Raw genomic sequence first — 56879 nt, forward strand, 5'->3', positions numbered from 1 at the left:
CCTCGGACTCCTCCAACTCGGCTGCGCCCTCATCTGCTACCGCCAACTACCAACCTCATTCTGAAACGAGTTGTTAGGCGTCCTCGTCCTGCTGGGCCTGCTCGCGCTCGGAGTGGTGGCGCTGGTGTGGGTGCTGGCCGGTTCGGCATCCGGGCTCCTGGTGCTGCTCGTACTGGCGCTGCTCGTGCAGGGCGTGAAGTCCCTGATCACCACCACAACAGAGGAATAGGGAAGGGAGGGACGGGTGATGTGGCCGTTCCGCAAAACCACCGATCAGAACTCCGGGAACACCCGGCGGGTGGAGCGGCTGGGCGCACGCATCGCCGAGTCCAAACGACTCCGCCCGTTGTCCCTCGACCCGGATTTGATCGCTGTGGCGATGGAACGCACCCGGCGGCGCACGGTGGCCGGGCTGTGGTTCTTCCTCGCCCTGGGGCTGTCGTTCACCACCACCGGGGTTCAGGCGTTCCTCGCCGGTGACGCCACGTCCGATGATCCGGTGTGGTGGGCGGCGTGGACGGTGGAACCGATGTTCGCAGGGCTGCTGATCCTGCTGCTGAACTTCGAAGCCGTGATCTTGGCGCACGGTGTCGAGCCTGGTCACCACTGGTGGACACGCATCAAACGGGTCTTGCTGGGCACGACGTTGTTCATGAACGTGATCCCGCAACTCGACCCGGCCCGGTTCCAACTCGGGTCGCTGGCGGTGCACCTGATCATTCCCGTGGTCGTCTACGGGCTGGCCGAGGTGATCCCGGTGATTCAGGCCCGGTCACGGCAAGTCGTGATGCAGGGCTATGCCGATGCCGCAGAGCATGACTCACCTGCGGAAACCAGGGAAGTAGTCGCACAGCCGGCCCCGGCTCCAGCCACGCAGGAAGCACCGATGCCGACAGCGGTTCCGGCAGAGCCGGTGAAACGCGGTCCGCGTCTGCCCGCGCACGTCGTCGACGCGCTCAAGCGTGCCCGCGACCAGGCGGCTGAAGAGGGCCGTGGGTTTGCTCCGGTGGATGTGCAGCAGGTGGTGAAGGTCCCGGACGCGATGGCTGCTGCCATCCACGCCGATCTCATCACCACCTGACCGGAAATCGTTGGCACAACTGAATAAGCACAACCCCACGAAGGCGGAGCACCACCACCGAACGACCTCGGTGGTGCTCCGCCTTCGTCATGTTCGAAAGGATCACCTCTGATGGTGCGTACTGACCCGGCGGTCGTGGACCGCTACCAACGACGACTCCACAGCCGTGACTACCAGCAATGGCGTGAACAGGTCGAAGCCACCGGCGGATGCACCCACCCCGTGCGCATGACCGGCGCCTGGACCGTCACCGACAACACCACCAGCCAGGTTCTCGCGCACAAGGGCGGGCACGTCATGGTGCCGTGCGGGAACCGGCGCGAGTCGGTCTGTGCCGCGTGCTCCGACCGGTACGCCGCCGACGCCTTCCACCTCCTGCGCGCCGGGCTCTCCGGCGGAACCAAAGGCGTCCCCGAGCACGTCACCGAACGCCCCCGGGTGTTCCTCACCCTCACGGCACCCTCGTTCGGCCCGGTCCGCGACGACGGACAACCCCGCTTCCCGACTCGGTACGACTACACCGGGCACGTCCTGTTCAACGCACACGCCGGGCAGCTCTGGCACCGGTTCGTCATCGCGCTTCGCCGCCACCTCGCGAAAGCGGCCGGAATCCGGGTCCGCGACTTCGCCGACCATGCCCGGCTGTCGTACGCGAAGGTCGCCGAGTACCAGCGTCGTGGAGCGATCCACTTCCATGCCGTGATCCGCCTCGACAGACCCGGCGGCGCCTCGGACCAGGCCCCGGCGTGGGCGACTCCGGACCTGCTCGCCGACGCCATCCACGCGGCGCATGCACAGGTCAAGATCACCACACCGGAGATCGACGGCCAGGCACTCGAACTGGCCTGGGGCCGTCAGATCGACGTCCGCACCATCAAGGCCGCCAACGCCCCGCACTTCGAAGACGGTAATGGCGAGATCACCGACGACCGCCTCTCCTCCTACGTGGCCAAGTACGCCACCAAGGGCACCGGCAAGTCTGAGGCTGCGGACCGTCCGATCCGCTCCGATGCCCACATCGAACAGTTGCGGATCAACGAGCACTACAAGCAGCTCATGCGCACCGCATGGGCACTCGGCGGCCTAGAGGAGCTGGATCACCTCAACCTGCGGCGCTGGTGCCACATGCTCGCCTTCCGCGGCCACTTCCTGTCCAAGTCCAAGGCGTTCTCCACGACGTTCAAACAGATCCGTGGCGACCGACAGCGCTACCGCCTCGAAGCCGCCCTCGACGAACTCGGCGTCACCGAAGACGCCGTGACCGTGGTCAACCACTGGGACCTGACCTCAGTCGGACACCGCACCCCAGAGGAACGCGACATCGCCGAAGGCATCGCCCAACGCCGACGCGACACCCGCAAACACCACCACACCACCGAACGAAAGGACTAACCCGCCATGCAAAAGCTGTGGGGACCCAACGACGTGGCCGATTTCTTCGGTGTGCCCGTGGGCACCGTCTACCAGTGGCGCACCCGAGGCACCGGCCCTACGGGAAAGCGCGTCGGCAAGCACGTCCGCTACCGGCCCGAAAACGTCGAAGCATGGTTCGACGAACAACCTGAAGGGGTGATCTGAAGTGGGACGGCCACCCCTTCCGCTGGGAACGTACGGCGAGATTCGTTGCAATCAGATCGCGTCGAACAAGTGGCGGGCTCGGGCCAAGTACCGCGATTACGACGGCAAGGTTCGGGACGTGGAGCGGATCGGCCGGAGCAAGACGGGCGCCAAGGAGAACCTGCGCACGGCTCTGCGCGACCGATCCCGTGCCGTTGCTGGGGACGAAGTGATGGCTTCGACGAAGCTTGAGGTCGTCGCGGAGATGTGGCTTCGGGAGCTCGACGAGTCGGACAAGGCGCTGCGCACGAAGCGGACCTACCGAGAGAGCTGGACCAGGGATGTTCAACCGGCTGTCGGTGCGTTGCGGGGCAGCGAGATCACGGTTTCGTTGGCGACACGAGTCCTGCGGACCGTTCATGACACGGCGGGTCCTGGAAGCGCGCAACACGCGAAGGTCGTGCTCGGCGGGATCATGGGCCTCTACGTCCGCCACGACGCGATCGAGAACAACCCGATCAGGGAGGTCGTCCTTCCGAAGTCCGGTGGCAAGAAGGCCAAGAAGGGACGCATGGTCCTGGAACCCGAAGAGTTGCCGAAGCTGCGTAAGCACTTGCGGGGTCGCAAGAAGGCGGTTCGCCGGGATCTTCCGGGTGTGGTGGACGGCTTGGGTGCTCTCGGTTGCCGCATCGGCGAACTGCTGGCTCTGGACTGGAGCAAGGTCGACTTCGCCGCTGGGACCATCGCTATCGAGGGCACGGTCATCCGGGTTACCGGCGACGGTCTGATGGTCCAGCCGCACACGAAGTCCGGTGCCGGCATGCGCACGATCACGGTGCCCGCGTGGTACGTGGACATCCTCAATCGCCGCAACGCGGAATCAGAATCGCCGTGGGTGTATCCCACGTCCACAGGAACGCTTCGAGATCCGGACAACACCCGTGCTGATCTGCGGGAGGCTGTGGACGGGACGGAGTGGGAGGGGCTGCACCCGCATGCCTTCCGCCACCTGGTCGCGACGGTCCTGGACGCGGCCGGTCTCTCCGCGCGGGAGATCGCCGACTACCTCGGGCACGAGCGGGTCAGCATGACGCAGGACGTGTACATGCACCGCAAGTCGAAGGGTCGTTCGGCGGCAGATGCGCTGGCGAAGATGCAGCTGGAGAGCTGATGCCAATTGCGGGGGTTTAGCGGGGGTCGATCTTGAACCGACCGAATCCCCGCGTCTCTCACCAGCGGTAATGCGCCCCCGGCAGGATTCGAACCTGCGACACCGGCTTTAGGAGAGCCGTGCTCTATCCCCTGAGCTACGGGGGCGTGCGTCGACGCGTCGACCCCTGGAGGGTACCGGCCGGGGATCGCCGGGCGACAGCAGGGAGTGGTGAAGCGGCCGTTGGTGATCGAGTGGTCGCGTATGGTGAGGTGATCGTCACTGGACAGCCGAGCCGGCCGTGCCGATGCGGTCTGGGGGAGTGGGCATGGGCAACGAGAACCGCGGCGACGTCGACAAACTCGTGCAGGCGGGCTCGGTCGGGCAGGTGCACTTCCACGAACACCACCACGGCGCAGAGGTGCTGCGCGCCGAGCAGCTCCCGCCGCCGCCCGCGGGGTTCGTCGACCGGGAACCGGAGCGGGCCCGGTTGGACGAGGCGCTCGAGCGGGGTGGGGAACGCGCGCTGTGCGTGACGATCAGCGGTGGCAGCGGTACCGGCAAGACCGCGCTGGCGCTGCACTGGCTGCACGGGGTGCGGGACCGGTTCCCCGACGGGCAGGTTTACGTCGACCTGCGGGGGAAATCGGTGTCGACGGGCGGTGTCCTGTCGCATTGCCTGCGCGGGTTGGGGATGCGGGGTGCGGACATCCCGAGCTCCGAGGACGAGGCGCTCGCCGAGTACCGCAGCCGGACCAGCGGGCGGAAGGTGGCGTTCGTCTTCGACGACGTCGCGCAGCCGCGGGAGCTGCTCCCGTTGCTGCCCGCTTCGGATGCGGGGCTGATGGTGCTGATCACGCACCGGCAGTCCCGGGACCTGGTGGTGGACGGGGTGTTGCCGCTGGAGTTGCGGCGGCTCGACGTCGACGCGGGGATCGACCTGCTGCGCGCCGGAGCTGGCGAGCGGGTGGCGGCCGAGGCGGACGCCGCCCGGCGGCTCGTCGAGCTGTGCGGCGGGTTGCCGATCGCGCTGCGCATCACCGCCGGGCGCCTCGCGAAACGGCCCAGGTGGACGGTGGCGCGAGTGGTCGCGGAACTCGACGACGACCGGCAGCGGTTGGACCGGTTCACCGAAGGAGGCGTGCCCGTCGTGAGCGAAGCGTTGGACCGGGCCGTCGGCGAACTGCCCGAAGCGCAGGAATCCCTGTACCGGCTGCTCGGCGTCATCCCCGGACCGGCGTTCGCCGCCGACGCCGTCGCCGCGCTCGCTCAGCTGCCGGTCGCCGACGCCGAGGAGCTGCTGTACGAGCTGCACGAGGCGAACCTGCTCGAATGCAACGACCAGGACGAATTCCGGTTCCACGACCTGGTCCGGCTGCACGCCACGCGCTTGCGGACGCCGGACGCGGAGGCGTTGCGGCGCCTCGTCGACTGGTACCGGGTTCGGGGCGCCTACGCGGATCGGGCCGTCCTGGAACCGCAGCGGCTGCGCGTCGGGCAGGACGACGAGCTGCTCACGGCGGAGAACCCGTTCGACCACGACGCTGCGCTGCGCTGGCTGGAGCAAGAGCGGGTCAACCTGCTCGCGGTCCTCGACGCCGCGCACCGGCAGGAGTGGAACCGCGCGGTGATCTCGCTGTGCGACGGCCCGCTGTGGGCGCTGCACAACCAGCACAAGCACTACTCCGACACGCTCGCCGCGCTCGGCTCGGGAGTTGAGGCGGCGCGGCGCGAGCAGGACCGGGTGGCCGAGGCGCGGCTGCGGACCCTGCGAGTGCAGCTGCTGCTCGAACTGCGCGAGTTCACCGACGCCGACGAAGCCGCCGCTGGTGCGCGTGCCATCGCGGAAGAATCCGGGCACCGCCGGGTGCTCGGGTCCGCGCTGGAATTCCACGGGAAGGTCCACCTCGAACAGAGAGCCTGGTCCGAGGCGATCTCCCTCTTCGAGCAGGCGCGCGCGATCAACGTCGAACTGGGCAAACCGCGCGCCGTCGCGCTGCAGGAATACCTCATCGGGCGGGCGTTGACCGGGCGTGGCGATGCCGCGGAGGCGGTGCGGTGGCTGACGTCCGCGTCGGAGCGGCTCCGCGAATTCCCGCGAGATCGACGCACGCCCGGGCGCATCAACGTCGCGTTGGGGAGGGCGCACCAGCAGCTCGGTGATCACGAAGCGGCGATCGTCGCGCTGCGCACGGCGGTCGACGGCGTCCGCGCCCGGACGGCGTCGTTCGACCTGGCCGAACCGCTGGAGCTGCTCGCCGAATCGCTGCTGGGGACCGGTGACGCCGACGGCGCCCGGCGATGCCTGCGCGAAGCGCTGGACGTCCTCGACGACGCGCGGAACACCGGTGCGCAGCGCGTTCGCGACCGGCTCGCTGAGATCGAGTGATCCGCCTCCGAGCTAGATCGGGGACGGGGTGAACGGGGAGACCGGCTCCGGGACCGCCGGGAACGCGGGCGGGCTCAGATCGAGCTGGGCGTAGACGGCCTCCCGCAGCCGCGCGACCGCTTCAGCCGGGCGAAGGAAGGCTCGCGCGGCGAGGGATTCGTGGTCCGGCACCGGCAGTGCACCGTCCACTTGGGACATGAGGTTCACCGGACGCAGCCGGGGCACGTGGGTGCCGAGGTGGGCGATCGGCGTGCCCGGCGCCAGCTCCGGCTCGGCGAACGCGCCCAGGAGCAGCGGCTTTCCCAACGCTGCGGCGTACAGGGCGAGTGAGCCGTGATCGGCCACGACGGTGTCCGCGGCCACCAGCGCCGCGCGCCAGCCGCGGTGCGGCGGCACCACCACCAGGCCCGAGCGCCGCGCCCGCCGAGTCCACTGGCCGACCTGCCAGGCGCTGTGCTTGGACCACACGTTCGGATGCAGCACCAGCGCCACCCGGGAGTCCGGCAGCTCGTCCACCAGGCTCGACGCCAGTTCCGGCCACTCGGCGAACAGCGAACCGCCGCCCCAGGTCGAGCTGACCACCACGAGCCGCCGCCCGTCGAGGCCGAACTCCGCGCGGTACTGCTCGCGCATCGGCAAGCTCGCGCGCAGCCGGGCGAAGCACGGGTCGCCGACGACCACGGCGCGTTCGGCGGCGTCCGGGCATGAACTCCGCAGCAGCTCCAGTTGATTCCGGTGCGACAGCGCCAGAACCGAGGGAACCACTCGTCCATCGTGGAGCAATTGCTCGGCTGAGAGCCCGGAGATGTCGTTGGCCACGCCCGAATCCGTCGGGCGGAGCTTGTGGTAGCCCGCGCCGTGCGGGAGCGTCAGCACCGGGACGTCCAGCTCGTGCAGCGCGCCGTTGCTGCTCGGGGAGATCGCCAGGTCGACGTGGTCCTTCGTCGCGTCCCGCCACGGCAGCGACCGCATGCGGGCCGCGTCCAGATGGCCTTGCAGGTCCGCCTCGAACTCCGAACCGGCCGCGACCGCGAAGCGCGTCTCCACGCGGAAATCGTCCGCCAGCACGGCGAAGACGTCGTGCAACCGGTCCAGCGCGGTCAGGGTGCGGACCACTCCGAGCACCCGGCGGCGAACCGGGATCGTGGACCAGCGATCGGCCCGCTCACCCACGGCAGCCCCGCTCCGGGACTCCGGGACTCCGGGACTCCGGGACTCCGGGACTCCGGGACTCCGGGACTCCGGGACTCCGGGACTCCGGGGCGGATTGTCCACGCGCGATCGGGGAATCCGCGTCGGGGGCGGCGTCGTCGGCGGGCATGGCCGCCGATCCTAACCGCCCTGGATCTCCGGCCGGTCCTGCTCCGGATCGCCGCGGTCGATCTCCACCCGGTTCCGCCCCGCCCGTTTCGCCCGGTACAGCGCGATGTCCGCCGCAGCGAACAGGTGGTCCAGCTTCGCCGGGCCACCGGCCACGCCGATGCTCACCGTCGGCGGCTGCCTGGTGCGGCCCAGCACCAGGCGCCAGTCGTGCCGGTCCACGGCCGCGCGGATCCGCTCGGCGACGACCGGACCGGCATGGCGGGAGTCCTCCGCGTCGTCCACCAGCAGCACCACGAACTCGTCCCCGGCCCAGCGGCAGAGCAGGTCGTCGGCGCGGCACTCGCGTCGCAACAAGTGCGCGACCTCCTGCAACGTCGCGTCACCGGCCGCATGGCCTGCAAGGTCGTTGACATCCTTGAACCAGTCGACGTCGAGCAGCACCAACCACGGGATGCGGCCCTGCGACGCCGTGGTCTCCAGCAGGACCGGTGCCTGGCGCTGCAAGCCGAGTCGGTTCACCAGGCCCGTCAGCGGATCCCGCACCGCGGCCTCCTGCGCGGCCGTCGCCATCCGCTGCGCCTGCACCGCGACCCGCCGCTGCTCCAGCGCCTGGCCCAAGCCCTCCTGCAAGGTCTCCACCGCGATGCCGCTCGCGCGCACCGTGCGCCGCAGCGCCGCCGCCTCGCCCACCGCGTCGCCGAGGTGCACGCAGATCGCGGCCAAGTCCAGCGAATACCGCATCATCTGCATCGTGTCGCCGATGCTCTCGGCGTTGTCCAGGGCGCGGCTGGCGAAGGTCCGGGCCCCCTGCAGGTCGCCCTCGTCCCGGCGCACCACGGCGAGCACCCAGTTGGCCACCGCCGTGCAGAACCAGTCCTCGGCCTGCTTGCTCAGCTCCAGGGAACGCCGGGCCAGCCGGTCCGCTTCCGGTAGGCGGCCCAGCCCGGCCAGCGCCCGCGCGCCGCCCGCGAGCGCCACGCGCTGCAGTTGGCCCTTGTCGACGACCAGCAGCGCCTCGTCGAACAGGTCGCGGGCCGTGGTGAACAGCCGCTCCGCCGACTCGGTGTCCCGCGCCACCGAGCGGAAGATCAGCGCGCTGGCCTGGCGGACCAGGCAGTGCGCCAGCGTCTCCGGGTCACCGTCCTTGCGCGCCACCTGCACGGCGAGCGTCATCAGCTCCAGCGCGGAGGCGCGGTGCCCGATCGTCTCCAGCAAATTGCCGAGGATGCTGATGGTCTGGGCAGCCGACTTGCCCGCGGGCTGGTCCGAATCCAGCTCCGTCCAGCCCTCCGCGGCCAGTTCGAGCGCCTGCGGGATCCGGTTGAGCCGCCAGGACAACCACGCCCGGTGCACCAGCACCGTCGCCCGGTTCCACTGCTCGTCCACCCGGTTCACCCCGGTGGCGATGAGCTCGTCGAAGGCCACGTCGGCCTCGTGCAGCCGACCGGAGTCCAGCAGCAGCCGCACACGACGATCCTGCGCGGGGATGTGCCCCGACATCAACGAATCATCCTGTCGCACGGCGTCTCCGAGATCGTGTCCCTCGTGCCCCGTTCCCCGCGTCCTGCTACAGGCTACCGGGGCTCGCCGCGCCGGTACTTGTCGTGATGGACCACGTCCTCCAGCGGGGCCCGCCGCCGCCAGCCGTGTCGTTCCAGGTCAGGGGTTTCCGCGAGGGCGTGCACGGGGCCCACGCAGAGCCACGCGACGGGCCGCACACCGCTGGGAATGTCCAGCAGGCGGCGCAGGAAATCCTCCCGGTAGAAGCTCACCCAGCCCACGCCGAGCCCTTCGGCGGTCGCGGCCAGCCACAGGTTCTGGATGGCCAGGCACACCGAGTACAGGCCCGCGTCGGCGATCGCGTGCCTGCCCAGCACGGCGGGGGAGCCGCGGTCCGGGTCGTAGGTGACGGCGATGCCGAGGCCGGATTCGACGATGCCCTCGACTTTGATCTTCGAGAAGGTGTCGGCGCGCTCGCCGCTGAGCTCGGCGGCGAACACGCTGCGCTCGGCGAGCACGTGTTCGCGAAAGGCGCGGCGGGTGGACTCGTCGCGGACCAGCACGAAGTCCCACGGCTGGCTCAGGCCCACGCTGGGCGCGCTGTGGGCGGCGGTCAGCACCCGACGCAGCACGTCGGCGGGAATCTCGCCGCCGGTGAACTCGGAACGGACGTCGCGGCGGCGCGCCAGCACGTCGTAGAGGTCGGCCGCGGGCATCGGGTCGGTGGATCGAGCGGTGGTCATTGGCTCGATCCTGCCGTGCCCCGGGACTCGGGCGTGATGGTGGGGAGCACATCGGGGCGTGCCGTGACCCGCTGTGCACGAGGCGGCACCTGCCGGGAGGCTCCTCCCGGCAGGTGCCGCGCTTCAGCGCTTGGCCGGGCTCGGGTAGGGGAGCAGGGCCATCTCGCGCGCGTTCTTGATCGCGTTCGCGACTTCGCGCTGCTCCTGCATGGTCAGCCCGGTCACCCGGCGCGATCGGATCTTGCCGCGGTCGGAGAGGAACTTGCGCAGCAGTGCCGCGTCCTTCCAGTCCACCTCGACGACACCCTCCTTGCGCAGCAGGTTCTGCTTGCGGCGGGGCGGTCTGCGGTCGTTGGTCGCCACGGTGATCACCAGCTCGACTTGGTCACGCCGGGCAGCTCGCCGTGGTGCGCGAGCTGGCGCAGGCGCACCCGGGAGAGCCCGAACTTGCGGAAGTAGCCGCGCGGCCTGCCGTCCACGGCGTCGCGGTTGCGGACGCGGGTCGCGCTGGCGTCGCGCGGCTGGCGGGACAGCTCGGCCACAGCGGCGTCGCGCTGCTCGGCGGAGCTGCCCGGCGCGGAGATGATCCGCTTGAGCTCCGCGCGCCGTTGGGCGTGCCGGGCCACGATCACCTTGCGCTGCTCGTTGCGGGCGATCTTGGACTTCTTGGCCACCTGGCCTCCTTCGGGGTAGTCGGGCGCGCTCAGCGCTCCTCGCGGAACTCCACGTGCCTGCCGAGAACCGGGTCGAACTTGCGCAGGCGCAGGCGGTCCGGGTTGTTGCGGCGGTTCTTCCTGGTCACGTACGTGAATCCGGTGCCGGCGGTGGAGCGCATCTTGATCACCGGGCGGATGTCGTTGCTCGCCATCAGACGCGCTCCCCACGTGCGCGCATCTCGCCGACGACGGACTCGATGCCGCGCTTGTCGATGGTCTTGATGCCCTTCGCCGACACCCGCAGGCGGATCCAGCGGTTCTCCGACGGCAGCCAGTACCGGCGTTGCTGCACGTTGGGCAGCCAGCGGCGGCTGGTGCGCACGTGCGAGTGCGACACCTGCTTCCCGTAGCCGGGTTCCCTCCCGGTCACTTGGCAGCGGATGGACACCTGAGCCTCCTGGTAACGACAGTCGTTTTCATTAAGAGTACCGTGTCGGCACAGCAGATGAAAACCGTTCCCGATTGGGGCTGCAGGTGGGCAACAGAACCGAACCGTCCCGGACCGCCCGAGTGCCGCTGATCGTGGTGGCCGGGCTCCACGAAGAACACGTCGCGGCGACCGCGGAATCCGCCCGCGCCACCGACCCGCAGGGCACCGCCGTCGTCCACCACGACCTGCGCGAAGTCACCGGCGGAGTCGTCCGCCGCCACCTCCGGCAAGGCGACTCCGAGCAGCTCACCGTGCTCGAACTGGCCCACGGCTGCGTCTCCTGCACGCTGCGCGAGGACTTCCTGCCGCTGCTGCGCAGGCTCGCCGCCGCCCCCGACGTGCGGCGCATCGTCGTGCGCCTCGACCCGTCCTTGGAACCGGAGGCGATCTGCTGGGCCATCGAGCACGTCGTCGTCGACTCCGCGCCCGTGGCCGAGGACGTCGAAGTCCAGGCCGTCATCACCGCCGTCGACCTGCCGAGCTGGCTCACCGACGCGGGCGGCGACGAGCCGCTCTACGAGCGCGGCCTCGCCGGCAGCCCCGATGACGAGCGCACCGTCGCCCAGGTCGGCGTTGGGCAGGCCGAGTTCGCCGACGCCGTCGTGCTCGCGGGCGACGCCGACCGCTGGCAGGCCGCGCGCACCGAAGCCGTGCTGCACCGGCTCACCCCGGCCGCGCCGTTCGCCGCGCTCGCCGGGCTCGACCTGCCTGCGCTGCTGCGGCGCCTCCCGGACAATGCCCGGCGCGGCCAGGTCGACGGCGCGCACGGGCCGTTGCTGCGCGGGCAACCCCCGCTCGACGACGAGGCCGGGGTCTCCGTCGTGGTCTTCGAGCAGCGCCGCCCGTTCCACCCCGAGCGCCTGCACGACTCGCTGGACGTGCTGCTCGACGGAGTCGTGCGCACCCGCGGACGCGCCTGGGTCGCCAGCCAGCCGGACATCGCGCTGTGGCTCGAATCCGCGGGCGGCGGTCTGCGGGTCGGGCACGCCGGGCCGTGGCTGGTGACCCAGAGCCCCGAGCAGTGGGCCGAAGTGGACCCGGAACGCCAGGTCAAGGCCTCGCTGAACTGGGACGACTACTACGGCGACCGGCTGCAGGAGCTCGTGATCATCGCGCACGAGGCGAAGCCCGGCGACATCCGCGACGCGCTGCTGGCGGCCCTGCTCACCGACGAGGAGCTGGCGCTCGGCGAGGCCGCATGGCGCGAGTTCCCGGACCCGTTCGGGGAGTGGCACGAGGACCCGTGCGCCGAAGACGAACCGGAACAGGCACCCGCGTCGCGCGAACGGGGCGGCGACCGGTGAGAACCCGCACGGCGGGCATGAGCAGGCGGTACCGCGGGGTAGCCCCGGCACCCGAGCCCGCTCGGGCGTCGAGCAAGAACGTCCCAGCACGAGGAGGAGACACGTGAAACCGAACATCCACCCCGAATACGGGCCGGTCGTGTTCCAGGACCGCTCCACCGGAGCCCGGTTCCTGACCCGCTCGACCGCGACGTCGGAGGACACCGTCACCTGGGAGGACGGTGCGACATACCCGTTGATCGTCGTCGACATCACCGCCGACTCGCACCCGTTCTGGACCGGGAACCAGCGAGTCCTCGACAGCGAAGGCCGCGTCGAGAAGTTCCGCCGCCGCTACGGCAACCGCACCCGCTGAGGAGAGCACCCGCATGGCCGTTCCGAAACGCAAGACGTCCCGCAGCAACACCCGGCACCGGCGCTCGCAGTGGAAGGCGACCGCGCCCGAACTGGTGCCGATCGTCGTCGACGGCGAGCGCAAGCTCGTCCCGCGCAACCTGATCCGCTACTTCCAGCAGCGGTGAAGGGCGCTTGCGCAGGGGCGAGGTAGCGGGGCCCGGTGGTCTTCTCGCCGCGGGATCGCGAGAAGACCACCGGGACGTCGTCGCTGACGGCCGGGCGCCGAAAGCGCTGGTGCGGCTGGGAGTCGAGTCACATCCGGCCGGGGCCGGGGCGTGCGAAGGCCCGTTCTCAGGTCCTTCTCAGGGCTTCGCGCAACACTGTCCGCATGCGCATCCTCGTCGTCGATGACGACCGGGCCGTGCGCGAGTCGCTGCGTCGCTCGTTGCAGTTCAACGGCTACCAGGTGGAACTCGCCGCGGACGGTCAACAGGCCCTGGACTGGCTGGCCGACCAGCGGCCGGACGCGATGGTCCTGGACGTGATGATGCCGCGCCTGGACGGCCTGGAGGTGGCGCGAAGGTTGCGCAGCACCGGCGACGATCTGCCGATCCTGGTGCTCACCGCCCGCGACGCCGTCTCCGACCGGGTCGCCGGACTCGACGCGGGCGCCGATGATTACCTGCCGAAGCCCTTCGCGCTGGAAGAGCTGCTGGCCCGGCTGCGCGCCCTGCTGCGCCGCGCCTCCCCGGCCGAGGACGACGGCTACGACAGCCCGCCCGCGCTGCACTTCGCCGACCTCGACCTCGACCCCGGCACCCGCGAAGTGCGCCGCGGCGACCGCCCCATCAGCCTCACCCGCACCGAGTTCGCGCTGCTGGAACTGCTGATAGCGCACCCCAAGCAGGTCCTCACCCGCAGCCGGCTGCTGGAGGACGTGTGGGGCTACGACTTCCCGACCTCGGGCAACGCCCTGGAGGTCTACGTCGGGTACTTGCGCCGCAAGACCGAGGCCGAAGGTGAACCGCGCCTGATCCACACCGTGCGCGGCGTCGGCTACGTGCTCCGCGAGACCCCGCCGTGATCGAATCCGCCCCACCGCCGCCCGAAGCGACCGCCGGCCGCGACCGGTTGCAGCGCATCTCGCTGCGCAACCGGGTCACGCTGCTGGCGGCGATATGCGTGGCCGGAGCCGTGGCGCTGGTGTCGCTCGGCGCGTTCTTCACCGTGCGCGACAGCCTCTACGAGCAGCTCGACGACAGCCTGCTGCGCCGTGCCGTCGAAGCCGAAGCGGGGCCGCTGATCAGCGCTCCCGCCGGGTTGCAGGGCGTCCCGGTGGCGTTCTACACGGCGGCGAACCTGCAGATCAGCGTGCTCTACCCGAACGGCGCGGAGCTGGCGCCGGGCAAGCGGCCTCCCTCCGGGGCGCTGGAACTGGCCGTGGCGCAGGGGAAGCTGCCGAAGTCCATCCGCACCGACGACGCCACCAACAGCCGCATCGTGGCGGTGCCTGCGGACAACGGGGCGCTGGTCATGGCGCAGTCGCTCGCCCCGACGAAGGCCACGCTGGCACAGCTGAGCCTGGTGCTGGTCGTGATCGGCGGAGCGGGGATCCTGCTCGCCGCCGCCGCGGGCACCGCCGTGGCCAGCGCCGGGCTGCGCCCCGTGCAGCGGCTCACCGCGGCCACCGAACGCGTCGCGCTGACCGGGGACCTGCGGCCCATCCCCGTGTCCGGGGACGACGAGCTCGCCAGGCTCACCACCTCGTTCAACGACATGCTCGGCGCGCTCGCCGAATCCCAGGAGCGGCAGCGAAGACTCGTCGCCGACGCCGGGCACGAGCTGCGCACGCCGCTGACCTCGTTGCGCACCAACCTGGAACTGCTGATGGCCGCCGCGCAACCGGGGGCGCCCGCGCTGTCCGAGCAGGACCGCGAGGAGATGTTCGAGGACGTGCGCGGCCAGATCACCGAGCTCTCCGCGCTCGTCGGAGACCTGGTCGAACTGGCCAGGGAGGACGCCCCGCAGGCCGTGCACGAACCGGTCGAACTCGTCGACGTGGTCGAACGCGCGCTGAACCGGGCGCGCAGGCGCGCGGGCCCCGTCGAGTTCGACGTGCGGCTGCAGCCGTGGTCGATGATGGGCGACGCCACGGCGCTGGAACGCGCGGTGCTGAACCTGCTGGACAACGCGGCGAAGTGGAGTCGCGACGGCGGGACCGTGCGGGTCGGCATGCACGCCGACGGCGCTGGTTCGGTGGTGCTGGAGGTCGCCGACAGTGGGCCGGGCATCGCCGAGGCGGATCGGCCGCACGTGTTCGAGCGGTTCTACCGGTCGTCGCTGGCGCGCACGCTGCCGGGCTCGGGGCTGGGGCTCTCGATCGTCAAGCAGGTGGCGGAGCGGCACGGCGGCAGCGTGTGGGCCGGTGCCGCGCCGGAGGGCGGCGCGCTGCTGCGCATGATCCTGCCGGGGCACCTGGCGTGATCCGCGCCCGCGGCCCCGCCCGGCGGGCGGGGTTCGACCCGGTCGCGGGCGCGGTCTGCTCCGGCTGGCGGTGGGTCACGGTTGATCGGCCGCGCCGGTGGTGACCTGTTTCGCGGGCGTTGGTGCCTGCGTGTGATCCTCGTACCGTTCGGAAGGGTTCATTCGGAGCAATCTGCCCGAAAATCCAACAGCATCGAACACATTTGGTGATCATTGTCGGTGGTTACCCCGATTTTCCCGGTGAGTCGTTGCGGGTAGTGTTGGTTCATGTTGACTTGACTCGTCAAGTCAGCAGCATCCTCACGAACAGGACGCGCACCGACGCAGTGCCCGCCCGAGGACGAGCGGTCCGGGCCGGCTGGATGGGACGGGTGGAGTGCTCGCACGCCAACGCCAGGAAGTGATCCTCGACGAGGTGCGGCGCACCGGCGCCGTGCAGGTCAGCGAGCTCGTGCTGCGCCTGGGCGTTTCCGACATGACCATCCGGCGCGACCTCGACGCGCTCGCCCGCCAAGGACTCGTCGAGAAGGTCTACGGCGGCGCCACCACCACCCTCGGCCGCAGCACCGACGAGCCCGGCTTCGAAGCGAAATCCGTGCGCCAGCTCGCCGAGAAGGAAGCCATCGCCCGCGCCGCGGCGGGCCTCGTGCGGCCCGGCACGGCCATCGGCCTGTCCGCCGGGACCACCACCTGGACCCTCGCCCGGCACCTCGACGACATCCCCGACCTGACGGTCGTGACGAACTCGGTCCGCGTCGCCGACGTGCTCCAGCAGCGCGGTCGCACCGACCGGACCGTGGTGCTCACCGGCGGCGTCCGCACCCCGTCGGACGCCCTGGTCGGCCCGGTCGCCGTGCAATCGCTGCGAGCCCTGCACCTGGACCTGGTGTTCCTCGGCGTGCACGGCATGGCGCCGCGCGCCGGGTTCACCACGCCGAACCTCAACGAGAGCGAAACGAACCGCGCACTGGCCGAAGCGGCCAGCAGGCTCGTGGTGGTCGCCGACCACGCGAAGTGGTCCACGGTCGGCATCTCCACCATCGTCGACTTCGCCGAAGTGGACGTCCTGATCAGCGACGACGGCCTGCCCGCCGACGCCAGGCAGCTGCTCGCCGAGCAGGTGCACGAGCTCGTGATCGCCGAATCGGTGCTCACCGCGGAGTCCGCACCAGACAAGCCCGGCCCGGAACAGGCCGGCAGCGATCAGGAGGCCGCGCGGTGAAGCGCACCGTCCGGGAACTGGCAGACGGCAGGCAGATCCTCTACTACGACACCGATCCGGCGCGCGTGCGCGAAGCCGTGGACGCCCGCGACCTCCCGCCGCGGCCACCGGTCTCCGAGATGCGGCGGGATCCGCTGACCGGGGAGTGGGTCGCGATGGCCGCCCACCGCCAGACCCGCACCTACAAGCCCCCGGCCGACCAGTGCCCGCTGTGCCCGAGCACGCCCGGCAGGCTCACCGAGATTCCCGAGGCCGACTACGAAGTCGCGGTGTTCGAGAACCAGTTCCCGTCCTTCGCCGCCGCCGAACCCGATCCGTCCGCAGTGGACGGGATGCCGATGGTGCCGACCGGGCGGGCGCGCGGGCGCTGCGAGGTCGTGTGCTTCACCTCCGACCACAACACCTCGTTCGGCCAGCTCACCCCCGCTCAGGTGCGGACCGTCGTGGAGGCGTGGGCCGACCGCACCGCCGAGCTCGCCGCTACGCCCGGTGTGGAGCAGGTCTTCTGCTTCGAGAACCGGGGCGAAGAGATCGGCGTGACGCTGCACCACCCGCACGGGCAGATCTACGGGTACCCGTTCGTCACGCCCAAGACGGAGCGGATGCTGCGGGCCGCCGAGGACTACCGGGCGCAGCACGGCAGGCCGGTGCTCGGCGACGTGCTCGCGGCCGAGCGCGCCTCCGGCCGCCGCGTGATCGTGGAATCCGAGCACTGGACCGCGTACGTGCCCGCCGCCGCCCGCTGGCCCGTCGAAGTGCACGTCGTGCCGCACCGCCAGGTGCCCGACCTCGTCGCGCTCACCGACGCGGAACGCGACGACTTCGCCACCACCTACCTGGAAGTGCTGCGGCGCCTCGACGGCCTCTACGACCGCCCGCTGCCCTACATCGCGGCGTGGCACCAGGCCCCGGTCCGCACCGGCCGGGACCTGTCCTGGCTGCACCTGGAGCTGTTCTCGGTACTGCGCTCCGCGGACAAGCTGAAGTACCTCGCCGGGTCGGAATCCGGCATGGGCGTGTGGATCAACGACGTCACGCCGGAGCAGGTGGCTGATCGGCTCCGCGCGGTGTGAACCGGCCGGGCCCCCGGGAGCGCGCGCTACGCGTAGTGAACGACGGCTGAGGCCGAGCTCTCGTCCGGGGGATGTTCCGCGGGGGCGCTGTCGATATTTCGTCGGCCACTCCACAGGCGGGTCTCAGGCGGTTCTCAGCTGAATGCCCCAAAGTGGGGAACATGAACGACGAGCCCCAGCGCGGCTCGGGCGAATCGTCCGAGGACCCGCGGCAGCAGGCAGACAACAGCGGAACGGCGCACCTTCCGCAGGCGACCGGCGACACGCCGCCTGCCGGGGCGTTCGACGGATCCGCCACCACCCAGCAGGCCCACCCGTACGCCGACCCGGCGTACGGGCAACCGGCCCAGCAGCCCGGTGGCCACGCCGCGACGCAGCAGCAACCCGGCCCCTACGGGTACGAGCAGCAAGGAATCGGCGGCACCCCCGGCGGGCAGTACCCGCACATGGGCGCCCCGCACCAGCACGGCTGGTACCAGCAGCCGATGGGCGCGGTGCCGGTGCAGGAGAACCGCGCGGGCAAGCGCAACGGCCTCGTCGCCACCGCCCTGGTCGGGGCGCTGGCGGTCGGCCTCATCGGCGGTGGCGTCGGCGGATTCGTCGGCTACCGGCTCGGTTCCTCCGGCTCCGAATCGCAGGCCACGAGCCTCGAGCAGCAGCCGCCCGCGCGCAGCGCCAGCGTCGCCCCGGAAGGGTCGGTGCAGGGCGTGGCGCAGAAGGTGCTGCCGAGCGTGGTGCAGCTGCAGATGCAGAGCGCGCAGGGATCCGGCGAGGGCTCCGGCATCGTGCTCAGCCAGGACGGCTACATCCTCACCAACGCCCACGTCGCCGAAGGCGCCGGTCAGGGCAAGCTCACCGCGATGTTCAACGACAACCGGTCCGCCTCGGTCCGGGTCATCGGCTCCGACCCCAGGTCCGACCTCGCCGTGGTCAAGGCCGACATCACCGGCTTGACGCCCGCGGAACTGGGGCGTTCGGACGATCTGCCGGTCGGCTCGCCGGTCGTGGCGATCGGGTCGCCGTTCGGCCTCTCCGGCACGGTCACCAGCGGCATCGTCAGCGCGAAGGACCGGCCGGTGCGAGCGGGCGGCCAGAGCGGTGACCAGGAGAGCGTGCTCAACGCGTTGCAGACCGACGCCGCGATCAACCCCGGCAACTCGGGCGGCCCGCTGGTCGACATGGACGGGCGGGTCGTGGGCATCAACTCGGCCATCTACAGCCCCGGTTCCGGGCAGGAGCAGGGCGGTTCGGTCGGCCTCGGCTTCGCCATCCCGATCGACCAGGCGCAGCGCACCGCGAAGGAGCTCAAGGACACCGGCTCCGCCACCCAGACCACGCTGGGCGTGCGCATCAGGAGCGCTGAAGGGGGCGGCGCGGTCGTGGCCGACGTCGTGCCGAACGGTCCGGCGCAGCAGGCCGGCATGCAGAACGGCGAGCGGATCACCAAGTTCGACGGCCGGTTCATCGAGGACGCCGACGCGCTCGTGGCGACCGTGCGTTCGCACCAGCCGGGGCAGAAGGTCCAGGTGACCTTGACCGGCGCGAACGGTGGCCCGGAGCGGACGATCGACGTCGTGCTAGCCGGCCAGAAGGGCTGATCGACCACCCGGCTGCTCCGGCGGCCATCCGAACGGCCCGTCGGGCCGCGGTGACAAGGAGAACGCGACAGATGTCCGAACGCAACGGTCATGTCATTCCGCACCGGCCCCACCAGGACCGAGCTCGGCTGGTCGAGCCCGGCGGGTCACTGGATCTCCCCCCGGAGCTGCTTGCCACTACGGTGAACGGCATGGAACGCAGCGCGCAGCGGCTGGGACGCGCCCTGGTGGTCGTGGTGGACGACCGGGCCGCGCAGGGCGAGCAGGAGGACAGCATCGGTCCGCTGGTGACCGAACTGCTGGAGGAAGCCGGATTCATCGTGGACGGAACCGTCGCGGTGGCCGGGGAGACGGTGGACATCCGCAACGCGCTGAACACCGCGGTGATCGGCGGCGTGGACGTGGTCATCACGGTCGGCGGCACGGGCGTCTCGCCTCGGGACGTCACGCCGGACGCCACATCCGGTGTGCTGGACATGCCGGTGCCCGGCATCGCCGAGGCGTTGCGGGCGTCCGGGCTGGCCGCGGGCGCGGTCGACGCTGGCGTCTCGCGCGGGCTCGCCGGGGTGTCCGGCAGCACGCTGGTGGTCAACCTGGCCGGTTCGCGGGCCGCGGTCCGCGATGGGATGGCGACGTTGTCGCCGCTGGTCACGCACGTGATCGAGCAGTTGTCGGGGCTCGAACAGGCCTGATCCCCACATCGACAGGACGGTGGCGGTGCCCTGCGGGTGCCGCCACCGTCGTCGTTTCCCGGGTCAGGCCGAGGGCGGCGTGCCGGGGCCGTCGGTGTCCGGCTTGCGCGGCGTCTCACCGGGCTGCGCCGTGCCGGAGGAGCCGGGGTCCGCGGAGCCGGTGCCGGGCGAACCAGTGCCGGGCGAACCAGTGCTGGGTGAACCCGTGCTGGGCGAACCCGTGCCGGAGGAGCCGGTGCCCGGCTGCGCGGTGCCGCCGGAGCCGTCCGCGGTGTCGCCGGAGGCGCCCTGGTCGCGCTTGAGCACGCCTTCGACCTTGCTGCTCACGTTCTCGATCTGGTCGTGGTACTTGCCGCCGGTGGCCTTGTCCAGCTTCGACTTGGCGGCGTCCAGCCCCTTCGTGGCGTTCGGACCCGCTTTCTCGGCGAGTTCGCCCGCCTTGTCCTTGGCCTGGTTGGCCAGGTCCTTCGCCTTGTCCATGAAGCTCATCCGCTGCCTCCAGGTGGCTTTGCCGCTGTCGGCGGCCGGGACGCCGCGGTGCCGAACGCGGCCCGAAGCCGTGGGCGTCAGCGCGTCCCGGCCGCCACCGGGAAATCCCCGGGTGCGGAATCCATGGTGGCACCACGATCTTGACGGAGGAAGCGAGCCATGGCGTCCGTCGTCCGCTCTTCCCCGAGATGGGGGACGATGGTGGGGTGACGGAAACCGAACGGCAGCGCAGGCGCCGCCTCGCAGAGATCTTCGGCGAGGTGCTCCCGCAGACCACGTCCGACGAACGATCCGAGGGGCCGGACCGGCGAGAGGGTGATCAGCGGGAGACCGACCGCTGGTACCGGGAGAACCGGCCACCGCACCACGGCGGCTGACTCCCCTGGACGGTGGCTCAGTTCTTGCTGGCGTCGCCGTTCGCGGACTTCGCGGCCACCGAGGCGGTGGCCGTGGTGTCGTCCACCTCGGACAGGCCCTTCACCATGGGCAGGCCCTGCTCGCGGCGCAGCAGGTCGCGGATCTCCAGCAGCAGCTCCACGTCGGTCGGTTCCGACTGGCCTTCTTCCTTGCCCTTCTTGCGGCGCTCCTGGATCTTCTGCATCGGCATGACGAACAGGAAGTACACCACCGCGGCGGTGATCAGGAACGTGATGATCGCGTTGATCACCACGGCGAAGTCGATGATCGAAGCGTCGTTGCCTGCGCGGATCTGGAACGACAGCCCGGTCACGTTCGAACCGCCGGTCGCGGCGATCACGGGCTTGATGACGCTGGTCGTGACCGCGGTGACCAGGGCGGTGAACGCGCTGCCGACGACGACCGCGACCGCGAGGTCGATCACGTTGCCTCGCATCAAGAAGTCCTTGAAGCCCTTGAGCACGGAATACTCCTTCATTCGTCTGAAAAGTGCCCGAGACCGTCCCGAGCGGTGAAACCGTGGAAGCCGATCCGGAGGCATCCCTGCGGCTGCTCAGCGGAGGGTAACGGTCACCGAATGGATCAATGACGCTCCGGCCACTGCTGGCGCCCGCTGCTCCGGAATGCCGACCAGGACGAGTCGTCCCTGGTCCGAACCGCTGCCAGTGGTGCGCACGGCGAGCACCGGCACTCGCTCGGCCAACACCGATCCGTCGGCGGAACGCTCTGGATTTGTGACCAGGTCCACTCGAACGCCGGGATGCAGCAGGTCCGCCACGCCCGAGTCGGCGAGCCGGACGGGCACCGCGACCTGGCCGGGATCCGGCGCCACGCCCGCAGGGGCCGTCCCGGCGGGCTCGGTCGTGCCCGGTTCGGCTCCGGCGAGCCGGACGTCGGCCCGCGGCTCACCTGATCGGCCGGCGGGCAGCACGGCGAGCGCGCCGGCCAGCACGAACAGCGCGGTCGCCGCGATGCGGCGCGCGAGCAGCGCGCGGGTCCCCCGCGGTCGCGGTGGTCCGGGCAGCAGCGCGCCGATCCGCTCCCGCAGGTTCGGCGCGAGCGAGCGGTCCTTCTCGCGCCCGGCTCGGATGCGGGCTCGTGGCGCTTGGATTCGCTGCGCGGAATCGGGGGATCCCGGTGGTCTCTCGCGCCACGCGAATTCGGCGCGTTCCGCGCGGTGCGAATCGGTGGAACCGAATGAATCGGTCGTTCGCGTGGTTTCTTCCGGAAGTCCGCTCTCGAATCCGCAGCGCCTGGTTTCGTGCCGCCCGCCCATGGTTCCTCCCCGTCGTCGACCAGCTGTGATCGACGTTAGGGGAGGTCGCGGGACGTGGACAGGGTCAAGTTCGGAATCTGTGGATGGATCGGCCGCCTGTGGACAACTTCGAATCGGAATCCTGAAATTTGCCACTAGTGCAGAAAAAAATCGCCGACCGCGAGTGCGGTCGGCGATCTCGTGGATCAGGTGGAACGGCTCAGGAAGCCGCCGCGGTGGTCGAGGAGGAACTCGACGACGAACCGGAAGAGGAACTCGACGAGGACGAGGAGGACGAGTCGGAGGACGAGCCGGAGCTCTTCGACTCACCGGACGAGGAGGACCCCGACGACGAGCCCGAACCCGAATTCGAGTTCGACCGGTTGTCGGTGCGGTAGAAGCCGCTGCCCTTGAACACGATGCCCACCGCGTTGAACAGCTTCCGGAGCCGACCGGTGCACTGCGGGCACTCGGTCAACGAGTCCTCACTGAAGGACTGCACCGTCTCGAAACGGTGATCGCATTCAGTGCAGGCGTACTGGTAGGTGGGCACGGCCGTCAACCTCCGGGCGTCATCGTGTTGGCACTCGAATGAACAGAGTGCCAGCACGATGATGCGTCAAATGAGGTGCCCAGCGCAAACACTCTTAGGTCACACCGCGTGCCCGGCGTCCCCGGTGTCGATCGGCACGACGCCGTGACCAGGCGTCATCACCGCGTGCATCCGCACGTCGTGCTCCTCACCGGGCAACGCCGCCACGAACTCCGCATCGCGCACCACCCCGATCAGCCGAGCCGCCGGATCCGCCAGCGGCAACGACCGGTCGTAGTGCCCGGCTCCCCGGCCCAGCCGGACACCGCGGCGATCCACCGCCAGCGCCGGCACCAGGATCGAATCGGCGGCCCCGATCTCGGCCGGCCCCAGCCGCGGCCCGTTCGGCTCCAGCAGGCCGTACCGGGCCGGGTCCAACGAGTCCGCGCCGGTGTACTCGGCCCAGTCCAGCGGCGCGGCACCGACCACGATCGGCAGCAGCACCCGGCACCCGCTCCCGCGCAGCGCGTCGAGCATCGCCGCGGACCCCGGTTCGCCCCGCACCGGCACGTACGCGGCCACCACCCGAGGCGTGCGCCGCTCGGCCCAGCGCAGCACCACCGAACGAAGCGAATCCGCTTCCGCTGATCGTGTGGTTTCGCTGATGCTCCGTCTGCGTTCGGCCAGGGTGCGCCGCCAATCGGACTTGGTTTCCCGTAGTTCTCCCAGCGAGGTCACAGCTCCACCATAGGTGCGCCCGATAGGCTCCCGAGCCATGAACACCGCTGCCAGCAACCCCGCGAACGCTGCGTTCCGCACTGCCATCGTGCCCGCAGCGGGCCTGGGCACCCGGTTCCTGCCGACCACCAAGGCCGTGCCCAAGGAATTGCTGCCCGTCGTCGACACTCCGGGGATCCAACTGGTGGCGACCGAAGCCGCCGAAGCGGGCGCCGAGCGCCTCGTGATCGTGACCTCCCCGGACAAGAAGGCCGTCACCGACTACTTCCAGCCCGCCCCCGAACTGGAGCGGACGCTGCGCGAACGCGGCAAGGACGCCCTGCTCGACAAGGTCCGCCGCGCCCCCGAACTGATCAAGGCGGAGACGGCCTTGCAGCACGAGGCCCTCGGCCTCGGCCACGCCGTCAGCTGCGCGGAGGACAACCTGGACGCCGCCGACGACGCCGTCGCGGTGCTGCTGCCCGACGACCTCGTGCTGCCCAACGGAGTGCTGTCCAAGATGGCCGAGACCCGCGCCCGCTACGGCGGCAGCGTGCTCTGCGCCTTCGACGTGCCCCGCGAGCAGGTCTCCTCGTACGGCGTCTTCGACGTCGCCGAGACCGACGAGGACGACGTCAAGCAGGTCCGCGGCATGGTGGAGAAACCCGCTCCGGAGGACGCGCCGTCCAGCTTCGCCGCCGCCGGGCGCTACCTGCTCGATCGGGCGGTGTTCGACGCGCTCAAGCGCATCGAACCCGGTGCCGGAGGTGAGCTACAACTCACCGATGCCGTAGCGTTGCTGATCTCGGAGGGGCATCCGGTGCACGTCGTGGTGCACCGAGGGGCGCGACACGACTTGGGAAATCCTGGCGGTTTCCTCAAAGCTGCGGTGGACTTCGCGCTGGACGATCCCGAGTACGGGCCGGATCTGCGGAACTGGCTCGGTGCAAGGCTGAACAGGAGCTGACGCCCAGGCGGCCTCGGCTCCACCCGGAAGAGGTCGAGTGCCATGAGGTCAGTGGACGAGCAGCTCGCGCGTGTTCTCACCGCCGCGGTGCGGCCCGCGCCGGTACGGGTGGCGATCTCCGAAGCGCAGGGATTGCTGTGCGCCGAGGAGATCGTGGCGGGGCAGGCACTTCCCGGTTTCGACCAGGCGGCGGTGGACGGCTACGCGGTGCGCAGCGTCGACGTGCGCAACGACGCGGGCGAGGGCTCGGTGCTGCCGGTGGTCGGCGAGATCACCTCCGGCTCCCGGCAGGCCCGGCGGCTGCAACCCGGCCAGGCCGTGCGGGTGACGGCCGGGGCGCCGTTGCCGACGCTGGCCGACGCGGTGGTGCCGCTGGACCACACCGACGAGCACCCCGCGAAGGTCACCGTCCGGCAAGGCGTGCCCTCCGCCGCGTTCGTGCGCAGGGCCGGGGAGGACGTGCAGACCGGTGACCTCGCGGTCCGCCGCGGCTCGGCGATCGGCTCCGCCCAGGTCGGGCTGCTCGCGGCCGTCGGCAGGGACAAGGTGCTGGTGCATCCGCGACCGCGCGTCTCGGTGCTCTCGCTGGGCGACGAGCTGGTCGACGTGGACCGGACTCCCGGCCAGGGGCAGGTCTACGACGTCAACTCCTACGCGCTGGCCGCCGCGGCTCGCGACGCGGGCGCCGAGGTCACCCGCGTCGGCATCGTCAGCACCGACCCGAAGCGGCTGCGCGAAGTCGTCGAGGGCCGGTTGCTGCTCTCCGAGATCGTGGTGATCGCCGGTGGTGTCGGCGGCGCGCTCGGCAGCGAGGTCAGCGCGGCGCTGGGCGACCTCGGGGAGCTCGACGACACGCGGGTCGCGATGCAGCCCGGTTCCATGCAGGCATTCGGCAGGCTCGGCCCGGACGAGGTGCCGACGTTCCTGCTGCCCGGCAACGCCGTGAGCTCGCTGGTCGTCTTCGAAGTCCTGGTGCGGCCGTTGATCCGCTCCGCGCTGGGCCGCGGCAATCCGCACCGCCGCACCGTCTCGGCGAACCTGCTGTCCCCGGTGACCTCGGCTCCCGGGCGCCGCGGATTCCTCCGCGGGCAGCTGCTGCGCGACCCGGAGACCGACGCCTACATGGTGCAGCCGCTGGGCACTTCCGGATCGCACCTGCTCGCGTCGCTGGCGGAGGCGAACTGCCTGATCTTGGTCGACGAGGACGTCACCGAAGTCGGAACCGGAGAGGACGTCCGGGTCCGGTTCCTGTCCCAGCGCGCGTGACCCGAGCCATGTCCGAGGACGCCGAAGCGCTGTTCCCCTCCCGCCACCCGGGCTGGCCCGCGCGTCCGGGGCCGCTGCTGGTGCCCGCGGGTGCCGTCGAGCTGCGACCGCCCCGGCTGCTGGACGCGTCGGCGTGGAGCGGGCTGCGCCTGCGCGACCGGGCCTACCTGCAGCGCTGGGAACCGACGACGATCGGGGACTGGCGGGACCGCAACGCGCTGCTGGCCTGGCCCGCGCAGTGGAGCGCGCTGCGGGGCCTGGCGCGCCGCGGCCAGGCGCTGCCGTTCGCGATCACGGTCGACGGCCGGTTCGCGGGGCAGCTCACCGTCGGCAACGTCGTGCGCGGAGCGCTGCGCTCGGCCTGGGTCGGCTACTGGGTCTCCGAGGGGCACTCCCGCGGCGGGGTCGCCACGGCCGCCGTGGCCCTGGCCGTGGACCACTGCTTCGGCCCCGCCGGTCTGCACCGGCTGGAAGCCACGGTGCGGCCGGAGAACGCGCCGAGCCTGCGCGTGCTGGAGAAGGCCGGGTTCCGCCGCGAGGGGCTCTTCGAGCGCTACCTCGACGTCGAGGGTGCTTGGCGCGACCACTACGTCTTCGGACTCACCGCCGAGGACAACCCGTCGGGCGCGGCGGCGGCGCTGGTGCGCAGCGGACGGGCTCGGTACGCCTGAGTTCCGGCCTCCGGGCCACCGAGACCTTCATCACCGAGCCGAGGCGCCCCGTCGCTCGACCGAGTGCATTTTCCCTGCTCCCAGGCGTGCGGATGCCGACACGCCGGGGCTTCGCTTCCCGTCCTGCGTTTCGCGCGTGCGGTTTTCTGCCTCCGGGACGAAACGAAATCCGGTCGGCGTGGCTCAGAGACAGATGTGACAGGAGTGGCTAGCGTGGCGGTCGCAGCAGTGTGCGGCAGGCAGCCAGGGGGAGGTGGCGAGGCGTGCCCAGTTCTTTGATCTTCGCGGCGCTTGCGGCGGCATGGTTGGTCGTGCTTGTTCCGATGTTCGCCCGTCGCCGGCAGGAAGTGTCCAAAACGACGGATTCGGCACTGGCGGCGCGAGTGGTGCGCAGGGGCAGTGATCGGTCCGCGACCGGCGTGGGAACGGATAGGGCGCAGGAGGCGCACGGCATGGCCGACACCGACCGGCACGAGGACGTCGACCCCGACGAGCTCGAGGACTTCGACGAGGCCGACGAAGCGGACGACGGTCAGGCGCGCCGGGTCCACAGCGACGACGTCCGCGCCGGACGCCGGTACCGGCCCGGTCGTGGCGGGTTCGACCCCGAGGCCGCGGCGCTCGCCGCTCGGACCAAGTACGCGCGCAGGCAGCGGATCACGATCGCGATGGTGGTCACCGCGATCACCACCGCGCTGATCGCGGCGCTCGCCTGGACCCCGATGTGGACGCTGCACGTCCTCGTCGACCTCGCCATCATCGGCTACCTGACCTACCTGCGCCGCCAGGTCCGCATCGAGCAGGAGATCCGGGAGCGGCGGCTCGCGCGGATGTCCGCGGCTCGCGAGGACGAGGACGACGACGACCTGGAATACGGCGAACCCGCGCTCGACGAGTACGACGAGCGGGACGAGCCGCGCGGTCCGGCGCCGCGCAACACCGGCGCCGTCGTCGTCGAGATCGACGACGAGGACCCGATGTTCGACGAACTCGACGAGCGGACCTGGCAGCCTTACCGCCGTGCGGTGGGCGAATAGGTCCCACGCTCCCCAGCGGAGGGGGTGTGCGAAGTGCTGTTGGGGCCCTGCTAAGCTACAACAGCACTAAGGCAAGGGGCTGTAGCGCAGTTGGTAGCGCGTCTCGTTCGCATCGAGAAGGTCAGGGGTTCGATTCCCCTCAGCTCCACTCGGAGGAGTCTGGTCGACGCTTTGCGTCTTCCCGGCTCCTTTTTGCTTGTGCGGGGGCCGAACCCCCGTAGGCCCCCGCGGTGCGGTGGCCGGGGTGCGTCGGCTTCTTTCGTCGGGGAGCGTTCCCGGTCTGCTCACTGACCACCGGTTCGGGGGTCGGTGAGCCCTCCGCTCTCGTGGAAGGGGCCGATGCTCTCCGGAACATCGGCCCTTTCTTCGTTCGACGGTCCGTTCCGTCCAGTGGGCGGTCGCGGGGGTGGTTCGGAGGGGCCGGAACGTCCGCTTCGTGGCCGTCGTTCGCCGAATGTTCGCAACGTCGCCTGATCCGGCCCTTTCCGGTATCCGGACCGGATGTCAAGAAGTCGCCAACGCGTGGCGGTCGCACGGGCGGCTACCTGCGGATATATCTCCGCCGGGCGGCGGTGCGGGGGATGAGGTATTTCCAGGTATTCCGGCGGATCCGGCAGTATCCGGCTCAGCTATCTGTACTGTGAACTGTTGTCTGCACGGGGTTCCCGGTCGCTTGAAATCTGGGGAGTACCGGTGAATTCACGTGCATGCGCTGGGGGATAGGTGCATGGAGATCCGTTTGCTCGGTTCGGTGGCATTGAGTTCGGGAAGTGACGACTCGCTCGTCGGCGTTCCGTCGGGGAAAGTTCGCACAGTGTTGGCCGTGCTGGCGTTGTCGCCGGCGAAGTCAATTGCATCCGAACAATTCGTGGATGAACTCTGGTTGGACAAACCGATCGGCAACGCGCGCAACGCGTTGCAGGCCAACATCGTGCGGTTGCGCAAGTTCTTGGAGCGACGCACCGGCCGGGCGGGTGACGAGTTGGTGCGCACGGTCCAGGGCGGCTACCGGCTGGACGTGGACCCGCAGACGGTGGACGCCGAGCGGTTCGTGGCGCTGGCCGAGCGGGGCGGCGAGCTCGTCGACTCGCATCCGGAGCAGGCCGTCGTGCTGCTGGAGCGCGCGCTGCGGCTGTGGCGCGGGCCTGCGCTGCTGGACACCGACACGCTGCGCTGCCGGTTGGAGGCGGTGCGGCTCGACGAGCGCAGGCTCACCGCCCAGGAAGACCTGATCACCGCCAAGCTGGCCATCGGCCAGGAGCGCGCCGTGGTCTCCGAGCTGCGCAGGCTTACCGCCGAGTACCCGGAGCGGGAGCGGTTCAGCGGGCAGCTGATGGTCGCGCTCTACCGCAACGGCAGGCAGACCGAGGCGGTCAACGTCTTCCACCGGACCAGGCAGCGACTGGTGCGCGACTTGGGGCTGGAACCCGGCCGTGAACTGCGCAAGCTCTATGAATCGATCTTGATTCAAGATCAGGTGCTCGGCTGAGGCGCCAGGTCCCGGGGAGGACCGGGCGCGCACGCCGGCATCAAGACGATTCGTGAATGGGGTGACACGTGGAGTACCGGATTCTGGGCCCGGTGGAGGTGCTGCGGGACGATGGCGAGCGGGTCGTGCTGGACGGGACGAAGCAGCGGACGGTGCTGGCCGCCCTGCTGATCTCCGGGCCGAACCTGCTCTCGGACGCGCGGCTCAGCGAGTTCCTGTGGGGCAGGCGCCCGCCCGCGACCAGCACTGCGCAGATCTACACCTACGTCTCCCGGTTGCGGAAGCTGCTGGGCCACGAGGTGGCCATCGGGCGCCGCTCGCCCGGATACGTGCTGGACATCGGGGACGGCAGGCTCGACCTCGCGGAGTTCGAGCAGTGCGTGCGGCTGGGGCAGGACGCGTTGGCGGCGGCCCGCTGCGAGGAGGCGGTGCGGCACTTGCGGCGCGCGCTGGGCCTGTGGCGCGGCCCGGCGCTGGTCGACGTCGCGGAGTCGCTGGCCGCCGAGGAGGACGCTCGGTTGCAGGAGTTGCGGCTGGTCGCGCTCGAAGGCCTGGTGGAGGGCGAACTGGTGCTGGGCGGGCATGCGCGGCTCACCGCGGAGCTGTTCGGGCTGGTGCGCCTGCACCCGCTGCGAGAGCGGTTCCGCGCGCAGCTGATGATCGCGCTGCACCGCTGTGACCGGCAGGCCGAGGCGCTGGCCCTCTACGACGAGGGGCGGCGGTTGCTGGCCGCGGAGTTGGGCGTGGACCCGGGGGTGCGGTTGCGCCGGGCGCACCACGCGGTGCTGACGGCCGACGCGGCCGATCCGATCTCGCTGGAACCGCCGCGGGAATCGGTCCGGGCCGGTGCCGCCACGCTGCGAATATAGAAATCCCATATCCCCGAGTCGCAGTGTTGGACTCGGTAGAACGGTCCGGGTGCGCTGGGGGCGCCCCTCGTCGCTGGCGCGATTTCGCGTCCCCCGAGTTCTCCGGTTTGCATTTCGCTATTCCACGAGAATGGGAGCTGACATGACCACCACGAATGCTCGGGTCGACGAGGCCGGTCGCGGGAAGATCAAGGAAATCGTCTGCGACATTCTTGAGATCGAACCCGCGGACATGACCGACACCAGCCTGTTCAAAGACGATCACGGTGCCGATTCGATGGGTGCCATCGAGATCCTCTCCGCGTTGGAGAGCACCTTCGACGTCACGATCGAGCAGTCCGAGCTCACCCGCATGGTCAACCTGGACAACGTGGTGGCGGTCGTCAACGACGCGCCGGCCAACTGAGCCGTCCACCGGGGAACGGGGCGAGCAGTGAGCGAGCAGCAGCAGACCCACCGCCGGGTCGTGATCACCGGTCTGGGCGTGGTGACCTGCCTGGGGGTCGGCGTCGAGGAGTTCCGCGATGGGCTGCGGTCCGGGCGCAGCGGGGTGACGCCGCTCGTCAGTTTCGACACGACCGGCTTCGCGCACGCGAACAGTTGTGAGATCACCGAGTTCGCTCCGGCGGAGTACATGCACCGGGTCGACCCGGAGGAGCTGGGGCGGGCCAGCCAGTTCTCGGTGGCCGCCGCGCGGATGGCCGCTGAGGACGCGGGGATGCCGCTGGACCTGCTGCGGCGGCAGCGGGCGCTGGTCTCGGTCGGCACCACCGACGCCGAGTCCCGCGACCTCGACGGCCTGGTGGCCGACCAGCTCGCGGACGGGCCGGAGCAGTGGGACCCGGTGCGGGCGCGGCGGGCGACGGCCGGGCGGTTGTCCACCAGCATCGTCCGCGAGCTGGAGTTGACCGACGTCGAAGCCGTCACCATCCCCACCGCTTGCGCGGCGGGGAACTACGCGATCGGCTACGGCTTCGACGCGATCCGCGAGGGCGACGTGGAGGTCGCGCTGTGCGGCGGGGCGGACGCGGTCTGCCGCAAGACGTTCACCGGTTTCTACCGGCTGGGCACCATCGCGCCCGAGGTGTGCCAGCCGTTCGACCTGGACCGCAAGGGGATCCTCACCGGTGAGGGCGCCGGGATCCTGCTGATGGAAAGCCTGGAATCGGCGCAGGCGCGCGGCGCGCGGATCTACGCCGAGGTGCTGGGCTACGGCCTCAACTGCGATGCGCACCATCCGGTCGCCCCGGACCAGGGCAGCATCGCGCGGTGCGTGGAGCTGGCACACCGCAACGCCGGTGTGACGCCGGAAGAGGTGGACTTCATCTCCGCGCACGGCACCGGGACGAGGGCCAACGATGTCACCGAGGCCGGAGCGATCCGCCAGGTGTTCGGCACGCCGCCGCCCACGGTGTCCATCAAGTCGATGATCGGGCACACCATGGGCGCGGCGAGCGCGCTGGCGTCGGCGGCGTGCGCGCTGGCGCTCACCGAAGGTTTCATCCCGCCGACGATCAACCACCGGGAGACCGACCCGGACTGCGGCGTGGACTGCGTGCCGAACGAGGCGCGGCCCGCGCGGCTGTCGGTGGTGCAGAACAACGCGCTGGCCTTCGCGGGCAACAACGCGGTGCTGCTGCTGGGCAGGCACGACCGGAAGGTCACCGCCGATGCCTCCGCGTGACGGGGGTGCGCTGCGGCTGCGCCGTCCCGCCGAGGAGCCGGGCGCGCCGCGGGCGATCCTGCTGCACGGGTTGGCGGGCCGGGCGGACGTGTGGCGACCGTTCCTGGACCGCGCCCCCGAGGACTGGGAGTGGTGGGACGTCGAGCTGCCCTGGGCGGGCATGGCCGACCCCACTTGGGCGCACCGGGGCGATCCGGTGGAGCTGCTCGCGGCGGCCCTGGACGGGCAGCACTTCGACCTGGTCGTCGCGCACTCCTTCGCGGCGAACCTGGTCACCGAGGCCGGTTCCCGCGGTTGGTTCCGGGAGCTGCCCGCGGTGCTGGTCAGCCCGTTCTACCGGCCCCGCGCCGACGAGTTCGACTGGTCCTCGATCAGCTACTACCTCAACGAGTTCCACCGCACGTTCCTGGAAGCGATGACCCTCGGTGAGACCGCGCGGTTCCCGGCGAACTACCGGACCTGGATGGCGCACCGGTTGCGCGACTGGGTCGGGCCTTACGGCTGGATGCGCTTCTTCGACACCTACCTGCGAAGTCCGCTGGTGGACCTGTCCACGACCACCGCCGCGCGGCTGGTCGTGGTGGGCGAGCAGGACATCGCCGCGCGTCCGGAGGACGGGCGGGCGCTCGCCGAGGCACTCCCGGACGGGCGGCTCGCGCGGCTTCCCGGGTGCGGGCACTTCCCGATGGCGCAGGACGCCGACGGGTTCTCCCGTGCCGTCGTGGACTTCCTGACCACGCTGCCGAGCGAACGCCGGCGGCACGAACCCGAACCGAGCATGGAGTTGATGTGAACGCCAACAGCAATGCCGTCGTGACCATCGAGCGCGGCACCGCACCGGACACCACCCGGACCGAGCTGCGCCCCCGCTACGAGGGCTCGAACATCTGCACCTGGATCGGTTTCAAGCACGTCAACTTCATGGTCGAGGAGGCCGTGCTGGACCACCTGCGCCGGCGCGGGTTCCCGGCGGGCGCGCTCTACGAGCGGTACGGGCTGTGCACCGACATCTCCGCGATCGACACCAAGATCCTCACCGCTTTCCACATCGACGACCTGGCCGTCGCCGAGGTCCGCCCGGTCGCCGGGGCCGGTTCGGGGATGTCCTTCGAGGTGGAGCTGACGGTGCAGCGGGCGGAGCAGGTCAAGGCGGTGACCGCGAAGGTGACCGTCTCCTTCCGCGCCGACGACCGCGGCCTGCCGGTGGAGCCGGTCCCAGCGGAGCTCGCCGAGCACGTCGTCGCCGAGCTGGGGCGCCCCGCCGAGGCCGTCGAGGTCGGCGACCGGGATCCGATCGAGCTGCTCACCGAGGGCGCCAACGCCTTCGGTTGGGCGTGGCGGATGCCGTACTTCTACTGCCACTTCACCGAGCGGGTGCAGATGTCCGGCTACCTGCGCCAGATGGAGGAGGTCGTGGACCTCTTCCTCGCGGACCGCGGGGTGTCCATCAAGAAGTTGCTGGACGAGCAGGACTGGATCCCGGTCGTGCCGCACTCCCGGATCGAGCTGCTCGGGGAAGCGCGGATGGAGGAGGAGCTCTACACGATCTTCACCGTGGAGCGGGTGTTCAAACGCCTCACCTACACGGCGCGGATGGACTGCTACGTGCTGCGGGACGGCGTGCTGGTGCCGACCGCGACCGGGCGGATCACGCACGGCTACGCGGTGATCGACAACCGCCGGGACTGGTCGCTGGTGGACTTCGACGACCAGATGCTCGCGGCCCTGGGCGGCGGGAGCGGTGCGGCGGAGGGGCGCGGGCGATGACGGCGATCGCCGCGGACGACCACCGCGTCGGAGGCGGTGAGCTGGTGCTCTCGGCCTGGTCGGCGGTGTCCCCGTTCGGCGTCGGGCGTGCGGCGTTCGAGGCGGGCATCGCCGGTGGCCGCGGCTGCGTGGCGGAGCTGGACGAGTCGGCCGGGCCGTTCCGCCGGGGCGGGGTGATCCCGGACTTCGCCGCCGCAGAACAGCTGGGCCGCAAGGGAACCCGTTCGATGGACCGGGTCACCGCGATCTCGGTGAAGACCGTCGGGGTACTGCTGGAGGAGTGCGGTCCGGAGCTCACCGCGGAGTCCGACCGGCTGGCGCTGACCTGGGGGACCGGATCGGGCAGCGCGCAGAGCATCATGGACTTCACCCGGGACTCGCTGACCGGGGCGAAACCGTTCCACGTGGACCCGGCGAAGTTCCCGAACACCGTGATGAACCGGGCCGCCGGGCAGAGCGCGATCTGGCACTCCATCAAGGGCCCGAACACCACGATCGCGGGCGGCGCGCTGACCGGGTCGCTGGCGCTGCGCAACGGTGTGCGGCTGGTGCGCGGCGGGCACTGCGACCGGGTGGTGTTCGGCGCCTCCGAGGAGCACACCCCGCAGCGCTCCTGGCTGGAGTGGCGGGCCGTGGACGGCCGGGCCGAGGACGGCTGGGCGCTGGGGGAAGGCGGTGCGGCCTTCCTGCTGGAGCCCGCCGCGGACGCCGCCGAGGCGGGCCGAACACCGTTGGCGAGGGTGCTCGGCAGCCGGTTCCGGGCGTTCGGTGAGCCGGGCCGGGCGGACCGGGCGCTGGCCGGGTGCGTGCTGGCGAACCTCACCGAGACCGGTGCGCGGGCCGGTTCGGTGCGGGTGGTGGCTCCGCTGGACGACACGGGCGAGTGGGGCGAGCGGGAGCGCGCGGTGCTCGACGAGCTGGTGCCGGACGCCGAGCGGGTGCGACCGCGAACGCTCATCGGGGACACCTCGGCCGCGGCCGGGGCGATGCAGCTGGCCGCCGTGCTGGCCTGGGCGCAGGCACGCGGAACCGAGCCGGGCGACCTGGCGTTGATCACCGGGATCGAGCGGGACGGCACCGTCGGGTCCGTGCTGCTGGCGCTCGGCGGAGGCGGCTCGTGATCCGCGTCGAGGTGCGGGCGGCGACGCGTTCCGAACACGCCGTGTCCGGGACGGTGCGGGTGGATCCGGCGGAACCGGTGTTCGCCGGGCACTACCCGGGCTTCCCGTTGCTTCCCGGCCTGGCCTTGCTGGACGTGGTGCAGGCCGTCGTGCGCAGCTGCCCCGGCCGGGAGTTCGCGCGACTGGACGGCGTGGAGCGGGTGCGCTTCTTCCACGAGGTCCGGCCGGGCGACGAGCTCGCGGTCGAAGTGGAGTTCGGCGCGGACGGCGGCTGCGCGGTCGCGATCGGTGGCGAGCAGGGGCGGGTCGCGCAGCTCCGCTGCGGGCTGCGGGTGCCGGCGGTGGCCGCGTGACCGGGCAGGCGGGGATCCGCGCGACGATCCCGCACCGGCACCCGATCCTCCTGGTGGACCGGGTCGTGTCCGTCGATCCCGGGGCGCGGATCCGCACCCGGAAAGCGATCAGCGGGACCGAGCACTGCTACGCGGGCCTGCCGGAGGACGCGCCGGAGGCGGAGTACGCCTACCCGCTGAGCCGGTTGCTGGAGTCCTGGGCCCAGTCCGCGGTGCTGCTGGCGAGCTGGCAGCGGCCGAACGCGGACGTGCTCACCGGGCAGGTGGAACTGCTGACCGGGCTGCGCGGCGTCGAACTGCTGGAACCGGTGTTTCCGGGTGACGTGGTGGAGCACGAGGTGATCGCGGTGCGGGAACTGCCCGACGCGGCGATCTTCCGCGGCGAGTGCGCGGTGGACGGCCGGATCGCCGTCCGGGTCGGGCAGCTGACCGTGGCGCGGCGCGGGGCCGAGGTGTTGCGCCCCGGCGGAGCGGACGCTCGATGAGCGGTTCCGAAGAGCCTGCCCGTGAACCCGGCGTTCCAGGCGAGCCGGTTCTTGGCCGGTTTCTTGCCAGCGGCGAAGCCGCTGAGCAGTGACCACCATGCCCACCGGCACCGCCGCTGAGGTTCCGCTGAACGACCCGCTACGCAGACCGAGAGCGATGAACGATGAAAGAGGTGGGGATGTCCGCGAGTACGCGACCCGTGGCGCTGGTGACCGGCGGCTCGCGGGGGATCGGGCGGCACGTCGTGACCCGGCTCGCCGCCGCCGGGCACGACGTGGCGCTGTGCTACCAGTCCGACGTGGACGCTGCCGCCGAGGTGGCGGAGCTGGCCGCCGAGTCCGGTGCCGCGGTGCTGGTCCGGCAGGTCGACGTGGCGGAGCGCGCCGAAGTCGACCGGTTCGTCAAGGACGCCGAGAAGGAGCTCGGCCCCGTGGAGTCCGCGGTGGCCTGCGCCGGGATCGTCAAGGACAACCCGATGGCGCTGCTCAAGGACGAGGACTGGTCCCGGGTGCTGCGGGTGAACCTGGACGGCACCTACAACCTGTGCAAGTCGGTGCTCTTCCCGATGATCAAGCGGAAGCGCGGTTCCGTGGTGACGTTGTCCTCGGTCGCCGGGGTGCACGGCAACGCGACGCAGGCGAACTACTCGGCGTCCAAGGCCGGGATCATCGGGCTCACCAAGGCGCTGGCCAAGGAGGTCGGCCGCTACGGGATCCGGGTGAACGCGGTGGCGCCCGGGTTCATCGAGACCGACATGCTCGCCGGACTCTCCGAGCAGGCGCTCGCGGCGTCGACCGCGGCGGTTCCGCTGGGGAGGCTGGGGCGCCCGGAGGAGGTCGCGGACCTGGTGGAGTTCCTGGTCTCGGACCGCGCCTCGTACCTGACCTGCCAGGTGCTGCAGCTCGACGGAGGGCTGGTCCTGTGAGCACCGGACGCGCGCCCCGGTTCTACTTCTCGCTTCGCAGCCCGTACTCCTGGCTGGCCTACCGGGAGATCCGCGAGCGGCACCCGGGGCTGGTGGACCGGCTGGACTGGATCCCGTTCTGGGAGCCCGACGAGCGTTCCACCGCGCTGCTGGCAGAGCGGGGCGGCCGGTTCCCGTACGCGGCGATGTCGAGGGCCAAGCACCTCTACGTGCTGCAGGACGTGGCGCGGCTGGCGAAAGCGCGGGGGCTGGTGGTGGCCTGGCCGGTGGACCGGGATCCGGTGTGGGAGGTGGCGCACCTGCCGTACTTCCTGGCGCTGCGGGCCGGGCGCGGGCACGACTACATCTCGCTGGTGTACCGGGCGCGCTGGGAGGAGGGGCGCGACGTCGGCGATCCGGCGGTGATCGCCGAGATCGGGGCGGAGCTCGGCCTGGACCCCGCGCGGGTCGCCGGGGCGGTGGACGACGAGGAGCTGCGCGCGGAGGGCATCGGCAGCTTGCTGCGGGTCTGCCGGGAAGGCGCGTTCGGGGTGCCGTTCTTCATCGCCGGGCGGGAGAAGTTCTGGGGCTTGGACCGGCTGGAGCTGTTCCTCGCGGCACTGCCCGGTGGTGCCGAGCCCGCCGCGGTTCCCTTCGTGGGGCCGGAATCCGGCTGGGGCACGGTCGAAGGCGGACATGCGGGGGGCTGCGGCTGACGAGGACGTTTGTTGAGCTTTTCCGGGTCTGATGGGAATACTTCGGAGCTGGATCGGCCGTTCCGCGAGGTATGATCTTCCCCGAGCAACATGTTCTGGGGGTTCATGGTGTTCCTGCGGAGCGCGCCGACCTTCCTGCGGGCGTTCCGAACGTCCCTGCGCTCGTGACCGGACAGGTCCCGGGCGTCGTCGGCGGGCACACCATCGGAACTCGCAGACCTCCGCCGTTGAGGCCCGGAAGATGCGAGGTCGTCCGAAGATGCAGATCGAGGTACGCCATGCACGTGTGGTCGCGGCACTAGCGAACGAGGGCAGCATCTCGCGGGCCGCGCAACGTCTCACGCTCCCGCAGCCGAGCCTGACCATGCAGCTCCGGCGCATCGAATCGGCGCTGGGCGGGCCGTTGTTCGTGCGCTCCAACTCGGGCATCAGCCCCACGGTGCTGGGGGAGCGGATCATCCCGCTCATGGTGGAGCTGGCCGAACGGGCCGACGAGATCGCCTCCGAGTCCAGTTCGGTGTCCTCCGGCGTGATCCGCGTGGTCACCGCGGAGTGGACTCCGGTCGGACTGCGCTCCGAACTGGCCGAGCGGCTGCCGGACGTCGAGCTCCAGACCGTCACCCTGGACGCGGCGCTGTGCGTCCAGGCGGTCAGCGACGACGCGCACACGGCGTGCGTGGTGCCCTGCGCGGAGACCGAGGACCCGGTGCGCGGCGCCACCGCCGACCTGGTCTCCGAAGTGATCTTCCGGGAGCCGATGTGGCTGGCGGTGCCCGCCGGGCATCCGCTGGCCGCGGCCGAGCTGGCGGACCGGGCGGGGCTCGACTCGCTGACCTGGGTGCGCCATCGGCGCGGACATTGGTTCCACGTCCTGGAGCAGAAGTTCTTCGGCAGGCTGGAGCTGGTGGAACCCGAGGTGGTGCACCATGCGGCCGGCCAGGCGGAAGTGATGGCCTGGGTGACCGGAGCCGGTGCTGCCGCGCTGGCGAGTCCCACCGGTCCGCTGACGCCCGGGGTCGCGCTGGTGCCTCCGCAGGACGCCGTCTGGCGCAAGGTGCTGCTGGTCTCCCGGCGCGGGGCGGTGTCCCCGGACCGGTTGCGCGGGATCGCCGACGCGGTGCGGGAGAACTACTGCGTCCTCGCTCGCCGCGTCCCCGCCTACTGGACCTGGCTGCGCTGCCACCGCACCGAAGTCCGCGAGCTCGAAGACCACCTGGACGCCGTCGCCTCGACCGGCTGAGCGCTTCTCCCTCTCCGCCCGAGCGAACGTTCCCCTCCAGCGGGCCCGCCCGGTTCGCGCGGACACCTCCGTCAGCGTCGCGTCAGCTTTCCGTCAGCGGCGGCTTGGACGCTGGGCGTCGATCCGTTCGCTCGTGTTCGCGCGGCGCTCGACGAGGGAGGAACCCCATGAACTCCAGCAAGTGCGTTCCGGCGGCGGTGCGGCGATGACGTCGCTGGTCGAGGTGGCCCGGCACCTGCCGTCGACCGAACCGGTCGCGGCGTTGCAGGAACCCTTGGGGCTCAACGATCTCCAGCTGCGCCGGTTCACCCGGCTCTACGGGCTGGACCAGATCTGCAAGGCACCCGAGGATTCCGAGACTGAGCTGCTGCTCGCCGCCGCCCGCGGGCTTGACTCGTTGCGCGGCAACGAGCACCGGGTCCGCTACGTGGTGCGCGGCAAGGGGTTGCGCACGACCGCGCCCTACCCGCACAGCCCGCTGCAGCGGGTGCGCGACGAACTGGGGCTGGGCCACGCCCGCGGCTTCGGGGTGGCCGACCACGGCTGCGCCACCGGGCTGCTCGCCATCGACGTCTGCGACACGCTGTTGTCCGCGGACGGAGACCCCGAGGCGATGGCGCTCATCCTCACCGGGGAGAAGACCTTCACCCCGTTCACCCAGTGGGTCACCGACGTCTCGATCATGGGCGAGGGCACGGCCGCGGTGCTGGTCCGCGCGGGTGGGGAGCGGGATCGGATGCTCGGCTACGCCAGCCGGATCTACGGCCGTGCCGACGGCGTCATCGACATGAACGCCGAGGTCGCCGCGGACGCCCGCAAGATCTACCAGGACGTGCTCGCCGAAGTCGTGCTCGCGGCCGTCACCGAGGCGGGCCTGGAGCTCGACGACATCGACCTGCTGCTGCCGCACAACGTGAACCGGGTGTCCTGGACGGTGGCGGCGGACAACCTCGGCATCCCGAAGCGGAAGTTGTTCATGGACAACCTGCCGCGCACCGGGCACTGCTTCTGCGCCGACCCCTTCATCAACTACCGGTCCGTGGTGGACGGCGGCGTGCTGCGTCCCGGCGACCGCTACCTGATGACCTCGGTCGGCCTCGGGCAGACGTTCGCGGCGATGGTCTTCCAGCACTGAGGCGTCCAGGAGGGCGAGATGGAACAGGACTTCAACCGGCGGCTCAAGACGGCCCTGACCGGGGATCCGGGGACGCCGCTGGTGTTCCTGGGCAACTTCGAGGTCGAGCAGCGGTGGGCGCGCGGCGAGCTCGGGTTGCCCCGGCTCTCGGCGCCCGGCGGGACCGCGGTGGTCAACCGCATGGACCAGTTCGCGTTGCTGCCGGCCAGCGCCTCGGACCACGTGCTGGTCAAGGCGCCGCCGGATCCGGACCACCTGGATCACCTGCGCGAGCTCGGGTTGCCGGTGCCGACCGTGCACGCGGTCGCGCGGCAGGACGCGCAGCGGATCGTGACGGAGGACGTGCTCGACGATCCGGCGCTGCTGGACGTGCTGCGCGAGCTCGCGGGGGCGGGCGCGCGGCTGGCCCCGCACGGAGTCTCCGAACTGGAGGAGCGGCTCTCCGACGCGGCCGGGCTGCCGCTGGCGGCCCCGGGGGCCGCGCTGTGCAAAGCGGTGAACAGCAAGGTCTACAGCCGCAGAGCCGCCGACGAGCTCGGCCTGCGCCAGCCGCTCGGCTGGACCTGCGAGACCGTCGCCGAACTGGACGCGGCCGTCGCGGCGGCCCGCGAACTGGTCGAGGCGGGCACGAAGGTCGTGGTGAAGGAGGCCTTCGGCGTCTCCGGCAAGGGGATCGCGGTGGTCGACTCGGTCCGCCGCCTGGACCGGCTGCACCGGATGCTCGCCGAGAAGGCCGGGAACGCCGGGGGCCGGTTGGCCTTCGTGGTCGAGCAGTGGGTGGCCAAGCGCGCCGACCTGAACTACCAGTTCACCGTGCACCGCGACGGATCGGTGCGGTTCGACTTCGTCAAGGAGGCGCTCACCGAGGGCGGAGTCCACAAAGGACATCGGTTCCCGGCCTCGTTGGACGCCGACCAGCTCGCGGTCGTGGAGAAGTCCGCCGCGCTGATCGGCTCCCGGCTCGCCGCCGACGGCTACTACGGGGTGGTCGGAGTGGACGCGCTGGTCGAGCCGGACGGCGAGCTGTTCCCGCTGCTGGAGATCAACGCCCGGAACAACATGTCCACCTACCAGCTGCCGCTGCAGGAGCGGTTCACCGGCGCTGGCCAGGTCGCGCTCGCCCGGCACCACGCGCTGCGGCTCACCGGACCGCTGCCGTTCGCCGAGGTCCGGGCCGCGCTCGACGACCTGCTCTGGAAGGACGGCACCGGGCTGGTGGTGGACAACTTCGCCACCGTGAACGCCGCCGCGGGATCCGGCGCGCCCTTCGACGGGAGGCTCTACGGCTTCCTGGTGGCGGACTCGACGGACCGGCTCGGCGCGCTCGACGCCGAGATCAGCGCCCGCCTGGCGAGGATGGGGACAACCGCATGAGCGCGGAGTTCACCGTGCAGGGAAACGGGATCGCCGAACTGGCAGCTGAATTCGGCACCCCGATGTACCTCTACGACGGCGACGAGTTGGCGGGCGGGCTGACCGCGCTGCGCGAGCGGCTGCACCCGGCGCTGGAGGTGTTCTTCTCGCTCAAGGCGAACCCGAACATCGCGATCTGCCGGCTGCTGCACGAGAACGGGGCGCGCGCCGAGGTCTCCTCGATGGCGGAGCTGATCACCGCCCGCCGCGCTGGGGTCGAGCCCCGCGACATCCTGTTCCTCGGGCCGGGCAAGAGCCGCGCGGAGATCGAAGCCTGCCTGGACGAGGACATCTGCGCGATCATCTGCGAGTCCTTCCCGGAACTCGCGGTGATCGACGAGCTCGCGGCGCGTCGCGGCCGGACCGCGCGGGTCGTGCTGCGGGTGAACCCGAACTTCTCGGTGAAGGGATCCGGCCTGACGATGGGCGGCAAGCCCCGCCAGTTCGGCTTCGACGAGGACCAGCTGCTCGCCGATCCGGAACTGGCCGCCTGCCACCCGCACGTGCGGCTGATGGGGGTCCAGGTCTACATGGGCACCCGGATCCTGTCCGAGGACAGCGTCGCGGAGAACACCCGGCAGATCCTGGAGCTGGCCGACCGGCTCTCCGCGCACCTGGGCTTCACGCCCGAGCTGGTGGACGTCGGCGGAGGACTCGGCGTGGCCTACTTCGACGGCGAGTCCGACCTGGACGTGGACGTGCTCACCGGGCTGGTGAACCCGCTGATCGACGACTTCGCCGCGCGGCACCCCGGGACCAGGCTGGTGATGGAGCTGGGCCGGTTCCTCACCGCGAAGGCCGGTACCTACGTCACCCGCGTGCAGTACGTGAAGACCTCGCACGGGGAGCGGTTCGCCGTCGCCGACGGCGGCACCAACCACCACATGGCCGCGGTGGGCATCGGGTCCTTCGTGAAGCGGAACTTCCCGATCCGGGTGCTGGACCGCTGGGACGAGCCCGCGAGCGAGACCTGGAACATCACCGGGCCGCTGTGCACCCCGAACGACGTGATCGGCAAGAAGGTCGAGCTGCCGCCGCTGCGGGCGGGCGACCTGATCGGGGTGCTGCGCTCCGGTGCCTACGGGCCCAGCGCCTCCCCGGTGCTGTTCCTCAGCCACGGCCACCCGGCCGAGGTGCTGGTCCGCGACGGTCGCGCGCGGCTGGTGCGCCGCCGCGACGAGCCCGCGGACCTGCTGCGGGCGCAGGAACCGGAGGACGCGCCCGCCGAGCCGGTGCGCTCCTGACCGACGACAACCCACCTGGAGAGGGCGATCCCATGCCGCAGAACCCCACCACCACTCCCGATCGCGCGACCACCGTGACGAGCGTGATCAACGAGCTCAAGGCGGTGCTGGACTACGAACTGCCCGAGCTCACCGAGCAGTCGAAGATCTTCGAGGAGCTGGGGCTGGACTCCACCGGCGTCTTCGAGCTGATGATGCGGCTGGAGGAGGCGCTGGAAATCGAGTTCGACACCGACAGCCTGGAGATGGGCCACTTCGAGACGGTGGGCACGCTGACCGATTTCGTCCTGGGCGAGTCGGGGAGCTGAGCGTGTACCGGACTTCGGCGGCCCCCGCGCCGCGCGGGATCAGCTCCCCGGTGCTGGGGCTGCGCAGCATCGTGCACCGCCGCTTCCCGAAGGGGGAGCACCGGATCGACGACGAGTTCTCGCTGCGCCACTTCCAGGACCTCACCGCCGCCTACGGGGTGGCGCACCGGCCGGACCTGGCCGAACGCGGCAACCCGTTCGCGGCGATGGCCGCCGCGCTGATCACCGAGCACGACCTGGTGGCGGAGCCGGTGCAGCTGGGTGTCGTCGCGCACGCGACGCCGGACCTGGACTGCAGGCTCGCGGCGCCGACCTACCTGTCCGAGGTGCTGGTGCCGGACGGGCTGACGTTCACGCTCACCGACAACGGGGTGTGCGCCCCGTTCGCCGCGCTGCGGCTGGCGTCCTGCTACGCCCAGCGGCACGGCTACGAGCGGGCGCTGGTGGTGCTGGCCGACCAGGCCGCGCTGCCCTACGAGCCGGAGTGCTCCCCGGCGGCGGCCGTCCGCGGCGACGCCGCGGTGGTGCTGCTGCTCGAACGCGACCTGGGACGGCCGCCGGTCGCGGTGCGCGAGCAGCCGGGGGTGGTGCGCGCGGACGTGCCCGCCGCCATCGAGGCCGCGCTCACCGAGCTGTGCGGCCCGCAGCGGCCGGTGGTCGTGGCCGGTCCCGCGCTGGACCCGGAGCGCGACCTGCCCGGACGCGACGTGCGCCCGGTGGCACCGGGCCTGCCGTGCACCGGGGTGTGGGCGGAACTGGCCGGGCGCGGTGGCCCGCTGGCGCTGGTGGACTACGACGAGGCCACCCGCGACCTGGGGGTCTGCGTGGTTGCGGGGCCGGAGTGACGGGCACGATCCGGGAACTGGGCCCGCTGCTGCGCGGGTGCGCGCGGCAGGAGGGCCTGGCCCCGGCGCTGACCGGGCTCCACGCGGAGCTGAGTCCGCGAGCACCGCACCACGGGCCCACCGGGTTCGCGGTGGCACCCGCGGAACTCGCCGGCGGCGGCGCGGAACGCACCGAGCGGTTGCCCGGCGGCGAGGTCGTGGTGCTGCGCGGGGAACCCGGCGCCGAACCGGCGAGCTGGGGCGAGGCGGTGCTGTGGCTGCGGCTCGGGTCGTCCGAGGCGCTGCGGGAGGCCGCCGTCGGCTACCTCGGCGAGCGCACGTCCGGGGACTCCGCGCTGCTGCACCGGCAACTGGTGCGCGCGCAGCTCGCCGAGGCGCTCACCGGGCAGCTGGAGGTGCGGGCCGTGCTGGACCGGTCCGAGCCGCGCACCGCCGCCGACCTGGCTCACGCCCACGACCGGCTCAGTGCCGCCGACCGCGGCTTGGCGCGGCTACTCGGCGCGAGCGGTTACCTGCTCGGCGGGCCCGGGCACGTCGCGGACGTCTCCGCGCTGCTCGCCGCCGCCTACGCGCACCCGGAGGAGCCATGACCGACCGCTGGTACCGGGAGCTGCGGCAGCGGTTCCGGGATCTGGGCGCGGACCTGCGCCCGCACGCTCTGGAGCTGGACCGCGATCCGGAGGCGATCCGGGAGCACTTCGACCTGCCTGCCGTGCGCTACCTGGCCGCGATGGGCGTTCCGCCGGAGTACGGCCACGATCCGGAGCCGATCGCGGGCAGGCCCTGCCACGGCGCGCTGGCCCGGGAACGCGTCGTGATCATGGAAGAGCTGGCCGCGGCCGACGCGGGGATGCTCGTGGCCGCGCCGGGCCCGCTGCTGGCCGGGGTGCTGGTCGGCCTGGTCGCCGACGAGCGGCAGCGCGAGCTGTTCTACGGCCGGATGCTGGGTAGTCCGTTGTGGACGTTCTTCGCGCTGACCGAACCGGACCGCGGCTCCGACGCCGCCGGGCTCACCACCGCGCTGCGGCCCGCCGAAGACGGCGGATATCTGCTCACCGGGGCGAAGCGCTACGTCGGCAACGCGTGCCGCGCGCAGCTCGGCGTGGTCTTCGCCCGCACCGGACCCGGCCCGCTGGGCATCGTGCCGGTGCTGCTGGAGACCCCGGCCGAAGGCTTCACCGCCGAACCGCTGCCCAGCATCGGGTTGCGCGGGGCGCGGATCAGCTCCATCGAGCTGGACGGGGTGCGGGTGCCCGAGGAGAACGTGCTCGGGCGGAACCTGTCGCCGACCCGGCGCGGCATGTGGGCGTTCGTGCAGACCTTCAACCTGCTGCGCCCCGGCGTCGCGGCGATCGGCGTGGGCATGGCGCGCGCCGCCCACGAGTACGTGCTCGCGCACCGCCGCGCGCCGTCCAAGGACGAGCGGCACCGGATCGACGCGCTGGGCAGGCGCATCGACGGCGCCCGCGCGCTGACCGAACAGGCGGCCGACGCGGTGGACGCGCGCACCGCGGACGGGCACCTCGCCTCGGCCGCGAAGCTGCGCGCCGGGAACCTCGCCGAGGAGGCCGCGCTGCTGGCCTGCGAGTTCTTCGGCCCCGCAGCCCGGCTGGAGCATCCGCTGCTGGACAAGCTGGTGCGGGATTCGAAGTCCCTGGAGTTCATCGAGGGCACCACCCACATGCAGCAGCTCAACCTCGCGCAAGGCCTCATCTCGGGGAAGGTCGACGGGGCCCGGCGCTCCGCGTAGCGGGCGGGTGCCTGCGCTGCCGCTTCCCCGGTGTTCGCGTGCGGCCGACCTGGAACCGCCATCCCTCGCGAGGAAACCGCCGCGGCCCCGCGGCGGTGCCGATTGCGTGCCCGGGGCTGCTTCGCGGACGACGACCGACCGGGCTCGTCAGCTTGAAGTCAGCTTGGTGTCAGCGGGCAGGAGCAGCATCGGGAGAGCCGGTGCGGGAAGGCGGTCGCGAGACCGGAATTCCGCGTCGCAGCGGGAGATCCCCGGCACCGGCTGAGCGCGCCGCGAGGCCGCCCGCAGCCACGCCGGCCCAGCCGGGCCGCCCGAGCAGCAACGGAGACCCCATGCCCGAGAGACCGACGTTCGCGGTGGTGCCCGGCGCGCAGGTGCACGAGGTGCTCAGCGGCCGGGAGCGCGAGCTGGTGGACCTGGTCGCCGACACCTACCGGCTGCACGGCGCCGGGGACACGGTGAACCCGCCGTCCTACTTCCTGCGCTTCCCGGACCGGCCGGAGTCGCGGATCATCGCGCTGCCGGCCTCGGTCGGCGGAGCCGTCGCGGTGGACGGCGTCAAGTGGATCTCCAGCTTCCCGCGCAACATCGACTCCGGACTGCCGCGCGCCTCGGCGGTGCTGGTGCTCAACGACCCGGCCACCGGTTATCCGCTGGCGTGCCTGGAGAGCTCCATCATCAGCGCCGTGCGCACCGCGGCCTCGGCGGCGCTGGCCGCCGACCGGCTCAGCGCGGAGGGCCGCAGGCCGCGCCGGGTCGGGTTCGTGGGCACCGGCCTGATCGCCCGCTACATCCACACCTACCTGCTCGGCTCGGGCTGGGACTTCGACGAGGTCGGGGTGCACGACCTCGACGCCGAGCACGCCGAGGGGTTCCGGTCCTACCTGGAGACCACCGGTTCCGCGGGCCGGGTCAAGGTGCACGGCGGCTGCGAGGAACTGGTGCGCGCCAGCGACCTCGTCGTGTTCGCCACCGTCGCCGGGACCCCGCACGTGTCCGAGCCCGCCTGGTTCGGGCACGCGCCGCTGGTGCTGCACGTGTCGCTGCGCGACCTGTCGCCGGAGGTGGTGCTGGCCGCGCAGAACGTGGTGGACGACGTGGAGCACTGCCTCAAGGCGAACACCTCGGTGCACCTGGCCGAGCAGCGCACCGGGCGACGGGACTTCCTCGACGGCACCCTCGCCGAGGTGATGGACGGCCGCGTCCGGCTGAACGCGGAGCGGCCGGTGGTGTTCTCGCCGTTCGGTCTCGGCGTGCTGGACCTCGCGGTGGGCAAGTACGTCCACGACGAGCTGGCCCGCGGCGGCGGGTTGCGGGTGGTCGAGGACTTCTTCTACGAGCTGGATCGCTACGGGAAGCGCTGAGCCTCGGCTCGGCGTGGGCGGGAGACATCGCGTGCCTGTCATCACGAGACCGCACGAGTTCAACGTGGACGACCTCTACGTGGACCTGCTGCGGGTGACCGGCCACCGGTTGTTCCTCAAGTGCGAGGGGTTCAACTTCGCCGGTTCCATCAAGCTGAAGGCTGCCGCCGAGATGATCGCCGCGGCCGAACGAGCGGGGCAGCTCGCCCCCGGCACGATGCTGGTCGAGAGCTCATCCGGGAACCTCGGCGTGGCGCTGAGCATGGTCGCCGCCAGCCGCGGCTACCGGTTCGTCTGCGTCACCGACGCGCGCTGCAACCTGGGCGCGCGGCAGCTGATGCAGTCGCTGGGCGCCGAGGTGCAGGTGATCGGCGAACCGGACGCCGAGGGCGGGCTGCTCGGCGCGCGGCTGCGCCGGGTGAAGCGGATCTGCGCGGAGAACGAGGGCAGCATCTGGCTCAACCAGTACGCGAATCCGGCGAACTGGCTCGCGCACTACCGCGCGACCGGGCCGGAAGTGCTGCGCGACTTCCCGGACCTGGACGTGCTGTTCGTCGGCGCAGGCACCACCGGGACGTTGATGGGCTGCGCGCGCTACCTGCGCGAGGTGCGGCCCGCGGTGCGGGTGGTGGCGATCGACTCGGAGGGCTCGGTCACCTTCGGCACCCCGCCCGCCCCGCGCATGATCCCCGGGCTGGGCACCGGGGTCCGCCCGCAGCTGCTCGACGAGTCCTTCGTGGACGACGTGGTGCACGTGGCGGAGGTGGACACGGTGCGCACGGCGCGGCGGCTGGTGGCCGACGGATTCGTGTTCGGCGGCTCCACCGGGACCGTGGTGTGCGGCGCGGCCCGGTGGCTGGAGCGCAACGGCGCCGGACCGGAGACGACCGCCGTGGCGCTCGCCCCGGATCTGGGGGAGCGGTACCTGGACACGGTGCACAACGAGCAGTGGGTCAGCGACATCTACGGCGCGGACGCGATCGCCTCGGCCGATCTCGGCGGAGGGGTGACCGGGGCGTGAAGTCTTCGAGGAGAGTGCGATGACGGCAGTCGAGACGCCGAGCCTGCCGCTTTCGGCGGGACAGCGGGACATCTGGTTCGACGAGGTGGCGGCGGCGAGCGGCGGCTCCGGCGGGAGCGCCGCGTGCAAATCCGGCGGGAGCGCCGCATACAACACCGCCGGGTACCTGGACATCTCCGGGCCGTTGGACGTGGAGCTGTTCACCCGCGCGGTCGCCGGGCTGGTGGCCGAAGCCGAGTGCATGCGCTGCCGCTTCACCGAGGTCGACGGCGAACCCCGGCAGTGCGTGGAACCGCTGCCCGAGCCGCCGCTGCAGCTGCGCGACTTCAGCGGCGAGGCCGATCCGGCCGCCGCCGCGCGGGACTGGATCGCCGCGGAGCTGGACCGCCCGTTCTCGCTCACCGAGTTCCCGCTGTTCCGGCTGGCCCTGGTGCGGGTCGGGCCGGACCGGGTGTTCTTCTCGATGTGCATCCACCACCTGCTGTGCGACGGGTTCAGCCAGGTGGTCTTCTGGCGCAGGCTGGGCGAGCTCTACGACGCGCTGCTCGCCGGTGAGTCCGCTGTGGACGGTGCACTGCCCCCGCTGCGGGAGCTGATCGACGCCGAGGCCTCCTACGCGGTGTCCGGGCAGGCCGACCGGGACCGCGAGTTCTGGGCGAAGCGCTTCCCGCGGACTCCCGAGCTGGTCACGCTCTCGCGCGTGGACGCCGCGCCCGCGCAGCGCTTCCACCGCGCCACCGAGGTGGTGGGCCGGCGGGTGCTGGAGCGGGTGCAGGCCGCCGCGCGCGAGGCGAAGGTGACCGTGCCGACCGTGCTGCTGGCCGCCTTCGGCGTCTACACCCAGCGGATGGTGGGCGGGCCGGACGTGCTGCTGTCGATGCCGGTGACCGCGCGGGTCAACCGCCGGATGCGCGCGATCCCGGGCATGGTGAACAACTACGTGCCGCTGCGGCTGCGGGTGCACCCCGAGATGTCCCGGGCGGAACTGCTCAAGCAGCTCTCCGGCGAGCTCGCCGGAGCGATCAAGCACCAGCGGCACCGGGTCAGCCGGATCCGGCAGGGCATGGGACTGGCCAGCGACGACAACCGGCCGTTCGGTCCGTTCGTGAACGTGCTGCCGCAGGAGACCCGCCCCAGCCTGGGCGACTGCGAGGTCGTGGTGCACAACCTGTCCACCGGGCTCGTCGACGACCTGGAGGTCACCGTCGTCGACGCCCCCGACGGCGGGGTGGAGGTGCACCTGAGCGCGAACCGCGCCCGGTACTCCGAGCGGGAGACCCGGGAGCACTCGGCCCGGTTCTGCGCGTTCCTGCGCCGGTTCGCCGAGCTGGACCCGGGTGGCAGGCTCGCGCAGCTGGAGCTGGTCGGCGAACGGGAGCGGGAGCGGCTGCTGCGCGTCGGCACCGGACCGGACGGGCCGGTGGAACCGGTGGACGTCGTCGCGCGGGTGCGCGAGCGCGCCGCGCGCACCCCGGACGCGGTCGCGGTCGCCGACGACGCGGGCGAATTGGGCTACGCGGAGCTGGTGGCTCGGGCGAGCGCCGTCTCGCGGCGGGTGTCGCCGGGTGTGGCCGGGGTGCTGGCCGCGCCGGGGACCGGGTTCGTCACGGCGGTGCTGGGCGTGCTCGGTTCGGGCGCGGCGTTCCTGCCGCTGGACGTGAACGCGCCCGCGGGGCGCACCGCGGGGCTGATCGCGGACGCGGGGTGCGCCTGCCTGATCACCGATGCCGCGCACCGCGAGCTCGCCGCCGAGGTGGCCGGCTCGGCGGAGGTGCTGGAGCTGGACGGCGCCGCCGACGCGGAGCTCGCCCCGGCTCTGGGCTCCGACCTGGACCTCGGGTACGTGATCTTCACGTCGGGCTCCACCGGCCGCCCGAAGGGCGCGATGGTCCACCGGCGCGGCATGACAAACCACCTGCTCGCCAAGGTGGAGGACCTGGCCCTGGTCGCGGACGACGTGCTGGTGCACAACGCCCCGGTCACCTTCGACATCGCCGTCTGGCAGATGCTCGCGGGCCTGCTCACCGGCTCCCGGGTCCGGGTGGTGCGGCGGGACGTTGCCGCCGACCCGGACTCGCTGTTCCCGCTGGCAGCGGCGGAGTCCGTGACGGTGCTGGAGGTGGTGCCCTCGCTGCTGCGGGCCGCGCTGGACGGCTGGGACGCCGGGCTCGCGGTGCCCGCGCTGTCCGCGCTGCGCCTGCTGGTCGTCACCGGCGAGCCGCTGCCGCCGGACCTGTGCACCCGGTGGTTCGCCCGGTTCCCGGGCATCCCGCTGGTGAACGCCTACGGGCCGACCGAGTGCTCCGACGACGTCACGCACGGCGCGTTCTCCGCAGGGGAGCAGGAGTTCGGCGTGCGGGTGCCGATCGGGCGCCCGGTGCGCCGCACGAGCCTCTACGTGCTCGGCGACCAGCTGCGTCCGGTGCCGCAGGGCGTGCCGGGGGAGCTCTACGTCGGTGGCACCGGCGTCGGTCGCGGTTACCTCGGCGACCCGGCCAAGACGGCGCTCGCGTTCCTGCCGGACCCGTTCGCCGCCGACGGCTCCCGGATGTACCGCACCGGAGACCGCGTCGTGCTGCGCGCCGACGGGCAGCTGGAGTTCCTGGAGCGCCGCGACTTCCAGGTGAAGATCCGCGGCCACCGCATCGAACTCGGCGAGATCGAGGTCGCGCTGCGCGAGGTCGCGGGCGTGGCCGACGCCGCCGTCGCGGTGGTGCCGGACCCGGCCGGGCACAAGCGGCTCGTCGCCTACCTGGTGCCGACCGAGCCCGGAACGCCGCTGGACACCGCGCGGGTGCGCGCGGACCTCGGCGCCGCGCTGCCGTCGTACATGGTCCCGGCGGTGGCGTTGACCTTGGACCGGTTGCCGTTGACGGGGAATGGAAAAGTGGATCGCACAGCGCTGCCCAAGCCGGAACTCACCGCCGCCTCGGCCACCCGCTCGCGGACGCCGCAGGAGGAGGTGCTGTGCACCGTGCTCGCCGAGGTGCTGGGTCTGCCTTCGGTGGACGTCGACGACAACTTCTTCGCCATCGGCGGCGACAGCATCAGCTCCATCCAGGTGGTCAGCCGCGCCCGCGGGGCCGGACTGGCGCTCACCCCGCGCGAGATCTTCCGCTGCAAGACGGTCGCCGAGCTGGCGAAGGTCGTGCAGCCGATCGGCGCCCGGGCGCTGCCGACCGCGGCGGACGGTGTCGGCCCGGTCGAGCTGACCCCGATCGCCGAGCAGCTGCGCGAGGACGCGGGCACCCGCACCGAGCAGGTCCGCGAGTTCAGCCAGCACGTCGTGCTCGCGCTTCCGGACGAGGTGACCGCCGACTCGCTGGTCCCCGCGCTGCAGGCCGTGCTCGACCACCACGACGCGCTGCGCCTGGTGCTGCACGTGCCCGCGGAGGGCTTCTGGGCGCTGGAGACGGCGCCCGCCGGCTCGGTCGACGCGGCCGAGCTGCTGCGCACCGCCGACGCCGTCGGGGACGTGGACGCCGAGTGCGCTCGGCTGGTCTGCGAGGCCCGCGCCGAGCTCGCCCCGCAGGACGGGACGGTGCTGCGCGCGGTCCTGGTGCGCACCGGTGCGGGCCGCCGCGACCGGCTGGTGCTGGTGGTGCACCACCTCGCCGTGGACGGGGTGTCCTGGCGGGTCCTCGTCCCCGACCTGGCCGCCGCCTGGCGGGCCGTCCACGCGGGTGCCCCGGTCGAGCTGGGTCCGGTGGGCACCTCGCTGCGCCGCTGGGCGCAGGCCCTCGGGGAGCAGGCTCGTTCCACCGCGCGGATGCGGGAGCTGCCGGTGTGGACCGAGCAGCTGCGCGACGGCGGTCCGCTGGCGGACCGCCCGCTGGACCCGGCCCGCGACGTGCGCGGCACCGCCCGCTCGCTGCGGGTGGAGCTGTCCGCGGAGGTCACCGGCGCGCTGCTCACCGAGGTGCCCGCCGTGTTCCACGCCGAGATCAACCCGGTGCTGCTGACCGGGCTCGCGATCGCGCTGGCCGACCGGCGCCACCGGCGCGGGCTCGCGGGCACCGCCTCCCGGATCGAGCTGGAGGGCCACGGCCGCACCGGCCTGTCCGAGGATCTGGACCCGAGCCGGACGGTGGGCTGGTTCGCCTCCGCGTTCCCGGTGCGGCTGGACCCCGGCGCGCTCGACGTGGCGGAGGCCTTGGCGGGCGGACCCGCGATCGCCGAGGCGTTCAAGCCGGTCAAGGAGCAGTTGCGCGCGCTGCCGGACGACGGGCTGGGGTACGGCCTGCTGCGCTACGTCAACCCGCAGACCCGCGGCGCGCTCGCCGCCGCCGGGCGGCCCGAGATCGGCTTCAACTACCTCGGCCGCTTCGGCGTGGACGAGGAGGCGGAGTGGTCGTTCACCGGTGGCGGTGAGGCCGTCGGCGTCGGCGAGCACCCGGACATGCCGCTGCGCTACGCGGTGGAGTTCGCCTCGCTCACCGAGGATCGCGCCGACGGGCCGCACCTGGTGGTGGACTGCACCTGGGCGGGGGAGCTGCTGTCCGAACAAGACGCCCGAGAGCTCACCGAGGGCTGGCTGCGGGCCCTGGAGGTGCTGGCCCGTTACGCCGCCACGCCTGGCGCCGGAGGCCGCACGCCTTCGGACTTCCCGCTGATCTCCCTGCCGCAGCAGGAGATCACCGGTCTGGAACGGGAACTCGGCCCGATCGAGGACCTGCTGCCGCCGACCCCGCTGCAGAAGGGCCTGCTGCTGCAGGCCGAGCGGGACCAGGAGGGTTTGGACGTCTACACGCTCCAGGTGACGGTGGACCTCGAAGGCCCGCTGGACACCGCAGCCGTCCGCGCCGCCGGGCAGGCCCTGCTGCGCAGGCATCCCGCGCTGCGCTCCGGCTTCCGCCGCCTGGGTTCCGGCGAGCCGGTGCAGGTGGTGCTGCCGGAGGTCGAGCTGCCCTGGCAGGAGACCGACCTGTCGCACCTGCCTGCCGACGAGCGTGCCGCTGAACTGGAGCGGCTCACCGAGCAGGAGTGGGCCCGCCGCTTCGACCTCGCGCGGCCTCCGTTGGTGCGCCTCGGCGTGGTGCGCACCGGACCCGGCCACTTCCGTCTCATGTGGACGGTGCACCACGTGGTGCTGGACGGCTGGTCCAACCCGATCTTCGGCCGGGAGCTGTTCGAGCTCACCGCGAACGGCGCGGACGTGGGCGCGCTGCCCGAGGTGGCGCGCTACTCCGGCTACCTGGAATGGCTGGCCCGCCAGGACGGCGAAGCCGCCCGGGAGGCCTGGCGCGCGGCGCTGGGCACCGCGGACGAGCCGACGCTGCTGGCGCCCGGCGCGGCCGGGCACGCCGCGGAGCTGCCCGAGGCGCTGGTGGTGGACCTGCCGGACGGGCTCACCGGGCGGCTGGACGAGTTCGCCCGCGCCCGCGAACTCACACCGAACACCGTGGTCCAGGGCGTGTGGGCGATCCTGCTGGGGCAGCTCACCGGCCGGCGGGACGTCGTGTTCGGCGCGGTGCACTCCGGCCGCCCGGCGGAGTTGCCCGGTGTGGAGGCGGTGCTGGGCTCGTTCCTGACCACGCTGCCCGTCCGGGTCGACGCCGCGCCGGGCCGCCCGGTCGCCGCGCTGCTCGCCGAGCTCCAGGAGCAGCAGTTCGCGCTGGACCCGCATCGGCACCTGGGCTTGCCCGAGGTGCAGCGGGTTGCGGGGACCAGCGCAGCCCTGTTCGACACCGTGCTGAGCTTCCACAACTACCCGATGTCCGACGCCCGCGAGCTCAGCGGCATCGTCCCCGGCGTGCGGGCCCTCGGCGGCCTGGCCAGGGTCGTCGCCGAATACCCGCTCGCGCTGGGCGTCTACCCCGGTGAACCGATGCGGCTGGAAGCGCAGTTCCAGACCGCGCTGCTGGACGCCGCCACCGCCGCCGGGATCGTGGACCGCTTCGTGCAGCTGCTGCGCGCGGTGCTCGCCGAGCCGGACGCGCGGGTGGGTGCGCTGGAGTCGCTCACCCCGGAGCAGCGCCTGGAGGTCGTGCGCTTCGGCGGGACCATCACCGAGTTCTCGCGCGCGGTCGCCCCGGACCTGCTGGCCGAGCAGGCCCGCGAACGCCCGGAGCACGAGGCCGTGGTCTTCGGCGCGGATTCCCGCAGCTACGGCGAGCTCGCCGGGCGCGCGAACCGGCTGGCCCGCTGGCTCATCGCGCGCGGTGCCGAGCCGGAAGGCCTGGTCGCGCTGGTGCTGCCGCGCTCGCACCTGATGGTGGAGGCGGTGGCCGGGGTGCTGGCCAGCGGCGCGGCCTACCTGCCGGTGGACCCGAAGCTGCCCGCCGAGCGGATCGAGCACATGCTCGCCGACGCCCGCCCCGCGCTCGTGCTGGGCACCGGCGACACCCTCGCCGCACTGTCCGATGCGGACGTTCCGGCGGTGGCGCTGGACGGCGTCCAGGACGAGCTCGCCGCGTTCGACGACGGTCCGGTGACCGACGCGGAGCGGACCCGCCCGCTGCTGCCCGAGCACCCGGCCTACGTCATCTACACCTCCGGCTCCACCGGCCGCCCCAAGGGCGTGCTGGTCCCGCACGGCTCGCTGTGCGCGATGATCGCCGGCCACGGCGAGCGGTTCGGCGTGGACCGCGACAGCCGGATGCTGCTGTTCGCCTCGTTCAGCTTCGACGCCTCGGTGTGGGAGATCGGACTCGCGCTGCTGCGCGGCGGCACCCTGGTGCTCACCGACGACGAGACCCGGATGCCGGGCGAGCCGCTGGTGGACCTGATCTCCGCCGCGGGCATCACGCACATCGGCATCCCGCCGGTGGTCGCCTCCTCGCTGCCCCCGGGCAGCGAACTGCCCGCCGGGCTCACCGTGGTGGTCGCGGGCGAGGCCTGCTCCGCCGAAGTGGTCGCCCGCTGGGCGGACCGGGTGCGGCTGTTCAACGGCTACGGGCCCACCGAGGCCGTGGTCGGCGCGACGATCAGCGGCCCGCTGTCGGGCGATCAGCGCCCGCCGATCGGCGAACCCACCACCGCGCACCGGGTGTACGTGCTCGACGCGGCGCTGCGCCCCGTTCCGGTCGGCGCCGTCGGCGAGATCTACCTCAGCGGCGGGCTCGCCCGCGGCTACCTGGACCGGCCCGGCCTCACCGCCGAGCGGTTCGTGGCCGACCCGTTCCGGGACGGCGGCGAGCGGATGTACCGCACCGGCGACCTCGGCCGGTGGCGCCCGGACGGGCAGTTGGACTACGCGGGCCGCTCCGACGACCAGGTGCAGCTGCGCGGGTTCCGCATCGAGCTCGGCGAAGTCGAGTCGGTGCTCGGCTCCCACCCCGAGGTGGAGCAGGCCGTGGTCGTGGTCCGCGAGGACGAGTCGGGCGACAAGCGGCTCGTCGGCTACGCGGTCACCGCCGGCGGCGAGGGCGTGCTGCCGCGCGGCCTGCGCGAGCACCTCGCCGACTCGCTGCCGGACTACATGGTCCCGGCCGCGCTGGTGGCGCTCGGCTCCTTCCCGCTGACCTCGCAGGGCAAGGTGGACCGGGCCGCGCTGCCGGAACCCGAGTCCGCGCCGCGGGCGGGCCGCGCGCCGCGCACCCCGGTGGAGGAGATCCTCTGCCACGTCTTCGCCGACGTGCTCGGGGTCCCGCAGGTGAGCATCGACGACGACTTCTTCGCCGCCGGTGGGCATTCGCTGCTGGCGACCCGCGTGGTGGGCCGGGCGCGTTCGGCGCTGAACGTGGAGCTGCCGATCAAGGACCTGTTCGAGGCGCGCACGGTCGCCGGGCTCGCCGAGCGGGTCGGCGGGGCCGAGCGCGCGCGGCGACCGCTGCGACCGGCCGACCGCACTGGTCGGCTCCCGCTGTCCTACGCGCAGCGCAGGCTCTGGTTCCTCAACCGGCTGGAATCGGCGAGCACCGGCACCTACAACGTGCCGCTCGCGCTGCGGCTGACCGGGGAGCTCGACGTGGCGGCGATGCGCGCGGCGCTCGGCGACGTCGTCGCCCGGCATGAGAGCCTGCGCACCGTCATCCCGGACGACGACGGATTGCCGCACCAGCAGGTGCTGCCCGCGGCCACCGCGCGACCGGACCTGCCGGTGCTCGACCTCGGCGAGGCCGAGCTGGGCGAGCGGCTGACCGCCGAGGCCGACCGCGGCTTCGACCTGAGCGCCGAAGCGCCGCTGCGCGCTCAGGTGTTCCGGCTCGAACCCGGCGAGCACGTGCTGCTGCTGGTGCTGCACCACACCGCGTTCGACGGATGGTCCATCGCGCCGCTGACCCGCGACCTCACGTCGGCCTATCGGGCGCGCTGCGCGGGGAAGGCGCCGCACTGGACGCCGCTACCGGTGCAGTACACCGACTACGCGGTCTGGCAGCGGGAGGTGCTGGGCGCCCCGGACGACCCGGACAGCGCGCTCGCGCGGCAACTGGAGCACTGGACGCGGGCGCTCGCCGGACTGCCCGAGGAACTGGCGCTGCCGACGGACTTCCCGCGTCCCGCCGTCGGCGGCAACCACGGCGACGAGGTCGAGTTCGTCGTGGAACCCGAGCTGTACCAGGGACTTCTGGCGGTCGCGCGGGAATCCGGGGTCACCGCGTTCATGGTCTTCCAGGCCGCGCTGGCCGTGCTGCTGACCAGGCTCGGCGCCGGGACGGACATCCCGGTGGGCAGCCCGATCGCGGGCCGCACCGACGAGGCCACCGACGACCTGGTGGGCTTCTTCGTCAACACCATCGTGCTGCGCACCGACACCTCCGGGGACCCGGAGTTCGGCGAGCTGCTGCACCGGGTGCGCGAGGCCGGCCTCGGCGCCTACGCCCACCAGGAGGTGCCCTTCGAGCAGGTCGTGGAGGCGTTGAACCCGCGCCGCTCGCTGTCCCGGCACCCGCTGTTCCAGGTGATGCTGGTGCTGCAGAACGACCAGGACGAGCAGGCCGCGCTGCCGGGCCTGGACGCGCGGGTGCAGCCGGTGGTCTCGCCGCGCGCCAAGTTCGACCTCACGGTGCAGCTCGACGAGCTGCACGCGGGCGGCGCGCCGGACCGCGTGCGGGGCGCGCTGGAGTACAGCACCGACCTGTTCCGCCGGGAGACGGTGGCCGCGCTGGCGCAGCGGTTCCTGCGGGTGCTCGCCGCGGTCGCCGCGGACCCGTACCGGCGGCTCAGCGAGCTGGACGTGCTGCTGCCCGGCGAGGAAGCGGAACTGCGGAGCACCGGCACCGGAGCGGTCGTCGCCGACGCCGCGGACGGCGTGGTGGAACGGGTGCGCGAGCGCGCCGCCCGCACCCCGGACGCGATCGCCGTCGCCGACGACACCGGCGAGGTGAGCTACGCGGCGCTGGTCGCGCGGGCGAGCGCGCTGTCCCGGCGGCTGCCGGGCGCGGGCCCGGTCGGCGTGCTGGCCGCACCCGGGGCGGGCTTCGTCACCAGCGTGCTGGGCGTGCTCGGCGCCGGTGGCGCGTTCGTCCCGCTGGACGTGCACGCACCGCGTCCGCGACTCGCCGCGCTGCTCACCGACAGCGGCGCCCGGCACGTGGTGGCGGACGCGGCGCACGCGGAGCTCGCCGGGGAGGTCGTCGCGGACTCGGGCGCCGCGGTCGAGGTGGTGGTGCTCGACGGCGTGGAGGACGCGGAGCTCGCACCGGCGCTGGGCTCCGGCCTGGACCTGGGCTACGTGATCTTCACGTCGGGCTCGACGGGCCGCCCGAAGGGGGCGATGGTGCACCGGCGCGGCATGGTCAACCACCTGCTCGCCAAGGTGGAGGACCTGGCGCTGGTGGAGGGCGACGTGCTGGTGCACAACGCCCCGGTCACCTTCGACATCGCGGTGTGGCAGATGCTCGCGGGCCTGCTCACCGGCTCCCGGGTCCGGGTCGTTCCCCGAGAGGTGGCCGCGAACCCGGACGCGCTGTTCGCGCTGATCGGCTCGGACGGCGTGAGTGTGCTGGAGGTGGTGCCCACGCTGCTGCGGGCCGCCCTCGACTCCTGGGACACCGGGACGGCACCGGACCTGACGGGGCTGCGCCGGCTGGTGGTCACCGGCGAGGCGCTGCCGCCGGACCTGTGCGCCCGCTGGTTCGCCCGGTTCCCGGAGATCCCGCTGCTCAACGCCTACGGGCCCACCGAGTGCTCCGACGACGTCACGCACGCGGTGCTCACCGCCTCCGACGTGATCGGAGGCAGCCGCGCCCCGATCGGGCGTCCGGTGCGCAACACCCGGCTCTACCTGCTCGACGACCACCTGCGGCTGGTCCCGGCCGGGGTGGTGGGGGAGCTCTA

At 71.9% G+C, this 56879-nt stretch carries 54 protein-coding genes, 2 tRNA genes and 1 pseudogene (1 of these 57 running past the window's edge); 44 read left to right on the forward strand and 13 right to left on the reverse strand.

Annotated elements, in window-relative coordinates:
* Positions 1-70: 70 nt before the first annotated feature.
* The 5 genes from OOZ19_RS17340 to OOZ19_RS17360 all read left to right on the forward strand — a co-directional run bounded on the left by OOZ19_RS17340 (position 71) and on the right by OOZ19_RS17360 (position 3809).
* The gene (locus tag OOZ19_RS17340; RefSeq protein ID WP_266091160.1) at positions 71-229 is read left to right on the forward strand and encodes a hypothetical protein; all 159 of its coding nucleotides are present in this window, start codon (positions 71-73) and stop codon (positions 227-229) included.
* A gap of 18 nt (positions 230-247) precedes the next feature.
* Complete coding sequence (locus OOZ19_RS17345; RefSeq protein WP_266091290.1) at positions 248-1081, forward strand: hypothetical protein; 834 nt, start codon at positions 248-250, stop codon at positions 1079-1081.
* 111 nt (positions 1082-1192) lie between these two features.
* Positions 1193-2473 (forward strand): replication initiator, encoded by a 1281-nt coding sequence (locus OOZ19_RS17350; RefSeq protein ID WP_266091161.1) that lies wholly within the window; start codon positions 1193-1195, stop codon positions 2471-2473.
* Between the two features lie 6 nt (positions 2474-2479).
* Complete coding sequence (locus OOZ19_RS17355) at positions 2480-2659, forward strand: helix-turn-helix transcriptional regulator (RefSeq protein ID WP_266091162.1); 180 nt, start codon at positions 2480-2482, stop codon at positions 2657-2659.
* Position 2660: 1 nt separating this feature from the next.
* Positions 2661-3809, forward strand: coding sequence for a site-specific integrase (locus OOZ19_RS17360; RefSeq protein ID WP_266091163.1), 1149 nt, complete (start codon positions 2661-2663; stop codon positions 3807-3809).
* Between the two features lie 73 nt (positions 3810-3882).
* On the opposite strand, the gene OOZ19_RS17365 is transcribed toward OOZ19_RS17360, so the two are convergent.
* Positions 3883-3955, reverse strand: a tRNA-Arg gene (locus tag OOZ19_RS17365).
* Between the two features lie 161 nt (positions 3956-4116).
* On the opposite strand from OOZ19_RS17365, the gene OOZ19_RS17370 reads away from it, so the two are divergent.
* Positions 4117-6177, forward strand: a complete 2061-nt coding sequence (locus OOZ19_RS17370; RefSeq protein ID WP_266091164.1) for an NB-ARC domain-containing protein — start codon at positions 4117-4119, stop codon at positions 6175-6177.
* Positions 6178-6189: 12 nt separating this feature from the next.
* On the opposite strand, the gene OOZ19_RS17375 is transcribed toward OOZ19_RS17370, so the two are convergent.
* The 7 genes from OOZ19_RS17375 to rpmB form a co-directional block, all read right to left on the reverse strand.
* Positions 6190-7350, reverse strand: coding sequence for a hypothetical protein (locus tag OOZ19_RS17375; RefSeq protein WP_266091165.1), 1161 nt, complete (start codon positions 7348-7350; stop codon positions 6190-6192).
* 159 nt (positions 7351-7509) lie between these two features.
* Positions 7510-9000 carry a GGDEF domain-containing protein gene (locus OOZ19_RS17380; protein ID WP_266091166.1) on the reverse strand — a complete coding sequence of 497 codons (1491 nt, stop codon included), beginning with the start codon at positions 8998-9000 and terminating at the stop codon, positions 7510-7512.
* A 74-nt stretch (positions 9001-9074) separates the two neighbouring features.
* The gene (bluB, locus tag OOZ19_RS17385; protein ID WP_266091167.1) at positions 9075-9743 is read right to left on the reverse strand and encodes a 5,6-dimethylbenzimidazole synthase; all 669 of its coding nucleotides are present in this window, start codon (positions 9741-9743) and stop codon (positions 9075-9077) included.
* A gap of 123 nt (positions 9744-9866) precedes the next feature.
* A complete protein-coding gene (gene rpsR, locus OOZ19_RS17390; protein ID WP_266091168.1) occupies positions 9867-10106 on the reverse strand; it encodes a 30S ribosomal protein S18 in 240 nt (79 codons plus the stop codon).
* A gap of 5 nt (positions 10107-10111) precedes the next feature.
* A complete protein-coding gene (gene rpsN, locus OOZ19_RS17395) occupies positions 10112-10417 on the reverse strand; it encodes a 30S ribosomal protein S14 (RefSeq protein WP_184476569.1) in 306 nt (101 codons plus the stop codon).
* Between the two features lie 29 nt (positions 10418-10446).
* Positions 10447-10611 carry a 50S ribosomal protein L33 gene (gene rpmG / locus OOZ19_RS17400; protein ID WP_184476571.1) on the reverse strand — a complete coding sequence of 55 codons (165 nt, stop codon included), beginning with the start codon at positions 10609-10611 and terminating at the stop codon, positions 10447-10449.
* Positions 10611-10847, reverse strand: a complete 237-nt coding sequence (rpmB, locus tag OOZ19_RS17405; RefSeq protein ID WP_266091169.1) for a 50S ribosomal protein L28 — start codon at positions 10845-10847, stop codon at positions 10611-10613. The genes rpmG and rpmB overlap by 1 nt, the downstream gene beginning before the upstream one ends.
* Before the next feature lie 74 nt (positions 10848-10921).
* Between rpmB and mrf the strand changes: the two genes are divergently transcribed.
* From mrf to OOZ19_RS17450, 9 genes are all read left to right on the forward strand, one after another.
* Positions 10922-12193: a ribosome hibernation factor-recruiting GTPase MRF gene (gene mrf / locus OOZ19_RS17410; protein WP_266091170.1), complete on the forward strand. Its 1272-nt coding sequence runs from the start codon at positions 10922-10924 to the stop codon at positions 12191-12193.
* A gap of 103 nt (positions 12194-12296) precedes the next feature.
* Positions 12297-12548 (forward strand): type B 50S ribosomal protein L31, encoded by a 252-nt coding sequence (locus OOZ19_RS17415; RefSeq protein WP_266091171.1) that lies wholly within the window; start codon positions 12297-12299, stop codon positions 12546-12548.
* Between the two features lie 13 nt (positions 12549-12561).
* The gene (rpmF, locus tag OOZ19_RS17420; RefSeq protein ID WP_184476577.1) at positions 12562-12714 is read left to right on the forward strand and encodes a 50S ribosomal protein L32; all 153 of its coding nucleotides are present in this window, start codon (positions 12562-12564) and stop codon (positions 12712-12714) included.
* 203 nt (positions 12715-12917) lie between these two features.
* Positions 12918-13613: a response regulator transcription factor gene (locus OOZ19_RS17425; RefSeq protein WP_266091172.1), complete on the forward strand. Its 696-nt coding sequence runs from the start codon at positions 12918-12920 to the stop codon at positions 13611-13613.
* A complete protein-coding gene (locus OOZ19_RS17430; RefSeq protein ID WP_266091173.1) occupies positions 13610-15013 on the forward strand; it encodes a sensor histidine kinase in 1404 nt (467 codons plus the stop codon). Before OOZ19_RS17425 ends, OOZ19_RS17430 begins: the two co-directional genes overlap by 4 nt.
* 376 nt (positions 15014-15389) lie before the next feature.
* Positions 15390-16235 (forward strand): DeoR/GlpR family DNA-binding transcription regulator, encoded by an 846-nt coding sequence (locus OOZ19_RS17435; protein WP_266091174.1) that lies wholly within the window; start codon positions 15390-15392, stop codon positions 16233-16235.
* Positions 16232-17308, forward strand: a complete 1077-nt coding sequence (gene galT, locus OOZ19_RS17440) for a galactose-1-phosphate uridylyltransferase (RefSeq protein WP_266091175.1) — start codon at positions 16232-16234, stop codon at positions 17306-17308. Before OOZ19_RS17435 ends, galT begins: the two co-directional genes overlap by 4 nt.
* A gap of 161 nt (positions 17309-17469) precedes the next feature.
* Complete coding sequence (locus OOZ19_RS17445) at positions 17470-18906, forward strand: S1C family serine protease (RefSeq protein WP_266091176.1); 1437 nt, start codon at positions 17470-17472, stop codon at positions 18904-18906.
* Between the two features lie 191 nt (positions 18907-19097).
* Complete coding sequence (locus OOZ19_RS17450) at positions 19098-19598, forward strand: MogA/MoaB family molybdenum cofactor biosynthesis protein (protein WP_184476585.1); 501 nt, start codon at positions 19098-19100, stop codon at positions 19596-19598.
* A 63-nt stretch (positions 19599-19661) separates the two neighbouring features.
* Here the strand turns inward: OOZ19_RS17450 and OOZ19_RS17455 are convergent, their stop codons facing one another.
* Positions 19662-20087 (reverse strand): antitoxin, encoded by a 426-nt coding sequence (locus tag OOZ19_RS17455; RefSeq protein ID WP_266091177.1) that lies wholly within the window; start codon positions 20085-20087, stop codon positions 19662-19664.
* A gap of 188 nt (positions 20088-20275) precedes the next feature.
* Between OOZ19_RS17455 and OOZ19_RS17460 the strand changes: the two genes are divergently transcribed.
* A complete protein-coding gene (locus OOZ19_RS17460; protein ID WP_184476589.1) occupies positions 20276-20464 on the forward strand; it encodes a hypothetical protein in 189 nt (62 codons plus the stop codon).
* A gap of 17 nt (positions 20465-20481) precedes the next feature.
* Here OOZ19_RS17460 and mscL read toward each other — a convergent pair whose 3' ends face one another.
* The 4 genes from mscL to OOZ19_RS17480 all read right to left on the reverse strand — a co-directional run bounded on the left by mscL (position 20482) and on the right by OOZ19_RS17480 (position 23068).
* Positions 20482-20967 (reverse strand): large conductance mechanosensitive channel protein MscL, encoded by a 486-nt coding sequence (gene mscL / locus OOZ19_RS17465; protein ID WP_266091291.1) that lies wholly within the window; start codon positions 20965-20967, stop codon positions 20482-20484.
* 90 nt (positions 20968-21057) lie between these two features.
* Positions 21058-21780: a CpaB family protein gene (locus OOZ19_RS17470; protein WP_266091178.1), complete on the reverse strand. Its 723-nt coding sequence runs from the start codon at positions 21778-21780 to the stop codon at positions 21058-21060.
* Positions 21781-21979: 199 nt separating this feature from the next.
* The gene (locus OOZ19_RS17475; RefSeq protein ID WP_266091179.1) at positions 21980-22312 is read right to left on the reverse strand and encodes an FmdB family zinc ribbon protein; all 333 of its coding nucleotides are present in this window, start codon (positions 22310-22312) and stop codon (positions 21980-21982) included.
* 99 nt (positions 22313-22411) lie between these two features.
* Complete coding sequence (locus tag OOZ19_RS17480; RefSeq protein ID WP_416309452.1) at positions 22412-23068, reverse strand: 5-formyltetrahydrofolate cyclo-ligase; 657 nt, start codon at positions 23066-23068, stop codon at positions 22412-22414.
* Here OOZ19_RS17480 and OOZ19_RS17485 point away from each other — a divergent pair.
* The 28 genes and pseudogenes from OOZ19_RS17485 to OOZ19_RS17615 all read left to right on the forward strand — a co-directional run.
* A complete protein-coding gene (locus OOZ19_RS17485) occupies positions 23067-23975 on the forward strand; it encodes a UTP--glucose-1-phosphate uridylyltransferase (protein ID WP_266091181.1) in 909 nt (302 codons plus the stop codon). The genes OOZ19_RS17480 and OOZ19_RS17485 overlap by 2 nt on opposite strands.
* A gap of 42 nt (positions 23976-24017) precedes the next feature.
* The gene (gene glp, locus OOZ19_RS17490) at positions 24018-25241 is read left to right on the forward strand and encodes a molybdotransferase-like divisome protein Glp (protein WP_266091182.1); all 1224 of its coding nucleotides are present in this window, start codon (positions 24018-24020) and stop codon (positions 25239-25241) included.
* Between the two features lie 8 nt (positions 25242-25249).
* Positions 25250-25912 (forward strand): GNAT family N-acetyltransferase, encoded by a 663-nt coding sequence (locus tag OOZ19_RS17495; protein WP_266091292.1) that lies wholly within the window; start codon positions 25250-25252, stop codon positions 25910-25912.
* A 263-nt stretch (positions 25913-26175) separates the two neighbouring features.
* Positions 26176-26358, forward strand: a pseudogene (locus OOZ19_RS30265) (SepX/GlpR family protein); the annotation flags it as partial.
* Between the two features lie 6 nt (positions 26359-26364).
* Positions 26365-26949, forward strand: a complete 585-nt coding sequence (sepX, locus tag OOZ19_RS17500; RefSeq protein ID WP_416309453.1) for a divisome protein SepX/GlpR — start codon at positions 26365-26367, stop codon at positions 26947-26949.
* Positions 26950-27024: 75 nt separating this feature from the next.
* Positions 27025-27097, forward strand: a tRNA-Ala gene (locus OOZ19_RS17505).
* Between the two features lie 579 nt (positions 27098-27676).
* Positions 27677-28438 carry an AfsR/SARP family transcriptional regulator gene (locus OOZ19_RS17510; RefSeq protein WP_266091184.1) on the forward strand — a complete coding sequence of 254 codons (762 nt, stop codon included), beginning with the start codon at positions 27677-27679 and terminating at the stop codon, positions 28436-28438.
* A gap of 68 nt (positions 28439-28506) precedes the next feature.
* Entirely contained in the window at positions 28507-29307 is an 801-nt protein-coding gene (locus OOZ19_RS17515; protein ID WP_266091185.1) for an AfsR/SARP family transcriptional regulator, read from the forward strand.
* Between the two features lie 142 nt (positions 29308-29449).
* Positions 29450-29713 (forward strand): acyl carrier protein, encoded by a 264-nt coding sequence (locus tag OOZ19_RS17520; protein WP_266091186.1) that lies wholly within the window; start codon positions 29450-29452, stop codon positions 29711-29713.
* Positions 29714-29740: 27 nt separating this feature from the next.
* Positions 29741-30991 (forward strand): beta-ketoacyl-[acyl-carrier-protein] synthase family protein, encoded by a 1251-nt coding sequence (locus OOZ19_RS17525; protein ID WP_266091187.1) that lies wholly within the window; start codon positions 29741-29743, stop codon positions 30989-30991.
* The gene (locus tag OOZ19_RS17530) at positions 30978-31784 is read left to right on the forward strand and encodes an alpha/beta fold hydrolase (RefSeq protein WP_266091188.1); all 807 of its coding nucleotides are present in this window, start codon (positions 30978-30980) and stop codon (positions 31782-31784) included. The genes OOZ19_RS17525 and OOZ19_RS17530 overlap by 14 nt, the downstream gene beginning before the upstream one ends.
* Positions 31781-32758 (forward strand): acyl-CoA thioesterase family protein, encoded by a 978-nt coding sequence (locus tag OOZ19_RS17535; protein ID WP_266091189.1) that lies wholly within the window; start codon positions 31781-31783, stop codon positions 32756-32758. The genes OOZ19_RS17530 and OOZ19_RS17535 overlap by 4 nt, the downstream gene beginning before the upstream one ends.
* On the forward strand, positions 32755-33879 hold the full coding sequence (locus tag OOZ19_RS17540) for a beta-ketoacyl synthase N-terminal-like domain-containing protein (RefSeq protein WP_266091190.1): 1125 nt from the start codon (positions 32755-32757) through the stop codon (positions 33877-33879). Before OOZ19_RS17535 ends, OOZ19_RS17540 begins: the two co-directional genes overlap by 4 nt.
* A complete protein-coding gene (locus tag OOZ19_RS17545; protein ID WP_266091191.1) occupies positions 33876-34232 on the forward strand; it encodes an ApeI family dehydratase in 357 nt (118 codons plus the stop codon). The genes OOZ19_RS17540 and OOZ19_RS17545 overlap by 4 nt, the downstream gene beginning before the upstream one ends.
* Entirely contained in the window at positions 34229-34717 is a 489-nt protein-coding gene (locus OOZ19_RS17550; protein ID WP_266091192.1) for a 3-hydroxyacyl-ACP dehydratase FabZ family protein, read from the forward strand. Before OOZ19_RS17545 ends, OOZ19_RS17550 begins: the two co-directional genes overlap by 4 nt.
* Positions 34718-34896: 179 nt before the next feature.
* Positions 34897-35643: a 3-oxoacyl-ACP reductase FabG gene (gene fabG, locus OOZ19_RS17555; RefSeq protein ID WP_266091193.1), complete on the forward strand. Its 747-nt coding sequence runs from the start codon at positions 34897-34899 to the stop codon at positions 35641-35643.
* Complete coding sequence (locus OOZ19_RS17560; protein ID WP_266091194.1) at positions 35640-36338, forward strand: 2-hydroxychromene-2-carboxylate isomerase; 699 nt, start codon at positions 35640-35642, stop codon at positions 36336-36338. Before fabG ends, OOZ19_RS17560 begins: the two co-directional genes overlap by 4 nt.
* Before the next feature lie 259 nt (positions 36339-36597).
* The gene (locus OOZ19_RS17565; protein WP_266091195.1) at positions 36598-37578 is read left to right on the forward strand and encodes a LysR family transcriptional regulator; all 981 of its coding nucleotides are present in this window, start codon (positions 36598-36600) and stop codon (positions 37576-37578) included.
* A 205-nt stretch (positions 37579-37783) separates the two neighbouring features.
* Positions 37784-38713, forward strand: a complete 930-nt coding sequence (locus OOZ19_RS17570; RefSeq protein WP_266091196.1) for a 3-oxoacyl-[acyl-carrier-protein] synthase III C-terminal domain-containing protein — start codon at positions 37784-37786, stop codon at positions 38711-38713.
* A gap of 18 nt (positions 38714-38731) precedes the next feature.
* Positions 38732-40087, forward strand: a complete 1356-nt coding sequence (locus tag OOZ19_RS17575) for a preATP grasp domain-containing protein (RefSeq protein WP_266091197.1) — start codon at positions 38732-38734, stop codon at positions 40085-40087.
* Positions 40084-41370 carry a type III PLP-dependent enzyme gene (locus OOZ19_RS17580; protein WP_266091198.1) on the forward strand — a complete coding sequence of 429 codons (1287 nt, stop codon included), beginning with the start codon at positions 40084-40086 and terminating at the stop codon, positions 41368-41370. The genes OOZ19_RS17575 and OOZ19_RS17580 overlap by 4 nt, the downstream gene beginning before the upstream one ends.
* 32 nt (positions 41371-41402) lie before the next feature.
* Positions 41403-41678 carry an acyl carrier protein gene (locus tag OOZ19_RS17585; protein WP_266091199.1) on the forward strand — a complete coding sequence of 92 codons (276 nt, stop codon included), beginning with the start codon at positions 41403-41405 and terminating at the stop codon, positions 41676-41678.
* Between the two features lie 2 nt (positions 41679-41680).
* The gene (locus OOZ19_RS17590; RefSeq protein WP_266091200.1) at positions 41681-42523 is read left to right on the forward strand and encodes a beta-ketoacyl-[acyl-carrier-protein] synthase family protein; all 843 of its coding nucleotides are present in this window, start codon (positions 41681-41683) and stop codon (positions 42521-42523) included.
* Complete coding sequence (locus OOZ19_RS17595; RefSeq protein WP_266091201.1) at positions 42520-43113, forward strand: DUF2786 domain-containing protein; 594 nt, start codon at positions 42520-42522, stop codon at positions 43111-43113. The genes OOZ19_RS17590 and OOZ19_RS17595 overlap by 4 nt, the downstream gene beginning before the upstream one ends.
* Entirely contained in the window at positions 43110-44273 is a 1164-nt protein-coding gene (locus tag OOZ19_RS17600) for an acyl-CoA dehydrogenase family protein (protein WP_266091202.1), read from the forward strand. The genes OOZ19_RS17595 and OOZ19_RS17600 overlap by 4 nt, the downstream gene beginning before the upstream one ends.
* A gap of 332 nt (positions 44274-44605) precedes the next feature.
* A complete protein-coding gene (gene sbnB, locus OOZ19_RS17605) occupies positions 44606-45637 on the forward strand; it encodes a 2,3-diaminopropionate biosynthesis protein SbnB (RefSeq protein ID WP_266091203.1) in 1032 nt (343 codons plus the stop codon).
* A 31-nt stretch (positions 45638-45668) separates the two neighbouring features.
* On the forward strand, positions 45669-46658 hold the full coding sequence (gene sbnA / locus OOZ19_RS17610; protein WP_266091204.1) for a 2,3-diaminopropionate biosynthesis protein SbnA: 990 nt from the start codon (positions 45669-45671) through the stop codon (positions 46656-46658).
* A 19-nt stretch (positions 46659-46677) separates the two neighbouring features.
* Positions 46678-56879 carry the 5' portion of a non-ribosomal peptide synthetase gene (locus tag OOZ19_RS17615; protein ID WP_266091205.1) on the forward strand. It continues 1600 nt past the right edge of the window, so 10202 of the gene's 11802 nt are visible here — the first part of the coding sequence; it begins with the start codon at positions 46678-46680; its stop codon lies off the right edge, out of view.

Origin of the sequence: Saccharopolyspora sp. NFXS83, assembly GCF_026241095.1 — a bacterium.
Classification (GTDB): Bacteria; Actinomycetota; Actinomycetes; order Mycobacteriales; family Pseudonocardiaceae; genus Saccharopolyspora_C.

Excerpts from the sequence above, each read along its gene's own strand:
- OOZ19_RS17345 (WP_266091290.1), top strand. The coding sequence starts at position 248 with ATGTGGCCGTTCCGCAAAACCACCGATCAGAACTCCGGGAACACCCGG.
- OOZ19_RS17350 (WP_266091161.1), top strand. The coding sequence starts at position 1,193 with ATGGTGCGTACTGACCCGGCGGTCGTGGACCGCTACCAACGACGACTC.
- OOZ19_RS17355 (WP_266091162.1), top strand. The coding sequence starts at position 2,480 with ATGCAAAAGCTGTGGGGACCCAACGACGTGGCCGATTTCTTCGGTGTG.
- OOZ19_RS17370 (WP_266091164.1), top strand. The coding sequence starts at position 4,117 with ATGGGCAACGAGAACCGCGGCGACGTCGACAAACTCGTGCAGGCGGGC.
- OOZ19_RS17380 (WP_266091166.1), bottom strand. The coding sequence starts at position 9,000 with ATGTCGGGGCACATCCCCGCGCAGGATCGTCGTGTGCGGCTGCTGCTG.
- bluB (WP_266091167.1), bottom strand. The coding sequence starts at position 9,743 with ATGACCACCGCTCGATCCACCGACCCGATGCCCGCGGCCGACCTCTAC.
- rpmG (WP_184476571.1), bottom strand. The coding sequence starts at position 10,611 with ATGGCGAGCAACGACATCCGCCCGGTGATCAAGATGCGCTCCACCGCC.
- rpmF (WP_184476577.1), top strand. The coding sequence starts at position 12,562 with ATGGCCGTTCCGAAACGCAAGACGTCCCGCAGCAACACCCGGCACCGG.
- OOZ19_RS17425 (WP_266091172.1), top strand. The coding sequence starts at position 12,918 with ATGCGCATCCTCGTCGTCGATGACGACCGGGCCGTGCGCGAGTCGCTG.
- OOZ19_RS17445 (WP_266091176.1), top strand. The coding sequence starts at position 17,470 with ATGAACGACGAGCCCCAGCGCGGCTCGGGCGAATCGTCCGAGGACCCG.
- OOZ19_RS17450 (WP_184476585.1), top strand. The coding sequence starts at position 19,098 with ATGGAACGCAGCGCGCAGCGGCTGGGACGCGCCCTGGTGGTCGTGGTG.
- OOZ19_RS17455 (WP_266091177.1), bottom strand. The coding sequence starts at position 20,087 with ATGAGCTTCATGGACAAGGCGAAGGACCTGGCCAACCAGGCCAAGGAC.
- OOZ19_RS17460 (WP_184476589.1), top strand. The coding sequence starts at position 20,276 with ATGGGGGACGATGGTGGGGTGACGGAAACCGAACGGCAGCGCAGGCGC.
- OOZ19_RS17470 (WP_266091178.1), bottom strand. The coding sequence starts at position 21,780 with ATGGGCGGGCGGCACGAAACCAGGCGCTGCGGATTCGAGAGCGGACTT.
- OOZ19_RS17485 (WP_266091181.1), top strand. The coding sequence starts at position 23,067 with ATGAACACCGCTGCCAGCAACCCCGCGAACGCTGCGTTCCGCACTGCC.
- OOZ19_RS17480 (WP_416309452.1), bottom strand. The coding sequence starts at position 23,068 with ATGGCTCGGGAGCCTATCGGGCGCACCTATGGTGGAGCTGTGACCTCG.
- glp (WP_266091182.1), top strand. The coding sequence starts at position 24,018 with ATGAGGTCAGTGGACGAGCAGCTCGCGCGTGTTCTCACCGCCGCGGTG.
- OOZ19_RS17495 (WP_266091292.1), top strand. The coding sequence starts at position 25,250 with ATGTCCGAGGACGCCGAAGCGCTGTTCCCCTCCCGCCACCCGGGCTGG.
- sepX (WP_416309453.1), top strand. The coding sequence starts at position 26,365 with ATGGCCGACACCGACCGGCACGAGGACGTCGACCCCGACGAGCTCGAG.
- OOZ19_RS17510 (WP_266091184.1), top strand. The coding sequence starts at position 27,677 with ATGGAGATCCGTTTGCTCGGTTCGGTGGCATTGAGTTCGGGAAGTGAC.
- OOZ19_RS17520 (WP_266091186.1), top strand. The coding sequence starts at position 29,450 with ATGACCACCACGAATGCTCGGGTCGACGAGGCCGGTCGCGGGAAGATC.
- OOZ19_RS17530 (WP_266091188.1), top strand. The coding sequence starts at position 30,978 with ATGCCTCCGCGTGACGGGGGTGCGCTGCGGCTGCGCCGTCCCGCCGAG.
- OOZ19_RS17540 (WP_266091190.1), top strand. The coding sequence starts at position 32,755 with ATGACGGCGATCGCCGCGGACGACCACCGCGTCGGAGGCGGTGAGCTG.
- fabG (WP_266091193.1), top strand. The coding sequence starts at position 34,897 with ATGTCCGCGAGTACGCGACCCGTGGCGCTGGTGACCGGCGGCTCGCGG.
- OOZ19_RS17565 (WP_266091195.1), top strand. The coding sequence starts at position 36,598 with ATGCAGATCGAGGTACGCCATGCACGTGTGGTCGCGGCACTAGCGAAC.
- OOZ19_RS17570 (WP_266091196.1), top strand. The coding sequence starts at position 37,784 with ATGACGTCGCTGGTCGAGGTGGCCCGGCACCTGCCGTCGACCGAACCG.
- OOZ19_RS17575 (WP_266091197.1), top strand. The coding sequence starts at position 38,732 with ATGGAACAGGACTTCAACCGGCGGCTCAAGACGGCCCTGACCGGGGAT.
- OOZ19_RS17580 (WP_266091198.1), top strand. The coding sequence starts at position 40,084 with ATGAGCGCGGAGTTCACCGTGCAGGGAAACGGGATCGCCGAACTGGCA.
- OOZ19_RS17585 (WP_266091199.1), top strand. The coding sequence starts at position 41,403 with ATGCCGCAGAACCCCACCACCACTCCCGATCGCGCGACCACCGTGACG.
- OOZ19_RS17600 (WP_266091202.1), top strand. The coding sequence starts at position 43,110 with ATGACCGACCGCTGGTACCGGGAGCTGCGGCAGCGGTTCCGGGATCTG.
- sbnB (WP_266091203.1), top strand. The coding sequence starts at position 44,606 with ATGCCCGAGAGACCGACGTTCGCGGTGGTGCCCGGCGCGCAGGTGCAC.